Raw genomic sequence first — 56,974 nt, forward strand, 5'->3', positions numbered from 1 at the left:
TGTCGATCGAGCTGATGCTGCTGTCGGTGAACATCAATCTCGTGGCCTTTTCGAGCTTCCTCGGCGACCTGGCCGGGCAGGTCTTCACGATGTTTGTCCTGACGGTGGCCGCGGCCGAGGCTGCGATCGGCCTTGCGATCCTTGTCTGCTTCTTCCGCAACCGGGGCACGATCGACGTCGAAGACGTCAACGTGATGAAGGGGTAAGGCCAGATGGAAACGATCATCCTTTTCGCGCCGCTGGTCGGCGCGCTGATCTGCGGCTTCGGCTGGCGCGTCATCGGCGAGAAGGGCGGCCAGGTCACGGCTACGGCGCTGCTGTTTCTTGCCGCGCTTCTGTCCTGGGTCGTGTTCCTGGGCTATGATGGCACGCCGCGCCAGATCGTCCTGTTCCGCTGGATCGACTCGGGCAGCCTTGCCGCCGAATGGGCGATCCGCCTTGATCGTCTTACCGCGATCATGCTGGTGGTGATCAACTCGGTCTCGGCGCTCGTGCATCTGTATTCGTTCGGCTACATGGCCCATGACGAGAACTGGAAGCCTGGCGAGGCCTACAAGGCCCGGTTCTTCGCCTATCTGTCGTTCTTCACCTTCGCCATGCTGATGCTCGTGACGGCGGACAACCTTCTGCAGATGTTCTTCGGCTGGGAAGGCGTCGGCGTGGCCTCGTATCTGCTGATCGGCTTCTACTGGCGCAAACCCTCGGCCAGCGCGGCGGCGATGAAGGCGTTCATCGTCAACCGGGTCGGGGATTTCGGCTTCCTTCTGGGCATCTTCGGCCTGTTCTACCTGACCGACAGCATCCAGTTCGACACGATCTTCGATGCGGTGCCGCAGATCGCGGAAACCTCGATCACCTTCCTCTGGACCGAGTGGAACGCGGCGAACCTGCTGGCCTTCCTGCTGTTCGTGGGCGCCATGGGCAAATCGGCCCAGCTGTTCCTGCACACCTGGCTTCCCGATGCGATGGAGGGGCCGACGCCGGTCTCGGCCCTGATCCACGCGGCGACCATGGTGACGGCCGGGGTGTTCCTGGTGTGCCGGATGTCGCCGCTGATCGAATATGCACCGGAGGCGGCCAACTTCATCGTGGTCATCGGCGCAACCACCGCCTTCTTCGCGGCGACCGTCGGCCTTGTGCAGAACGACATCAAGCGGGTGATCGCCTATTCGACCTGTTCGCAGCTTGGCTACATGTTCGTGGCTACCGGTGTGGGCGTCTATTCCGTGGCGATGTTCCACCTTTTCACGCACGCCTTCTTCAAGGCGATGCTGTTCCTGGGCGCGGGCTCGGTGATCCATGCGATGCACCATGAACAGGATCTGCGGAACTATGGCGGGCTGCGCAAGAAGATCCCCTATACCTACTGGGCGATGATGATCGGCACGCTGGCCATCACCGGCGTCGGCATCCCGCTGACCCATATCGGCTTTGCCGGCTTCCTGTCGAAGGACGCGGTGATCGAGAGCGCCTATGCCGGCGGCACCGCCTATGGCTTCTGGCTGCTGGTGATCGCGGCGGCGATGACAAGCTTCTACAGCTGGCGGCTGATGTTCATGACCTTCTTCGGCAAGCCGCGCGGCGACAAGCATACGCATGACCATGCGCATGAAAGCCCGCTGGTGATGCTGATTCCGCTCGCGGTGCTTGGCCTTGGCGCGGTCTTCGCCGGGATGATCTGGTACACGCCCTTCTTCGGCGATGAGCATGCGGTTGTGGACTGGTTCGGCACCTCGATCCTGATGCATGGCGAAAACACGGTGTTGCATGACGCGCATTACGTCCCCGTGTGGGTGCGGCTGTCGCCCTTCATCGCGATGCTTTTGGGGCTGGCGCTGGCCTATGCCTTCTACATCCGTCGTCCCGATCTGCCGGGCAAGCTGGCCGAGAACCAGCAGATCCTGTACCGCTTCCTTCTGAACAAATGGTATTTCGACGAGATCTACGACTTTGTCTTCGTGCGGCCTGCCAAGGCGTTGGGACGGTTCCTGTGGAAGAAGGGCGATGGTGCGGTCATCGACGGCACGATCAACGGTGTGGCGCTTGGCGCGGTGCCGTTCTTCACCCGGCTCGCCGTGCGGGCGCAGACCGGCTACATCTACCACTATGCCTTTGCCATGGTGATCGGCATTGCCGTGCTCATCACCTGGATGACGCTCTCGGGGGGCGCTGAATAATGGGAAACCTTCTTTCCATCATCACCTTCACGCCCCTTGTCGGCGCGCTGATCCTTGCCGTGTTCCTGCGGGGCAATGACCCGGCGGCGCAGCGCAATGCGAAATGGCTTGCCCTGGTGACCACCGGCGCCACCTTCCTCGTGTCGCTGTTCCTGCTGGCGGGCTTTGACCCGCAGAACACCGGCTTCCAGTTCGTCGAGGATCACAACTGGATCATGGGCCTGCGCTACAAGCTGGGCGTGGACGGCATATCGATCCTGTTCGTGATGCTCACCACCTTCCTGATGCCGATCACCATCGCGGCCTGCTGGGACGTCCAGCACCGGGTGAAGGAATACATGATCGCCTTCCTGCTGCTGGAAACGCTGATGATCGGCGTGTTCGTGGCGCTGGATCTGGTGCTGTTCTACTTCTTCTTCGAGGCCGGTCTGATTCCGATGTTCCTGATCATCGGCATCTGGGGCGGGAAGGACCGGATCTACGCGGCCTTCAAGTTCTTCCTTTACACCTTCCTTGGTTCGGTGCTGATGCTGGTGGCGATGATCGCCATGTATGTGGATGCGGGCACGACCGATATCGTGGCGCTGCTGCGGCACGAATTCAGCGCCGGCCCCATCAGTCTGCTGGGCTGGCAGATCGTGGGTGGGGCGCAGACGCTGATGTGGCTGGCCTTCTTCGCCTCGTTCGCGGTCAAGATGCCGATGTGGCCGGTCCATACCTGGCTGCCGGATGCCCACGTGCAGGCGCCGACCGCCGGGTCGGTGGTACTGGCGGCGATCCTTCTGAAGATGGGCGGCTATGGCTTCCTGCGCTTCAGCCTGCCGATGTTCCCGGTGGCAAGCGACCTGATGGCGCCGCTGGTGCTATGGCTTTCGGCGATCGCCATCGTCTACACCAGCCTCGTCGCGCTGATGCAGGAGGACATGAAGAAGCTCATCGCCTATTCCTCGGTGGCGCATATGGGTTTTGTGACCATGGGCATCTTTGCCGCCAACCAGCAGGGCGTCGACGGGGCGATCTTCCAGATGATCAGCCACGGCTTCATTTCCGGCGCGCTGTTCCTCTGTGTCGGCGTGATCTATGACCGGATTCACACCCGCGACATCGAGGCCTATGGCGGGCTTGTGAACCGGATGCCGGTCTATGCGCTGGTCTTCATGCTGTTCACCATGGCCAATGTCGGCCTGCCGGGCACAAGCGGTTTCGTCGGCGAATTCCTGACGCTGATGGGCGTGTTCCAGGTCAACACCTGGGTTGCCTTCGTTGCCTGCACCGGCGTCATCCTGTCGGCGGGCTACGCGCTCTGGCTTTATCGCCGCGTCGTCTGGGGGGACCTGATCAAGGAAAGCCTGAGGTCGATCACCGACATGACCCGGCGGGAAAAGGCGATCTTTGCGCCGCTGGTCGCCATGACGCTGCTTCTGGGGGTTTATCCCTCGCTTGTGACCGACATCATCGGCCCCTCGGTGGGTGCGCTGGTGGATGACGTGCAGACGGCGGTGGCCGCGGCGGAAGCCGCGCTGCGCCTTGCTGCGAACTGAAGGACCGGATCATGATCTCTGCCGATATCTCCATCGTCCTGCCCGAACTGCTGCTGGCGCTTTTCGCCATGGCTGCGCTGATGTTCGGGGCCTTCGCGGGCAAGGACCGCACGGCGCCACTTCTGATCTGGGTGACTGCGGGCGTCATGGTGGCGCTCGCGCTCTGGCTGGGGATGACCGGCGGCGGCAACCGCGCGGCCTTCGGAGGCATGTTCATCAACGACGCCTTCGCGCGTTTTGCCAAGGTGGTGATCCTGCTGTCGGCGGCGGCAGTGCTGGTCATGGGCCAGGACTACATGGCGCGCCGCGACATGCTGCGCTTCGAATATCCGGTGCTGGTGACGCTTTCGGTCGTCGGCATGATGATCATGGTGTCGGCGGGCGATCTGATGGCGCTTTACATGGGGCTGGAGCTGCAGTCGCTGGCGCTTTATGTGCTGGCCTCGTTCCGGCGCGACCATGCGAAATCCACCGAGGCGGGGCTGAAGTATTTCATGCTGGGCTCGCTGTCCTCGGGGCTGCTGCTTTACGGCGCATCTCTGACCTATGGCTATACCGGCACGACGCTGTTTTCGGGGATCATCACCACGGTGCATGCGGGCGAGGTGTCGCTGGGGCTGCTGTTCGGGCTGGTGTTCCTGATCACCGGGCTTGCGTTCAAGGTCTCGGCCGTGCCGTTCCACATGTGGACGCCCGATGTCTATGAGGGGGCACCGACGCCGGTCACGGCGGTGTTCGCCACCGCGCCCAAGGTCGCCGCCATGGCGCTTCTGGCGCGCATTGCCCATGACGCCTTCGGGCCGGCCGCGGCCGACTGGGGGCAGATCCTGGCCCTGCTGGCGGTGCTGTCGATGTTCGTCGGGTCCATTGCGGCCATCGGCCAGCGTGACATCAAGCGCCTGATGGCCTATTCCTCGATCGCCCATATGGGCTATGCGCTGGTCGGTCTTGCCGCGGGCACGGCGGGCGGGGTCCAGGCGATGCTGGTTTACCTTGCCATCTATGTCACGATGAACGTGGGCACCTTCGCCTTCATCCTGTCGATGGAACGGGACGGCCGCCCGGTCAGCGATATCCGCAGCCTGAACATGTATTCGCGGCACGAGCCGATGAAGGCTTTGGCGGTGCTGGTGCTGATGTTCAGCCTAGCTGGCATCCCGCCGATGGTGGGCTTCTTCGGCAAGTTCTATGTGCTGCGTGCCGCAGTGGATGCCGACATGGTCTGGCTGGCGATCGCCGGCGGCGTGGCCTCGGTGATCGGCGCCTATTACTATCTTCGCATCGTCTATTTCATGTATTTCGGCGAAGAGGGTGAGGGCCTTGACCGGCGCATGCCCACGGTTCAGTGGGGGCTGCTGATGGCGTCGGCCGTGGTGATGGTGGTGGGTGTGGTCAACCTGTTCGGGATCGACCCGCTGGCAGCGGTCGCGGCGCAGACGCTTGTCCGCTAGGCTGACATGGCCCACCGGGGTGGGCCGTCATGTCCTCGATGTGGTTGACAGCACCATGACCGAGGCTGCGCGCATGGCTCCGACCCTGTCGGGGCCTGCGTGGATTCTCGGCCTGCGCCAGACGGCCGGCCGGGGCAGGCGGGGGCGCGCCTGGGTCGATCCGGCGGGCAACTTTGCCGCGACGCTGGTGATGCGGCCCGCTGATCCGCCCGAGAGAATGGCCCTGCGGTCCTTCGTGGCTGCGCTTGCCCTGCATGAAACCTTCGTGACTGTCACCGGCCGGGCCGAGCCCTTTGCCCTGAAATGGCCCAATGACGTGCTTCTGAACGGCGCCAAGGTGGCGGGCATCCTGCTTGAAAGCAGCAGCGCAAGCACGGGCCATCTGGCAATCGGCATCGGCGTCAATCTGGTCAGCGCCCCCGGCGGTAACGAGGTGGAGGCGGGCGCGTTGCGTCCGGTCTCGCTTCTGTCGGAAACCGGTGCGCGCGTGACGCCGGAAGAGTTTCTGGACATCCTCGCCCCCGCCTTCGCCCGATGGGAGGCGCAGTTCGCGACCTATGGTTTCGGCCCGATCCGCACCGCCTGGATGGCCCGCGCCGCGCGTCTGGGCGAAACGGTGATGGCCCGTGCCGGAACCCAGAGCCATGAGGGCCGGTTCATCGAGCTGGACGACCAGGGTGCGCTGATCCTTGTCACCGCCCGGGGCCGCGTGGCGATCCCGGCGGGCGAAGTGTTTTTCGGCTAGGGGGGCAAGATGCTTCTGACCATCGATTGCGGCAACACCAACACCGTTTTCGCCCTGTGGGACGGACGTCGCTTCGTCACCACCTGGCGCACCGCCACGGATCATCGGCGCACCGCAGATCAGTATTTCGTCTGGCTTTCCACATTGATGAGCCTGCAGAAGATCGAGGCGCAGGTGACCGAGGTCATCATCTCCTCGACCGTGCCGCGGGTGGTGTTCAATCTGCGGGTGCTCTGCAACCGCTATTTCGACTGCCGCCCGCTGGTGGTGGGCAAGCCCGACTGCCGGCTGCCGGTCGATGTGCGGGTCGATCCCGGCACGCAGGTGGGCCCCGATCGCCTGGTCAACACGGTGGCGGGTTTTGATCGCCACGGCGGGGACCTGATCGTGGTCGATTTCGGCACCGCAACCACATTCGATGTCGTGGACAGCGACGGCGCCTATATCGGCGGGGTGATCGCGCCTGGCGTCAATCTGTCGATGGAGGCGCTGCACATGGCAGCCGCGGCCCTTCCGCATGTCGATATCACCAAGCCCGAATCCGTGATCGGCAAGAACACCGTCGCCTGCATGCAGGCGGGTGTGTTCTGGGGTTATGTCGGTCTCGTCCAGGGTATATGCACGCAGATCAAAGCCGAGCACGGCCGTCCGATGCGGATCATCGGGACGGGCGGGCTCGCACCGTTATTTGCCAGCGGCGAGGCATTGTTCGACGCAATCGAGGATGACCTGACCATGCATGGTCTCACGGTCATCCACAGCTACAACAAGGATCTGGAGAACAGATGACCAATGAACGACTGATTTATCTGCCCCTGGGCGGGGCGGGCGAGATCGGGATGAACTGCTATGTCTACGGCTATGGGCGGCCTGGCAAGGAACGCCTGATCGTCGTGGATCTTGGCGTGACCTTCCCCGACATGGAAACGACGCCGGGCGTGGACCTGATCCTGCCCGACGTGACCTGGCTGGCCGAACGCGCAGACCGGATCGAGGCGATCTTCATCACCCATGCCCATGAAGACCATGTGGGCGCCCTTGGGCACCTGTGGCCCCGCCTGCGCGCGCCCATCCATACGCGTCGCTTCACGGGCCGTATCGCCAGCCTCAAGTTCGAGGAACACGGCCATCCGCGCGACGTGATCAACATTGTCGGCGCGCGCCCCGACACGGTCGAGGCGGGGCCCTTCAAGGTGCAGTTCGTGCCGGTCAGCCATTCGATCCCCGAAAGCTCGGCGCTGATCATCGATACGCCGGCGGGCCGCATTTTCCACTCGGGCGATTTCAAGCTCGACCACAACCCCGTCGTGGGCGAGCCGTTCAATCCTGAAGAAGCCGCACGCATCGGGGCCGAAGGGGTCAAGGTTCTGCTGTGCGATTCCACCAACGTCTTTTCGCTGCATCCCGGCCGTTCGGAATCCTCGCTGCCCGAGGCGTTGACCGAACTCGTCGCGGGCGCGCGGGGCATGGTGGTGGCCACGACCTTCGCCTCGAACGTGGCGCGGTTGCAGACGCTTGCGGATGCGGCGGTGGCCAATGGCCGCTCGGTCTGTCTGCTGGGCCGGGCGATGAAGCGGATGGTGACGGCGGCGGTCGAAACCGGGGTGCTGACGAACTTCCCCTCAACCGTTTCCCCTGAAGAGGCGGCGCAGATCCCGCGCGAGAACCTGATGCTGATCGTGACCGGCAGCCAGGGCGAACGCCGGGCCGCTTCGGCGCAGCTCAGCCGCGGCAAGTATCTGGGTCTGTCGCTGAAAGAGGGCGATCTGTTCCTGTTTTCCTCCAAGACCATTCCGGGCAACGAATCCGGTGTGATCCGGATCATGAACGCCTTTTCCGAAATGGGCGTGGATGTCGTCGATGACACGGGCGGCAAGTATCACGTGTCGGGCCATGCCAACCGCCCGGATCTTGAGCGGATTCACGAACTGATCCGCCCGCAGATCCTTCTGCCGATGCACGGCGAGCATCGCCATCTGCGCGAACATGTCAAACTGGCGATGACGCGCGGAATCACGTCGCAGATCGTCAGCAACGGCATGATGGTGGATCTGACCGGCGACGCCCCCAAGGTGGTCGAGCATATCGAAACCGGGCGGATCTATCTTGACGGCTCGGTCCAGGTGGGCGCGCTGGACGGGGTGATCCGCGATCGGCTGCGCCTGGCGATGAATGGCCATGTGATGATCACGCTGATTGTCGATGAAGACGACGAGATCCTGGGCGAGCCCTGGGCCGAAACGCTGGGCCTTGCCGAGACCGGCCGCACCGGCGCGCCCCTGACCGAGACGCTGGAAACCGAGCTGAACAGCTTCCTCGTCCGGGCCGATGACCGGGTGATCGCCGATGACGACAAGCTTGACGATGCGATCCGTCGGATCGTGCGCCAGGTCTGCATGGAGGAGATCGGCAAGAAACCCGAGGTTTCGGTGGTCGTCAGCCGCCTGATGGACTAGCCCGATGCGCGCCCGGTGGTGGCCGGTTGCCACCCCGGCGCGCCGCCATCCGGGGCCGAGCAGGGCCGTGCCGCGGCGCAAGGCTGCGGCAAGCCGATGGTCCCGGGCCGCGGGGCAGTGGTTCTGACACAGACCGAGCTGCGCTGGCATGTATCCGGCGCATCACGGCCGCATCTGGGGGTGGAGGACGGATGGCGAGGCAGGCCCGAGGCGCTCGGTCGCCCCTCACATTCGCGCGCCCGGCGCGCACGCGGAGGCCGGGGTGGGCGCTTGTCTGGCATCCCGAGCCCACCTCCGGCGACCGCGCGATGTCACATCATCGTAACAGGCACTGATCGATGTTCTGTGGCCGCGCGGCCGAGGCCTGGGGAAAGGCCGGGAAAACCCCGGCCGCTCTCACTCGCCGTCAGCCTCGGCGCCCGTCTCGGGGGCCGCTTCGGTATCGCTGGCCGGACGGCTGCGGGCCAGGCTGCGCAGGATGAAGTCCGGCACATGGCTGCCCATGCCCACCACCACAGGGTCGCGGCGGTCGCTGCGGCCGGACCGGCTGCGGTCTTCGCGCGGAGCACGTTCGGGCGCGCGGTCATGCGGACGATCCGTGCTGCGTTCGGCCGGACGTGCGGCGTCCTGCTCCGGGGCGCGTTCGGCCACGACCTCGGCGCCCTCACGCGGGGCGCCGCGGGGGGTGTTGCGGCTTGTGCTGCGGCTGCGGCTTGTGCGGCGCGGCGCGCTTTCCTCGGCGGTCTCGGCTTCGGGACGGACCTGCGGCAGCGGGTTCTCGCCGCGCGGGATCGGCTGTTTCACCAGGCTTTCCACATTGGCCAGGTATTTCTCGTCCGAGGGCGTGGCAAGCGTGAAGGCCTTGCCCTTGCGCCCGGCGCGCCCGGTGCGGCCGATGCGGTGCACATAATCCTCGGGGTGGCTGGGCACGTCGAAGTTGAACACATGGCTGACGGCCGGAATGTCCAGCCCGCGCGCCGCCACGTCCGAGGCGACCAGAAGGTGCAACGACCCGTCACGAAAGGCATCAAGCGTGCGGCTGCGCTGCGACTGGTCAAGATCGCCATGAATCGGTGCGGCATTGAACCCGTGCTGCTTGAGCGACTTGGCCACCACATCCACATCCATCTTGCGGTTGCAGAAGATGATCGCGTTGGTGCAGGCTTCGCCCTCGGCCTCGATCAGCGCGCGCAGCACTGCGCGCTTTTCGGCAAAGCTGCGATCCTTGCGCGAGGGTTTCACCTCGATCAGGCGCTGTTCGATATTCTCGCTGGTCGTGGCCTGGCGCGCGACCTCGATCCGCGCGGGGGCGGTGAGGAAGGTGTTGGTGATCCGCTCGATCTCGGGCGCCATGGTGGCGCTGAAGAACAGCGTCTGGCGGGTGAAGGGGGTCAGCTGGAAGATCCGTTCGATATCCGGGATGAACCCCATGTCGAGCATCCGGTCGGCCTCGTCCACGACCATCACCTGCACGCCGGTCAGAAGCAGCTTGCCACGTTCGAAATGGTCCAGCAGCCGGCCCGGCGTGGCGATCAGCACATCGACGCCGCGGTCGATCAGCTTGTCCTGTTCGCCAAAGCTGACGCCGCCGATCAGCAGCGCCTTGGTCAGCTTGGTATGCTTGGCATAGATGTCGAAGTTTTCGGCGACCTGGGCCGCCAGTTCGCGTGTCGGCGCCAGCACCAGGCTGCGCGGCATGCGCGCCCGCGCACGGCCCTTCGCCAGCATCGTGATAAGCGGCAGCGTGAAGCTTGCCGTCTTGCCGGTGCCGGTCTGGGCGATGCCCAGCACGTCGCGGCCTTCCAGCGCGTGGGGAATGGCCTGTGCCTGGATCGGCGTCGGAGTTTCGTAGCCGGCTTCGGCAATCGCCTGAAGGACCTTCGGGTCCAATGCGAGATCGGTAAATTTGGTCATAAGCGTCCAGTTTGTTACGGCATCGGGCCGTAAGGTTGAGGGACGCGGGTTTCCGGGGCGCCCCGACGGGATTAGGCCGCGAGAGCGGATGCAGAGCGACTAGCGGAAAACGGCTCAAAGGTCAATGTTCAAGGCGTCTGGTGCAGCGTCCGGCGCACCGCGTCCTTCCACCCTGCATATTTCGCATCCCGGATCTCGGGCGCCATCTGCGGGGTGAACTGGCGATCCAGCGCCCAGGCGCGGGCAAAGCCCTCCTTGTCGGGGTAGATGCCGGCGCGCATGCCCGCCAGCCAGGCAGCCCCGAGCGCCGTCGTTTCCCGCAGTTGCGGCCGGTCCACGGGTGCCCCCAGAATGTCGGCCAGGAACTGCATCGTCCAGTCGCTGGCCGACATGCCGCCATCGACCCGCAGCGTCGCGACGGTCAGCCCCTCCATGTCGGCGGCCATCGCCTCCATCAGGTCGCGGGTCTGGTAGCCCACGCTTTCCAGCGCCGCCCGCGCAAGTTCCGCCGGACCGGTCGCGCGGGTCAGCCCGTAGATGGCGCCGCGCGCCTCGGCATCCCAATAGGGGGCGCCAAGACCGGTGAAGGCGGGAACCAGATAGACGGCCTGATGCGGATCGGCCTGTTCCGCAAGGGGCTGGGTCTCGGCCGCGTCGCGGATCATCCGCAGCCCGTCGCGCAGCCACTGCACCACGGCCCCGGCAATGAAGATCGACCCTTCGAGCGCATAGCAGGGCGTGCCGTCAAGCTGATAGGCGATGGTGCTGAGCAACCGGTTTCGGCTGGTCAGGTGCTGCGTGCCGGTGTTCACCAGCGCAAAGCAGCCGGTGCCATAGGTGGATTTCACCATGCCCGGCTGGAAACAGGCCTGACCCAGCGTCGCCGCCTGCTGATCGCCCGCCACGCCGAAGATCGGGATCTCGCGGCCGAACAGGTCGGCGCGGGTCAGGCCGAAATCGCTGGCGCAGTCGCGCACCTCGGGCAGGATCGCGGTGGGAATGTCGAAGAGGGCGCAGATCTCTTCATCCCAGCGGCCCTCGGCAATGTTGTAAAGCATGGTGCGGGCGGCATTGGTGGCATCGGTCACATGCGCCCGCCCCCCTGTCAGCCGCCAGATCAGAAAACTGTCCACGGTGCCGAAGGCAAGCCTTCCGGCGCGGGCCCGGTCGCGCGCGCCGTCGATATTGTCCAGAAGCCAGGCCAGCTTGGTGGCCGAAAAGTAGGGGTCGATGATCAGCCCGGTCCGGGCGCTGATCATCGGTTCATGTCCGGCTTCGCGCAGGCTGGCGCAGGTGGCGGCGGTGCGACGGTCCTGCCAGACGATCGCATTGTGCAGCGGCTGGCCGGTGTCGCGGTCCCACAGCAGCACGGTTTCGCGCTGGTTGGTAATGCCGATGGCCAGAATATCGTCCCCACGCAGCCCCGCGCGTTCCATCACCGCACGACAGGTCGCCGCGGTCGAGGACCAGATGTCGGAGGGGTCATGTTCCACCCAGCCCGAGCGCGGGAAATGCTGCGGGAACTCTTCCTGTGCGACGGCCTGGATCTGCATCCGGTCATCGAACAGGATGGCCCGGGTCGAGGTCGTGCCTTGGTCGATGGCAAGAATGCTGCCCATGCGTTTCCTCCCTTTTTCCGGTGAAGCTTGGCTGAACGGTGTCCGGCGTCAAGTCCGGGCGCGGGCCGCCGGGGGCTGATCCTGGGGCGGCGCCGGTTGTGCGCGCGCCGCTTTCATCCAGGCATCGATCGCGGCGACCTGATCCGGTTGCAGGCGCAGGCCCAGCTTGCTGCGCCGCCAGATCACATCCTCGGCGGTCATGGCCCATTCCTTCTGCATCAGCCAGTGCAGTTCGCGTTCGGTCAGCGTTGCGCCAAAGTCGTGCCCCAGGTCGGCGGCGTCCTGCGCGCCCTCAAGAAGGCGCTGCGCCTCGGTGCCATAGGCCCGCGCCAGCCGCCGCGCCCAGGCGGGCGTCAGGAAGGGATGGTCCGCCTTCAGCGCCGCGACCAGATCATCGAATCCATCCACGGGAAAATCGCCGCCGGGCAGGGGGTGATGGGCGGTCCAGTCGCCGCTGATCCCCGGAAAATGCGGTTTGAGCCGGTGCAGCGCCGCCTCGGCCAGCCTGCGGTAGGTGGTGATCTTGCCGCCGAACACGTTCAGCAGTGGCGCCCCGGAGGTGTCGAGCGAGAGGACATAATCCCGGGTGGCGGCCGTCGCGGTCCTGGCGCCGTCGTCGTAAAGCGGGCGCACGCCGGAATAGGTCCACACGATATCCTCGCGCGTGACGGGGCGGGCAAAATACGCGCTGGCAAAACGGCAGAGATAGTCCTGTTCCTCGGGGCTGCAGCTGGCTGCCGCCGGATCGCCTTCGTGATCGGCATCGGTGGTGCCGATCAGGGTAAAGTCGCCCTCGTAGGGGATGGCAAAGATGATCCGTCCGTCGGCCCCCTGGAAGAAATAGCAGCGGTCATGGTCAAACAGGCGCCGCGTCACGATATGGCTGCCGCGCACCAGCCGCACCCTCTCCGTCGAATTGATGCGCAGCGCGCCGCGGATAACCTCGCCCACCCAGGGGCCCGCGGCATTGACCAGAGCGCGGGCGGAAAAGCTGCGGCGCCCGTCGGGGCCTTCTACGATCACCTGCCACAGCCCGTCTGCGCGCGTTGCGCTGACCACCTTGCTGCGGGTCAGGATCCGGGCGCCGCGCGCGGCCGCGTCCCGCGCATTCAGCACGACAAGCCGCGAATCCTCGACCCAGCAATCCGAGTATTCGAAGGCCCGGGCGAAACCGGGACGCAACGGCGCGCCGGCCGGATCGCGGCGCAGATCCAGCGTGCGCGTGCCCGGCAGGATCTTGCGGCCGCCCAGATGGTCGTACAGAAACAGCCCCAGCCGCAGCAGCCACGCGGGCCGCATGCCCCGGTTGTGGGGCAGCACGAAGCGCATGGGCCAGCTGATATGCGGCATGTTGCGCAGCAGCACCTCGCGTTCGATCAGCGCCTCGCGCACCAGGCGAAACTCGTAATACTCCAGATAGCGCAGCCCACCGTGAAACAGCTTGGTCGAGGCCGATGAGGTGGCCGAGGCAAGATCGTTCATCTCGGCCAGCGCCACGCCGAGCCCCCGGCCCGCCGCATCGCGTGCGATACCACATCCGTTGATCCCGCCGCCGATCACGAACAGGTCAAGAACCTCGTCAGCCCGTGTCACATCTGCCCCCTCAGGTCTTTGCGAAAACATAGGCGCGAATGTTCGTTTTGTAAATGTTTCCGTTCGGTCGCGTGCGCCTTTCCACAACGGGCACGCGGCGAGGAGCCTACGGGACGCAGGTAACAGCACGGCAACCGCCGCCCATCTGACTGCCGGATCAGACGCGGCCGGAAGGCGGCAGGCCGTGCAGGCGGATGATCCGGCCGAAGGCCGGGGGATGGCAAGGCCATCTCGTCGCCTCGCCGTGCCGGGAAGTGCAGCTGGGCTCTCCGCGGCCGCGGGACGGACCGCGCGGGCACAGGTTCAGGCCGGGGCCGGGCCTCGGGCGGTGTGGGGGTTCGCGGATGTCTGCGCCGCTGGGCGATGGCCTCTTGCGCGGCCCGGCGCGCAGCCGGGGCGCATGGCTGCCCCGGCGTCAGGATCCTGCCCTGCCGAGACGCGCTTCAGGGGCTGCGTCTGCGCAAGCTGCGCCCGGCTGGCATTGGCAGGGGACGGCCCCGGCGCCACGACCGGGGCAGACCAGGTCAACGACCGGCAAGCAGCGGCTCGAGCATCTCGGCCGAGTAATCCTGCGCCAACGCCAGATAGGCATCATAGCTTTCGCGGACCCGCGCCACATCGGGATGTTCGGCGGCAAGATCGTCCTGAACCTCGGCCCAGGCGCTGCGCATCGCCTCGATCACATCTTCCGGGAAGCGCAGGAACTCGACTCCTTCGGATTTCAGCGCAGCCATCGCAACCGCGTTGTGATAGTCGAAATGCGCGACTGTCTCGTAGCTTGCGGCCTGGGCGGCGGCTTCGCAGATCGCCTGCAGATCGCGGGGAAGTTCGTCCCAGGCCGACTGGTTGAACACGATCGACAGAGCCGCCGCCGGTTCGTTGAAAGCCGGCGTGTAGCACAGGCTGGTGATGCGCTGCAGCCCGAAGGCCTGATCCAGCAGCGGCCCCACCCATTCGGCGGCGTCGATCGCCCCCGATTGCAGCGACTGGAAGATCTCGGTCGCGGGCATCAGCACCGCGTTGACCCCCATCTTGCGGAACACCTCGCCGCCAAGCCCGGCGATGCGCATGTTCAGCCCCTGCAGATCCGCGACGCTGTCGATCCGGCGCTTGAACCAGCCCCCCGACTGGGTGTTGGAATTGCCGGAATAAAGCGCCTTCAACCCGCGCTGGGCATAGATGTCGTCGTAAAGCTCCTGCCCGCCGCCGTGGCGCAGCCAGGCCTGATGTTCGTAGGAGGTCATGCCGAAGGGCACACCGGTGAACCAGTGCAGCGCCGGGTTCTTGCCAGCCGCGTAATAGGACGGGGTGTGGCCGACGGGCACATTGCCCTGCTGCACCGCATCCTCGACCGCGAAGGGTGGCACAAGCTCGCCCGCGGAATAGACGGTAAAGGCCAGCCGCCCGTCCGACATCGCCTCGACCCGTTCGGCGAAGCTGACGACGTTGCCGCCGACGCCGGGCGCATTCTTGGGAAAGCTCGAGGGCAGGTTCCAGCGGATCGTACCCTGCGCCAGCGCCGGCGCGGCCAGGGTGGCAGCCGCGGACAGGCCAGCGCCGCTGGCAAGAAAGGTTCTGCGTTTCATTTCATCTCTCCCGAAGGGTTCAGCCGAAGATCAGCCCGGGCAGCCAGGTGGCCAGTCCGGGAACCGCGATCAGAATGCCCAGTGCAACGAGCTGCAGCAAGACGAAGGGGAGCACACCGCGATAGATATCTGTCGTGGTGATGCTGCGCGGCGCGGCCGAGCGGAAATAGAACAGCGCAAAGCCGAACGGCGGCGTGAGAAACGAGCTTTGCAGGTTCATGGCGATCAGCACACCGAACCAGACCGGCGAGATGTCGGTGCCCAGAATCGCCGGGCCCAGCAGCGGCACGACGATATAGATGATCTCCACCGCCTCGAGGATGAAGCCGAGCAGGAAGATCACCAGCATCACGACGGCCAGCGCCCCCCACTGCCCGCCGGGCAGTTGCGCCATCAGGTTTTCGACCAGCGCCTCGCCGCCAAGGCCGCGGAACACCAGGGCCAGAAGCGAGGCCGCGATGACAATGCCGAAGACCATGCCGGAAATGCGGATCGTCTCGGTCATGGCGCCCTGAAGCATGCCGTTGCGCCACAGCCGGATCGCCGCGACGATCACGCCTGCCGCGATCAGCAGTGCCGCCACCGCCGCCAGAGCCCCGGGTGCCGTGTCAAGCGCCGCCCGCCCGAAACCGGCCATCCGCAGCCCCACCAGCGCGAAGGCCGCAAGCCCCGTGGCCGCGATCACCCGGCGCGCGCCGCGTCCGGGCGCGGCCACGAAGCCTGCCATCAGCAGCGCCCCGATCGCCCCGATCCCGGCCGCTTCGGTCGCGGTGGCGACGCCGGCGAGGATCGAGCCCAGCACCGACAGGATCAGCAGCATCGGCGGCAGGAAGGTCGTGACCATTTCGGCCCAGGTGACGGGCGCGGCGCGGGGCGGTTGCACCGCGCCGCGCGCCGGGCGCAGCGTCACAAGAAGATAGATCGCATAAAGCGTCACCAGCATCAGCCCCGGCACCAGCGCCCCGGCGAAAAGATCGCCGACCGAGACCGGCCGCGGCGCAAAGTTTCCGGCGCGTTGCTGTGCCTCGAGGTAGGTATTGCCGATCTGATCGCCCAGAAGCACCAGCAGGACGGAGGGCGGGATGATCTGGCCCAGCGTCCCGCTTGCGCAGATCAGCCCGCTGGCCTGGCGCTTGGGGATCCCGGCCTCGAGCATCGGCCGCAGCGCGACCAGCACCAGCATCACCACCGTGGCGCCGATGATGCCCGTGGCGGCGGCGATCATGGCGCTGAACAGCAGCACGGAAAGCCCCATGCCGCGTGGGCTGCCACCCATCATCCGCGCGAGCACCCCCAGCATGTTCTCGGCCAGCCGCGCGCGTTCCAGAAGCACGCCCATCAGCACGAACAGCGGCACCGCCATCATCAGGCTGTTGGTCATCACGCCCCAGATCCGGGCCGGGAAGAAGGCGACAAAGCGCAGATCGAAGGCGCCGAACTGGCTGGCCAGCACCGCGATCAGCAGCGGGACGCCCCCGATGGCCAGCATGGCCGGCACGCCGCTCAGGATGCCCGCGAACAGGCCCAGCAACATGAGGATCAGAAAGCCAACCTCAGGTGTCATGCGATGCCTCGCGCGCGGGCGGTGCAAGGACCGCAGCGATCCCTTGCAGGATCATCAGCGCCGCCGCAACCGGCAGCACCGTCTTGACCAGATAAAGCCCGGGAAGGCCGCCGGTTTCCAGCGCGCGTTCGCGGATGCGCCAGCTATAGCTCAGTTCCGGCCAATAGGCCTGGATGGCAAGACCGAAGATCGGGATCAGCAGGAATAGTAGCGCGAGGATATCGGCAATCCGCAGATAGCGCGGCGACATCCGCTCCGACAGAACCTCGACCCGGACATGGCCGCCGCGCGCCAGACAGACCGGCAGGCTGAGGATCAGGAAGATGGCAAAGCTGTAGGTGGCGAGATCCTGCAGGCGCAGGAAGCCCATTCCGAACCCGTAGCGCAACACGACGATGACCAGGATCGACACCACCAGAACCACCCCGGCCAGAAAACAGGCGGCGGTGGTCGCGCGGTCAAGGGCCGCGCAAAAGCCAAGGAAGATCCGTTTCATGGCGCCGCCGGTCCTGTTGCCCTCAGACCATCATTTCCTTGGTCGCAGTCAGCTTCAGGGCCGGATAGTCACGCTCGACCCGGTCGATATCCCACTGCAACCGCGTCAGATAGACCATGTCGCCGTCATGATCGGCGGCGATATGGCCCTTGTTCACGTTCACGAACTTCTCCACCTCGGCCTTCGGCCCGGAAATCCACCGGGCCGAGGTGAACTGCGAGCTTTCGAAGCGCACCGGCAGGCCGTATTCCAGCTCGATCCGGCTGGCGAGCACCTCGAACTGCAGCGCGCCCACGACGCCCACGATGAAGCCCGAGCCGATGATCGGCTTGAAGACCTTGGCCGCACCTTCCTCGGCGAATTGCATCAGCGCCTTTTCCAGATGCTTGGCCTTCATCGGGTCACCCGCGCGAACGTTCTGAAGAAGCTCCGGCGCGAAGGAGGGGATGCCGGTAAAGCGCAGCGCCTCGCCCTCGGTCAGTGCGTCGCCGATGCGCAGCTGACCATGGTTCGGGATGCCGATGATGTCGCCCGCCCAGGCCTCTTCGGCCAGTTCGCGGTCTGCGGCCAGGAACAGGACCGGGTTCGACACGGCCATCGGCTTTTTCGAGCGCACATGCAGCAGCTTCATGCCGCGCTCGAAATGCCCCGAGGCAAGGCGGACAAAGGCCACCCGGTCGCGGTGCTTGGGGTCCATGTTGGCCTGCACCTTGAAGACAAAGCCGGTCACGGACTTTTCCTCGGGCGCGATCTCGCGGCTTTCGCTGCGCTGGATCTGGGGGGGCGGGCCATAGTTGCCGATGCCGTCCATCAGTTCCTTCACCCCGAAGGAATTGATCGCACTGCCGAACCAGATCGGCGTCAGCGTGCCGTCCAGAAACGCCTGCCGGTCGAAGGCGGGCAGCAGTTCGCGCGCCATCTCCAGCTCTTCGCGCAGCTTCTCCAGCAACGCGGCGGGCACATGTTCGGCAAGCTTCGGATCGGACAGCCCCTCGATCTTGATCGATTCCGCCACACGGTTCCGGTCGGCGCGGTCCATCAGTTCCAGCCGGTCGCGCAGGATGTCGTAACAGCCGATGAAGTCGCGCCCCATTCCGATCGGCCAGGAGGCCGGCGTCACGTCGATGGCGAGGTTTTCCTGAATCTCGTCGATGATCTCGAACGTGTCCCGCGCCTCGCGGTCCATCTTGTTGCAGAAGGTCAGGATCGGCAGGTCGCGCAGACGGCAGACCTCGAACAGCTTGCGCGTCTGGCTCTCGACGCCCTTGGCGCCGTCGATCACCATGATCGCCGCATCCACCGCCGTCAGCGTGCGATAGGTGTCCTCGGAAAAATCCGAGTGGCCGGGCGTATCGACGAGGTTGAACCGGAACTGCCCGTAATCGAACGACATCGCCGAGGCCGAGACCGAAATCCCCCGGTCCTTTTCCATCTGCATGAAGTCCGACCGGGTGCGCCGCGCCTCGCCCTTGGCGCGCACCTGACCGGCCATCTGGATCGCGCCGCCGAACAGCAGGAACTTCTCGGTCAGCGTCGTCTTCCCCGCATCGGGATGCGAGATGATGGCGAAGGTGCGGCGCCGGGCGATTTCGGCCGGCAGGGTGGGGCGGTTGTGCGAATGGTCCAGCATGGGCAGGTCTATAGGCCAGGGCAGGGCGCCGTGCAATCGGGGCTTTGCAGATGCGGGAAACGCGCTAAGGTTGGGGGATGGACCAGAATGACATGTTGCTTCGCCAGATCCTGTCCGACTGCCGCACGATCGCGGTCGTGGGGTTTTCCGCCAATCCGATGCGTCCGAGCCATGGCGTCGCGCGCTATCTTGCGCAAGCCGGATACCGGGTGATCCCGGTCAATCCCGGCCATGCAGGGCAGGAGATCGCCGGGATGACCGTCGTGGGGGCGCTTTCGGACATTGCCGAACCTGTGGACATGGTCGACATCTTCCGCCGCTCCGAACATGTGCTGCCCGTGGTGGAAGAGGCGTTGACGCTGCCTGGGTTGAAGTGCGTGTGGATGCAACTGGGCGTAAGAAATGCCGAGGCTGCGGCCCTGGCCCGCGCGCAGGATGTGCAGGTGGTGGAGGATCGCTGCACGAAGATCGAGCACGCGCGGCTTCTGGGCTGAGAGGCCGCGACCGGCGGCTGTTTTTCTGCATTCAGGATCCTGAACGGGCAGCGGCTGCTGCGGCGGATCGGCGGGCGGTCTTCGGGGCACTCCCGCCCGTCTTCGATGCTGGCGCATCTCATCCCGTTGGGCCGGGCCGCGCTGCGCGCGGCGATGGCGCCTTTGACGGGGCGGCGGCGCCTTCAGAGGAGCGGCGTCTGGCGCCCCGGACCTGGGGCGGGCGGGACCTGGGTCCGGATCCCTGCCTGCCGTGTCAGCCCGGGAGATGCGAAGCCGGGGCAGAGGCGCGCCACCGGGTTTTCGGGGCCCGCCCTGATTTCCGGCCGCCAATCCCCTGACGGCTTCACGTGTAGCGAAGCGCGGGCGTCGTGGCGGCGGCCGTGTCGTGACAGCGTTCGATAATCGGGTCGCGCTGATTCAGGCGGTGACGGATGGGCACCTTCAGGACCGGGCGCCTCGGGAATCATCAACATGATCGGTGCCATGAGGCCCGGGGCGCCAGCTCCCGCAGCGTCGTCAGGAACGCGCGCCCTGGCCCGCCGGAAACGCGTGCGCGGCCTGTCCTGGCGGCATGGCCGCGACCGCCAGCTTGGGCAGGATCAGCAGGCCCGGGACCCCCATGGCCTTCGAGGTTTCGTTGCGCGGCAGGATCGGACAATGGCCTGTCCGGGCTGGCTGGCAGCTTTTTGCCAAGGCGGCGGAGAGATCAATTTCCGTGCTCGTCAGTCCGCCGGAGCGCAGGGCGACGAGGGTATCGGAGCATCGCCATGCTGGACGGACAGAGCGTGGGTGCCGCTGCGGAGGGTGAAGGTGGTGCGCGATGGCGTCATTGATCGGGATTCGCCCGGCAGCAGGCCGCCCGGACACCGGGCGCGCGGTTCCGCGTGATCGCACGCCGCGGACCTCGGGCTGTGCCGCAGCCTGTGCCGGGCCGGCCGCTCAGGGGCGGGCAGGCGAGCGGGTGGCCTTTTCGGCGATGCCGGAGGTGCCCTCGCGGCGCTCCAGTTCCGCCAGCACGTCATCAAGGCTCAGATCGCGTGCGGCAAGCATCACGAGCAGGTGGTAGAGCACATCCGCCGCCTCGGAGGTCAGGCGCGCGCGGTCGCCCTTCACCGCCTCGATGATCGCCTCGATGGCTTCCTCGCCGAACTTCTCGGCGCATTTCTCCGGGCCCTTCGCCAACAGCTTGGCGGTCCAGCTTGTGTCGGGATCGGCGCCGCGACGCGTGGCGATCGTGGCGGAGAGACGGTCAAGCGCGGTCATGCGAGCCTCATGGGAATGCCGGCGGCGGCCATATGGGCCTTGGCCTCGGCAATGGTGAAATCGCCGAAATGGAAGATCGAAGCGGCAAGCACGGCGCTGGCGCCGCCCTCGATCACCCCTTCGACAAGATGGTCAAGCGTTCCCACCCCGCCCGAGGCGATTACCGGCACCGGGACGGCATCGGCGATCGCGCGGGTCAGAGGGATGTTGAACCCGGCGCGGGTGCCGTCGCGGTCCATGCTGGTCAGCAGGATCTCGCCCGCGCCCTTGCCCGCAACGGTGCGGGCAAATTCGACCGCGTCGATCCCGGTGGGTTTGCGCCCGCCGTGGGTGAAGATCTCCCATCGGCCGGGTGCGACCGTCTTGGCGTCGATGGCGACCACGATGCACTGGCTGCCGAAATGATCGGCGGCTTCGGCCACCACATCGGGGTTCGCAACGGCGGCCGAATTGAAACTGACCTTGTCGGCGCCTGCCAGCAGCAGCGCCCGAACGTCGGAAACGCTGCGCACACCGCCCCCGACGGTCAGCGGCATGAAGCACTGTTCGGCGGTGCGGGTGACCAGATCGAACATGGTGCCGCGGTTTTCATGTGTGGCGTGGATATCGAGGAAACACAGCTCGTCGGCGCCGGCGGCATCATAGGCGCGGGCGGCCTCGACCGGGTCGCCGGCGTCGATCAGGTCCACGAAGTTGACGCCCTTGACCACGCGGCCATCGGCCACGTCCAGACAGGGAATGATGCGGGTCTTCAGCATGCGTTGCTCCGTTCCTTCAGTCCTTGCGCGGCCTTGCCGATGGCGCCCCTCAGGGGCGCGCTGCCGCCCCTCAGCGTTCGGCCGCGGCGGGACGCGCCCTCAGCGTGGCCAGCGCTTCGGCCAGATCGATCGCGCCGTCGTAAAGCGCGCGCCCCGAGATCGCCCCGGCGATCACCCCGGTATCGCGCAGCGCCACGAGATCGGACATCGACGAGACCCCGCCCGAGGCGATGACCGGGATCGACACGGCGCGGGCCAGTGCCTCGGTCGCCGCGATGTTCGGACCCTGCATCGCGCCGTCGCGGTTGATATCGGTATAGATGATTGCGGCCACGCCGGCATCCTCGAACTGGCGGGCAAGATCGGTGACCATGACATCGGTTTCCTCGGCCCAGCCCCGGGTGGCGACACGGCCGTTGCGGGCGTCGATGCCGACCGCGACCTGGCCGGGAAAGGCGCGTGCCGCCTCGCGCACCAGCGCGGGGTTTTCCACGGCAACAGTGCCAAGGATTACCCGGGCAAGGCCTTTCGACAGCCAGCCCTCGATCGTGGCCATGTCGCGGATCCCGCCGCCCAGCTGCGCGGGAACCTGCACTGCGGCCAGAATCGCCTCGACCGCGGCGGCATTGACCGGCGCGCCGGCGAAGGCGCCGTTCAGATCGACAAGATGCAGCCATTCGCAGCCCGCATCCTCGAAGCTGAGCGCCTGTGCGGCGGGGTTGTCGCTGAACACGGTCGCCTGCTCCATCTCGCCCTTGTAAAGCCGGACGCACTGGCCGTCCTTGAGGTCGATGGCGGGGTAAAGGATCATGGCGGACTCCGGGCTGTTGACGGCGTTGGGCAGGCGGGTTCTGGCACAGCTTGGCGGCTTTGGCAAAGGGGCAAGGCTTCCGCCACGTCAGGCTTTGACGAATCGCGCCGTCTTGGCAGGCTGAACCCCTCGGGGAGGAAACATTATGATACGCAAGTCGCTGATGGCGCTGACCTTGACGGCGCCCCTGATTGCCACGCCCGCCTTTGCCCAGGACCCTGCCGAAGGGATCTGGACCACCCAGCCGGACAACAACGGCAACTATGGCACCGTCCAGATCCTGCCCTGCGAAAACCGGATCTGCGGCGTGCTGACGGGCGCCTTTGATGGTAGCGGTGCCCCGCTCCCGTCCGAGAACATCGGCCGGGCAATCGTCTGGGACATGCAGCCGCGCGGCGACGGCAGCTATGAGAACGGCAAGGTCTTTTCCCCGGATCAGGGGCGGACCTACAACGCCAAGATGGCGCTGCGGGGCGATCAGCTGGGCGTGGCGGGCTGTGTGCTGGGGTTCTGCCGCGAACAGACCTGGACACGGGCCCGCTGAGCCGGGGCGCAGGCAGGCGTGCCCCATTCGGGCGCCGCGCCTGGGGCCCGCGCCGGGACGCCGTGCATGGGACTGCTGGAGTCTCCGGGCGAGCTTCGCGCCGATGCGGGACACCGGCCGGATTCTCGGGACTGCCGGACGCCGACCAAAAGGCAGCGATCGGAGCTTCGGGGTCTTGATGCTGCTTCTGGCGCATCGCCCGTCTTCTTGCCTGGGGGACAATGCGTCCAGGATGCCGGCGTTGCGTGGCCGGCCGGCAACCTGACCCGATCCCGCAAGATCCCCTCGGCCCCCGGCCTGACCGGTTGCGCGTCGCGCGCCCTCCGGAAGCGGGATCTGGGTGGGCGCCTGCCTGCAACGGCGCGGGTCCGGGCCAGGACGGGATGCATCGACGGCTCAAGGAAACGGCGGTCGCTTCACCAGCCTGTGCCCGGGCCAGCTCCTGACGTCGCTCCGCCGGGTCAGGGCCGGCAGGCCGGCCCCACGCGGGGCAGGGCCATCGTGCCGCCGGTCCTGTCAGGCGGCGAAGCAGCGGGTCGGTGCGCCGGAGGACGCCCCGATGCCCGGTCAGGGCGTCCAGCGCAGGAAGTTCGCGATCAGGCGCAGCCCGGCGGTCTGGCTTTTCTCGGGGTGGAACTGGGTCCCGATCATCGTGTCGCGGCCGATGATCGCGGTGATGTCGCCGCCATACTCCACATGGGCCAGACGCTCGGCCGGGTTGGCGGTGCGGAAATGGTAGGAATGCACGAAATAGGCGTGATCCCCGGTGGCAATTCCCTCCAGCACCGGGTGCGGCCGGTCGATCACCAGATCGTTCCAGCCCATGTGGGGCACCTTCAGCGCCGGGTCGGCGGGGGCGATGCGCACGACCTCGCCCTCGATCCAGCCAAAGCCGGGGGTGTCCACATATTCCCGGCCCCAGCTGGCCATCATCTGCATGCCGACGCAGATGCCAAGGAAGGGGCGGCCCTGCCGGGTCACCGCTTCTTCGATGGCGTCAAAAACGCCGCCGGCATCGCCCAGGGCCTTGCGGCAGGCCGGGAAGGCGCCATCGCCGGGCAGCACGATCCGGTCGGCGCGGGCAACATCCTCGGGGCGGGCGCTGACGATGATCTCGCCGCCGCCGGTTTCGATGGCCATGCGCTGGAAGGCCTTTTCGGCGGAATGCAGGTTGCCGCTTTCGTAATCCACCAACACCGTCAGCATTACAGCGCACCCTTGGTCGAGGGAATCGCATCCGCCTTGCGCGGGTCCGTTTCCACCGCCAGCCGGAGCGCGCGGGCGACGGCCTTGAAGGCGGCCTCGGCGATGTGGTGGCTGTTCAGCCCATGCAACCGGTCCAGATGCAGGGTGATACCGCCGTGGGTGGCAAAGGCCTGAAAGAACTCTCGCACCAGTTCGCTGTCGAACCGGCCGATCTGCGCCGTGGGAAACTCGACGTTCCACACCAGATAGGGCCGCCCCGACAGATCCAGCGCGCAGCGGATCTGGGCATCATCCATCGGCAGGTGGCATTCGCCATAGCGCCGGATGCCGCGCTTGTCGCCAAGTGCCTGCGCCAGCGCCTGACCCAGCGCAATGCCCGTATCCTCGACCGTGTGGTGATCGTCGATATGCAGATCGCCCGTGGCGCGGATGGTCATGTCGATCAGGGAGTGGCGCGCAAGCTGATCCAGCATGTGATCGAAGAACCCGATGCCGGTGGCATTGTCATAGGTTCCGGTTCCGTCAAGGTTGACGGTCACGCTGATGTCGGTTTCTGCCGTCTTGCGGGTGATGGTTGCCTGGCGCATGTCGTCCCCTGCGATGTTTGGCGCGTTATAGGCCGCAGGCCCCGGCAGGGGAAGAGGCTGACGCCATCCATCTGTCATCGGTGGGAAGATTGGAGCGGGCGATGAGATTCGAACTCACGACCCTAACCTTGGCAAGGTTATGCTCTACCCCTGAGCTACGCCCGCGCTCCGGAGGCCGATCTACGGCGGTTTCGCGACGGTGGCAAGAGGAAAATGCAGCGATCTCCGCAGATGGATGATAATGAGAATGATTTGCAATTGCATTCCTCTCCGCGCGTGCTATCTCTTCCGCGAAGCAGAACAGGAGCGTTTCATGAACAGGGCCTTTGCCACAACCGCCGCCTTCGTCCTTGCCGGGGGGGCGGCCTGGGCCGAGCCGCCGCGCGTCCTTGCGACCGTGGGCATGATTGCCGATGTCGCGGCCGAAGTCGCCGGCCCCTGTGTCGCGGTCGAGGCGCTGATGGGGCCGGGAATCGATCCGCATCTGTATCAGCCCACGGCGGGGGACGTCGGGCGCATGCAGCGGGCCGAGGCGATTTTCTATGTCGGGTTGGGGCTTGAGGGCCAGCTTGGCACGGTTCTGGGCCGACTTGCCGACAGCCGCAGCACGCTTTCCGTGGGCGAGGCCATTGCCGAAACCGCCGACCTGCTGGAAACCGATGGCGGTTATGGTGTCGATCCGCATCTGTGGATGGATGTGCAGCTGTGGACCAGCGCGATCCCCGCGATCCGCACCCAGCTTGCGCAGCTGGCGCCCGGGTGCGACGGCCTTGACGAGCGGGCGGATGCCTATGCGGCGCAGCTTGCCGCGTTGCACGGCTGGGTCGGGGAAAGCATCGCCAGCATCCCCGAGGAGGCCCGTGCCCTTGTTACCGCTCATGACGCCTTCGGCTATTATGCCCGCGCCTATGGCATCACGGAAATCGCGCTTCAGGGCCTGACCACCGAAGCCGAGGCCAGCATCGCTGACATCCGCGAAACCGCCGACGAAGTGGCGCGGCGTGGGGTGCCGGCGGTCTTTGTCGAAAGCACGATCAACCCGCGCAGCATCGAGGCGTTGCGGGGCGCCCTGCGCGATCGTGGCCACAACGTCGCACTGGGGGGCGAGCTTTACTCCGATGCGATGGGCGAGGCCGGAACCGCCGAGGGCACCTATATCGGCATGATACGGGCCAATACCCTTGCGATCACCACCGCGCTGGGCGGAACCCCCGCGGCCTGGCCCGATGCGTTGGCCGGGTGGTCGGCGCAATGGGGCCTTGGCAATCCTTGACCCGCGGCGCATCCTCAGCCGGAAGGAGCCGACCATGACCCCCGCCAAGGCCGCTTTGCACGAACCCGATCTCGCCCTGCATGTCGAGGATCTGACCGTCAGTTATCACCGCAAGCCGGTGCTCTGGGATATTGATCTGGACATACCGCCGGGGGTCATGGCGGCCATCGTCGGGCCGAACGGGGCGGGGAAATCCACGCTCATCAAGGCGGCGCTGGGGCTAGTGCGGCCGGTGGCCGGGCATGTGCGGTTCTTCGGACAGACCTACGGCAGTGTGCGCCGCCGCGTGGGCTATGTGCCGCAACGCTCCAGCGTCGACTGGGATTTTCCGACCACCGTGCTTGATGTGGTCACGATGGGGCTTTATGGCCAGCTTGGCTGGTTCCGCCGCCCCGGCCGCGCCGAACGTGCCCGGGCCCTTGCCGCGCTTGAACAGGTGGGGATGCAGGATTTCGCCGCCCGCCAGATCAGCCAGCTTTCCGGTGGTCAGCAGCAGCGGGTGTTCATCGCCCGCGCGCTGGTTCAGGAGGCCGACATCTATTTCCTGGACGAGCCGATGGCCGGGGTCGATGCAACCACCGAACGGGCGATCGTGGCGCTGCTCAAGGGGTTGCGCGATGCGGGGCGCACGGTGGTGGTGGTGCATCACGACCTGCAGACGGTGCGCCGCTATTTCGACTGGCTGGTGATGCTGAACGTGCGCGTGATCGCGCAGGGCCCGGTGGCCGAGGTTTATACCGCCGACAATCTGCGCCGCACCTATGGCGGCCAGATCGCCCTGCTGGGTCCGGATGGGGCGCCATGACAGCCGTGATGCCGCTCTGGTCGCTGTTGCAGGATTTCACCGTGCAGACGGTGCTCCTGGGCGCGGTGCTGTTGGGCATCGTCAGCGGGATCCTGGGCGCCTTCGCCGTGCTGCGCGGCCAAAGCCTGATGGGCGATGTGCTGTCGCATGCGGCTCTGCCGGGGATCTGCCTTGGCTTTCTGGTTGCGGGCAGCCGGCATCTGGGCAGTCTCCTGACCGGCGCGTTCCTGACCGGAGCGCTGGCGGCGGTCACGGTGCTGTGGCTGCGCCGCACGACCCGGCTGAAGATGGACGCGGCGCTGGGCATCGTTCTGGGCCTGTTCTTTGCAGCGGGCGTGGTGCTGCTGACCTTCATCCAGACCAGTCGTGGCGCGGGGCAGGCGGGGCTGAACAGCTTCCTTTTCGGCCAGGCGGCAGCGATGCTGCGATCGGATCTCTGGATCATGGGCGGGGTGACGCTGGGGGCGATGCTGATCCTTCTGGCCTTCTGGAAAGAGTTCAAGCTGGTTACCTTCGATCCGGGCTTTGCCACCACCGCCGGGCTGCCGGTGCTGGCGCTTGACCTCGCGCTCACCGTGATGATCGCGCTGGCGATCGTCGTCGGCCTGCAGATGGTGGGGGTGGTGCTGATGACGGCCATGATCATCGCCCCCGCCGCCGCGGCCCGGCAATGGGTGAACCGGCTCGAGTCGATGGTGATCCTTTCGGCGGTGTTCGGAGTCTCGGCAGGCGTTGCCGGTGCGGGGATCAGCGCGGCGGGGCGCGGCCTTTCCACGGGGCCGCTGATCGTGCTGGCCGCCTCGGCGATCGTGCTGGTGTCGGTCCTTCTTGCGCCGGGGCGCGGGCTGGTCTGGGTGGCACTGCGCGACTGGCGCGCCGCGCGTCGGTTGCGGGCGCGCCAGGTGCTGCTGACACTCGACCGGCTGGCGCGTGCCCATGCCCGCGAGGATTTCCGCAGCGATGAGGGGCTTGTCGATGCCTATCACGGGCGCCGCACCCGCCGCGCGCTGCGCGCCTTGGCTGAGAGGGGCGATATCCGCGCCGTTCGCCACGGCCCCGAGGATCAGACCCATTGGGAACTGACCGACGCCGGCCGCGCCCGGGCCGCCGCCCTTCACCTTGAGGAAGAGGACGCCGCCATGCCGCGCCGGGATGTATCGCAGGACGGGAATCGCGGCCCAGACGCGGGCACCGGGCGGCAGCCCGTCCGGACCCCGCGCGGAGGGGCGGGATGCTGACGTGGTTTTTCAACGACGTTGCGGCAATGATCGTGGCCACCGGCGCGCTGGTGGGGGCGGGGTCGGCGCTGCTCGGGGTGTTTCTGGTGCTGCGCGGGGCGGGAATGCTGACCCATGCGATCAGCCATTCGATCCTTCTGGGCATTGTCATCGCCTGGATGCTGAGCGGGCAGACCTCGGGGCCCTTCGTGCTGGCGGCGGCGGCGCTCGCGGGGCTTTTGTCGGTGGTCATGACCGAGGCGCTGGCGCGGTCGAACCTGGTGCGGATGGATGCGGCGATCGGCCTGGTCTTTCCGGCGCTTTTCGCCCTGGGGGTGCTGCTGATCAGCCTCAATGCGCGCAATGTCCATCTGGATGAACATGCGGTGCTGCTGGGCGAAATCGGCTTTGTCTGGCTGGATACGGTGCAGCTGGGCGGCCATGGCGTGCCGCGCGCGATGCTGGCGGTGGGGACGCTGACGCTCCTCAATCTGCTGTTCGTGACATTGTTCTACAAGGAGCTGAAGCTCGCCAGCTTTGACGCGGCCCTTGCCCATGCGCTGGGCTTCGCGCCCGGGATCCTGTTCTACGCCCTCCTTGGTCTGACCAGCGCCACCGCGGTGGCAAGCTTTGATGCGGTCGGCGTGGTGCTGTTTCTGGCCTTCGTGATCGTGCCGCCCTCGGCGGCCCTTCTGTTGACCGACCGGTTGTGGCTGGTGATTCTGCTTTCGGTGCTGATGGCGGTGGGTTCAAGCCTTGCGGGATATCTTCTCGCCGTGCGCTGGAATGTCTCGATCGGGGGAATGATGGCGCTGATGACGGGGCTTTGCCTGGTGGCGGCGCTGCTGGCCGGGCCGCGTCACGGGGTGATCGCCCGGCAGTTGCGTCAACGCGGTCAGCGGGCCGAGAATGACGCGCGCTCGCTTGTCGCGCATCTTTACAACCATGAGGCTGGCCCCGAAGCCGCCGAGGAAAACACCGTCCGTGCGCTGCACGATCACCTGCTCTGGTCCGAGGCGCAGGCTCGCCGCGTGATCCTGCACGGCCTTGATCGCGGGCTTGTCGAACGGCGGGGCGAGGCGCTTCATCTGACGCCCAAGGGCCGCGCGGTCGCCTTCCAGATCTTCGAGCCCTGGCGCCGTGGCGACGAGGCCGAAGCGGCGCAGGAAATTCGCGGCTGATGCGTTTTTTCGCGCCGGATGTGCTTGACGCCGCCGGGCAGTCTGCATATTACCTCCCCACGTTCGGAGGCGATCCGGACGGGTGGACACGCGGTTGTAGCTCAGTCGGTTAGAGTACCGGCCTGTCACGCCGGGGGTCGCGGGTTCGAGCCCCGTCAACCGCGCCACCACCGGATCGCCCGAACGTGTAGATGCGCGGTTGTAGCTCAGTCGGTTAGAGTACCGGCCTGTCACGCCGGGGGTCGCGGGTTCGAGCCCCGTCAACCGCGCCATTTTCTTCCACCGACCGAACAGCTGCACGTGCCCTCGCGGGGACCCGCCCGTGGCAGGCAGGGCCCATAGTTATGATCGGCCGGCCCCGTCCAGGGGCCGTCACAGGTCAGAGCAGTTTGCCCATCACCACCGCCGTGTCGGCCATCCGGTTTGAAAACCCCCATTCGTTATCGTACCAGGCGAGGATCCGGCACAGTGACCCCTCCATCACCTTGGTCTGATCGAGGTGGAACACTGAAGAATGCGGGTCGTGGTTGAAATCCGCGCTGACGTTCGGCGCATCGGTATAGCCGAGCACACCGGACATCGGCCCGTCCGCAGCCTGTCGCACGGCGGCGTTGATCTCCTCGACGCTCGTGTCGCGGGTTGCCTCGAAGGTCAGATCCACGACCGACACGTTCGGCGTAGGAACACGGATCGCGACCCCATCCAGTTTGCCGTTCAGTTCCGGAAGAACAAGGCCCACCGCCTTCGCGGCACCCGTTGACGTGGGGATCATGCTGAGCGCGGCCGCGCGGGCGCGGTAGAGATCCTTGTGCAGCGTGTCCAGCGTGGGCTGGTCGCCGGTATAGCTGTGGATCGTGGTCATGAAACCACGGCGAATGCCGACAGCATCGTTCAGCACCTTTGCCACCGGGGCAAGGCAGTTGGTCGTGCAGGAGGCATTCGACACGACAAGATCGTCGCGCGTCAGCGTATCATGGTTCACGCCATAGACGATGGTCTTGTCCGCGCCTTTTGACGGGGCCGACACCAGCACCCGTTTTGCGCCGCTTTTCAGGTATACTGCCGCCTTGTCACGTTCGGTGAAGATCCCGGTGCATTCCAGAACGATATCCACATGCCCCCAGGGCAACTCGGCCGGATCGCGGATGGCGGTCACCTCGATCGGGCCCCGGCCAACGTCGATCGTGCTTTCGCTGGTGATGACCTTGCCGGGAAAGCGCCCGTGAACGCTGTCGAAACGCAGAAGATGGGCATTCGTCTCGACCGGGCCAAGATCGTTGATGGCCACCACCTCGAGATCGGTGCGGCCGCTTTCGATGATCGCGCGCAGCACGTTGCGCCCGATGCGGCCGAAGCCGTTGATAGCCACTTTGACGGTCATGGGCATTCTCCCTTCGCAACCAGCGGAAGGTCCGGCGCGACATGCGCCGGACGTTACCGCTAACATCGGCATTCTGCCGAAAAGGTCAACCGGGGGGCGCCAGAATCAGCGCCAGAAGGCAAGATACTCCACAAACGAATCAAGCCGGCGCGCCAGGAAAACCAGCACACCGGCATCGAAGATCAGGTCGGCCGCGATGGCCATGACAATCAGGCTACCCACGCCAAAGGCAATCCGGTCGGTCATCGCTCCCTCTCAGGGGGCGTGCAGCCCCGTCAGTTCAGCAGGCGCCCCATCGCCGCGGCCACGTCGGCCATGCGGCAGGAAAAGCCCCACTCGTTGTCATACCAGGCCAGCACGCGCACCGTGCGGCCGCCGACGACCTTGGTCTGGTCCGGGGCGAAGATAGACGAAAACGAGGTGTGGTTGAAGTCGATCGAGACCTTCGGCTCGGGATCATAGGACAGAACCGCGCCCATGTGACCGGCGGCTGCTTCACGCACAACCTCGTTCACGTCGGCGACAGTGACATCGCGCTTGGCCTCGAAGGTCAGATCCACCGCGCTGACGTTCGGGGTGGGCACCCGCATCGCCGTCCCGTCCAGGCGGCCGGCAAGCTCCGGCAGAACTTCGCCGATCGCCTTGGCCGCGCCGGTCGAGGTGGGGATCATTGCCATGGCGGCAGCGCGGGCGCGGTAAAGATCCTTGTGCCGGCGGTCGAGCGTGGGCTGATCGCCCGTATAGCTGTGGATCGTGGTCATGATGCCGCGTTCGATCCCGATGGCGTCGTTCAGGACCTTTGCCAGCGGCGCAAGGCAGTTGGTGGTGCAGGACCCGTTCGACACGACCAGATCGCCGACCGTAAGGCTGCGATGATTCACACCATAGACGATGGTCTTGTCCGCATTCTTGGCCGGTGCCGAAACGAGCACGCGCTTCGCGCCCCGCTCCAGATGCACCGCCGCCTTGTCGCGATCGTTGAACTTGCCGGTGCATTCCAGCACGACATCGCAACCCGACCAGTCAAGCTCCATCGGATCATAGCTCGACATCATCTCCATCGGCCCGCGGCCGAGGTCCATGGTCGTGCCCTTGACCCGGATCTGGCCCGGAAAGCGGCCATGAACACTGTCGTACTTGAGCAGATGGGCATTGGTCTCGATCGGGCCGGTGGCGTTGATCTTGACCACCTGCACATCGTTGCGGCCGCTCTCGGCGATATGCGCCAAGGTGCAGCGTCCGATCCGTCCAAAGCCGTTGATACCGATGGTAATCGTCATGTGTCCCCTCGTACTCCGGTGTCGCGCCTCGGGCTTCATATAGGCAGGGGCGCCTCTATGGAAAGCGGAAAACGCAGATTTGCCAGCATGTTAGCGCAAACCTGCGATGTTGGCGCTAACCGTGGCAGGCCTTGCGCAGCTTTGGGCGCTAACAGTCGCGATCCATGGACGGGCTTCGGGGCGGCGCTTGTCGATCGATAGGCCCGCGCTCGGGGCCGGCGGTGCAGGGCCGCAGTCGTGCTGGCAGAACGCTTGTCGCGCGCCGCACCTGCCGCGCAGCGAGCCATCCAGGGTGGCTCCCGTAGGCGCAACAGTCATTTGCCCGGGGTTCGCAGCGACCCTTCTGACATCCGGCCGGTCAAGCCCAGCCACCAAGCGGCATCTTCCTTCCGTCCGAAGTGGAAAGGCCCGCGCAAGGCGCGGGCCTGGCCCAACGGGATGAACCCGCGTCAGCGGGAGAAGACGGGCGGGAGCGCCGCCCCCCCGGCCGTCACTGGCCCAGCAGGTCCTTGACCTTGGCGACCGTGGCTTCCGCTGTGATCCCGAACTCCTTGTAGAGAAGCTCTGCCGGGGCCGAGGCGCCGAAGCGCTCCATGCCGATGAAGCCTGCCTTGGCCTCGCGGCCGCGCTCGCCCAGCAGCCAGCGGTCCCAGCCAAAGCGCTGTCCTGCCTCGATTGCAACGCGCACCGGACCGGCGGGCAACACCCGACGGCGATAGCTTTCAGGCTGGCAATCGAACAGCTCCCAGCACGGCATCGAAACGACACGGGTGCCGATTCCCTCGGCCTCCAGCATCTCGCGCGCCTGAAGGGCGATTTCCACTTCTGACCCGGTTGCCATCAGGATCGCCTGCCGCTTGCCGGTCGCCTCGGCCAGAACATAGGCGCCCTGGGCGGTCAGGTTCTTGTTCGTATGGCTGGTGCGCACGGTGGGCAGGTTCTGACGGCTGAGCGCCAGGATCGACGGCGTGGCCTTGGTGCTCAGCGCCAGTTCCCAGGCTTCGGCGGTCTCGACCGTGTCGGCGGGGCGGAACACCCAGGTGTTCGGCGTGGCGCGGCACAATGCCAGATGCTCGACCGGCTGGTGAGTGGGCCCGTCTTCGCCCAGCCCGATCGAGTCATGCGTCATCACATAGACAACCGGCACGCCCATCAGCGCCGAAAGCCGCATTGCGCCGCGCGCGTAGTCGGTGAAGCAGAAGAAGGTGCCGCCATAGGGCCGCACGCCGCCATGCTGCACCATCCCGTTCATCGCCGCCGCCATACCGTGTTCGCGGATGCCATAGTGGATATAGCGGCCCTTGCGGTTTGCGGGCTCGAACACCCCAAGATCCCTTGTCTTGGTGTTGTTCGATCCGGTCAGATCGGCCGAGCCGCCGATGGTTTCCGGCACCACCGGGTTCACAACCTCAAGCACCATTTCGCTGGCCTTGCGCGTCGCAACCTTGGGTTGGGTTTCGCTGATCTGCTTCTTGAGGGCCCGGATGGCCGCAGCAAGCTTGCGCGGCGGCTCCAGCGAAAGCTGGCGCTTGAATTCGGCTTGCCGGGCCGGGGGCAGGGCGGCCACCCGCTCTTCCCAGGCGTGCCGGGCTTCGGCGCCACGGCTGCCGATCGCTTCCCAGGCCGCCTTGATATCGGCGGGGATCACGAAGGCCTCATGCGGCCAGCCGTAGATTTCCCGGACCGCCGCGATTTCTTCGGCGCCAAGAGGCGAGCCATGCGCGCTGGCGCTGTCCTGCTTCTTGGGACTGCCAAAGCCGATATGGGTCTTGCAGTCGATCAGCACCGGGCGGTCCGATTGCTTGGCCTCGGTCATGGCGCGGTCGATATCGGCCGGATCATGGCCGTCGCAATGAAGAACCGTCCAGCCCGCGGCCGCGAACCGTGCCCGCTGGTCGGTAATGCAGGATTTCGAGATCTCGCCGTCGATCGAGATGTTGTTGTTGTCCCACAGCACGATCAGGCGCGACAGTTTCTGCATGCCGGCCAGGCCGATTGCCTCGTGGCTGATGCCCTCCATCAGGCATCCGTCACCGGCGATGACCCAGGTGTGATGGTCCACGACCTTCTTGCCGAACCGTGCGCGCAGCGCCTCTTCGGCAATGGCAAAGCCGACGGCCGCCGAAATGCCCTGGCCCAGCGGCCCGGTCGTGGTTTCGATTCCCTTGGCATAGCCGTATTCCGGGTGGCCTGCGGTCTTGGCATGCCACTGGCGGAAACGCTTGATTTCCTCGATCGGCATGTCGGGCGATCCGGTGAGGTGCAGCAGCGCATAAAGCAGCATCGAGCCGTGACCGGCCGAAAGAATGAAGCGGTCGCGGTCCGGCCAGTCCGGGTTCTTCGCGTCGAACTTCAGGTGCTTTTCGTAAAGGACTGTCGCCACGTCGGCCATGCCCATCGGCATGCCGGGATGGCCGGAATTGGCTGCCTGCACGGCGTCCATCGCCAGCGCACGGATCGCGCAAGCCTTGTTCCAGTGGTCAGGGTGCTTTTCGCGCAGGGTTTGGATGTCCAAGGGTTCAATCCTTCGGCTGGGGGCAGAGCTTGGCGCTAGATACCAACCTGCGGGCAAAGTTCAAGCGCGGGGCGCCGCGCATCCGGTCAAAAGGGTGCGCAAAGGGTGCGTTCTGTGGAATATACGGGGCAAAGTAACCGAAATCCCGATTCGCGCTGCGCTTTTGCGGTGCGAGAACAAGAAAGGGAGCCAGGCAGACGTGACTGACCTTGCCGAACTCGAGGGGCGCATCACCATGGCGCTCGATCGTATTGCCCTGGGGCTGGAGGCGCTGCCCTCCGTCCCCGCCTCGTCCGGATCCGCCGAGCAGGATCTGCCCGTTCTGCAACAGGCGCTGGAGGCGGAGCGCGACGAAAGCAATCGCCTTGCACGAGAGATCGAGGACCTGCGCCACCACCTGGCGCAGCAGGATGGCGCGTCGGAAGAACGGGCGCGGCTCGCGGCGCAGCTTGAGGTTCACGGCCGGGAAATCCAGCGCCTGCGCCGCGCCAACGGCCATGTGCGCCAGGTGATCGGCCGCCTGCGTGCCGCCCTGGAAGCGCGTGTATCGGATCCGCAACTTGTCAACGAGGCAATGGCCGCCGAGCTTGAGGCGCTGCAGGCCGCCCGTTCGGTTGACCTTGCCGAGATCGACGAAATCCTCGCGGAACTCGACCCGCTTGTTGAAGGGGGGCCGGCCCGTGGCTGACGTGACGATAAACATCGGTGGCAAGCAGTTCGACGTCGCCTGCCAGGATGGAGAAGAGGATCTGCTTCACGCCGCGGCCTCTCTTCTCGATGCCGAGGCCGAGGCGCTGCGGGCACAGGTCGGGCGGATGCCCGAGGCGCGGATGCTTCTGATGGCGGGGCTGATGCTGGCCGACAAGACTGCTGCCATGACCGACCGGATGCGGCAGCTGGAGGCGGAACTGGGGCAAGCGCAACAACGGATCGCACTTCTGGAAAACCAGCCAAAGCCCACGCCCGAGCGGATCGAGGTGCCGGTGATCCCGCGTCATGTGCATGACACGCTGGCCGAGCTTGCGGCGCGAAGCGAGGCGCTCGCCGCAGCCGTGGAGGATCGCGTGCGCGAAGCAAATGCCACCCTGGACCCCGAGGAGAGCCCCGCGCGCGAAACCTGATACCGCAGCGCCGGTGGCCGAGGGCCGCGACGGTTCTTCGTGTCCCCGTGCGCCTGTGTCGTCAGCGGTGGCGACCGGATGCTTCCGATCCGGTGAACAGCTTCATGTCCGGCGCGGAGGGGCACCCCGGGATGCGACGAACACCCGCTCGGAACCGGGGCCTCCTGTCCCGCGGGCGGCCCGGATCCGATGTTTCGCGCAGGCACCGATCTCGTCACAAGCGATCATGACGGCCGTCCGGCCCCTGCCGCGCCCGGGGCCATTCTTGTACTGCTCGGCCGCCCGAAGCCGGCGTCCGACACGCAAAGCCCGGAACGCCTCCGGTTCGGCTCGGGCCGCAGCGCGCCGGGCCGGGTGGCAGGCCTCCCGCGCCTCCACCGTCAGCGTGACGTTGTCGCTCGGCTTGCCTTCCGGACGAAGGCAGAAAGGCAGGCGGATCGTCGGCACACACGCCGTATTTCAGTCAGGTCGGCCCCTTGAGGGGACGACACGCCAGACGCGCGGACGCATACCGCCGAAAGGGCACATTGCCGGCCGGGATCAGGAACTCGCGCCTCCGGCTGCGCTGGCCTCGGGCATGGCGCCACGCCGGCCGCCCAGGCTCAGGGGGATCTCCGAAACACTTGCACGTCACGCAACCGCCGCGCGCGTAGCGCGCGGCTTGGCCCAACGGGATGAGGTGCGCCAGCGCCGAAGACGGGCGGGAGCGCTTGGCCCGGCGTCATGCGCCCCCGCAAGGGGCTTTTCAGAGCAATATCAGGCGTTGGCTTCCCGGATCTTCTCGGCAGCCGCCTGATCGAAGGTGATGCCCTTGCTGCTGAACAGCTGGTCCAGTTCGCCCGAAAGCGTCATCTCGGTCACGATGTCACAGCCGCCCACGAATTCGCCCTTCACGTAAAGCTGCGGGATCGTCGGCCAGTCCGAGAATTCCTTGATCCCCTGCCGGATGCCCTCGTCGGCAAGGACGTTCACGTCCTTGTAGTCCACGCCCATGAAGTTCAGCACACTCGCCACGCGACTGGAAAAGCCGCATTGCGGCATCGACTTGGTGCCTTTCATGAACAGCACCACATTGTTTTGCGAAACGGTTTCGCGGATCTGGTCTTTTGCGTCGGCCATGTCGGTCACTCCGGTACCTTTGTGGTCAGGGCAAGGGCGTGAAGTTCGCCGTGGCTGCCTGCCATCTTGTCTTTCAGCGCCGCATAGACGGCGCGCTGCTGCTGCACGCGGTTCTGCCCGCGAAAGCTTTCGTCGATCACTTCGGCTGCGTAGTGGTTTCCGTCACCTGCGAGATCGGTGATGGTGATCCGGGCGTTCGGAAAGCTCGCCCGGATGAGGTCTTCGATGTCTTGGGCCTGCATCGGCATGGGTTCGATCTTCCCCCTGAGGTCACTGCAAAAAGATGTAGCCTCGCGCCGGTCGCCGTGCAAGGCCGGGGGGGCTGCGCTCAGCCGATGGCGGCGGCAAAGGCCCCGCGATACAGCGCGGAAAGCTCCGACAGCGGTGCTGCCGATGCCCCGAACCGCACATCGCTCCCTCCAAAACGGCCCACGACCGAAAGGATGACCTCGCCTTCCTCGGCAGCGGCGGCCAGCAGGGCATCGGCCTGTTCCGGCGTGCAGGCAAGAAGGTAACGTGCCTGATCCTCGCCGAACAGCGCGCCGGTGTCACCGGTTTCAAGCGTCACGCCGGTGCCGCCTGCTTCCGCCATCTCGAAGGCCGCCAGGGCGAGCCCGCCATCCGAGAGATCGCTGCAGGCCGTGACGAGATCGCGGTGCTTGCGGATGAACTCGCCGTTGAGCCGTTCGGCCATCAGATCGACATGGGGCGCATCGCCGTCCTCGCGGCCGAAATGTTCAGCCAGCAAGGCCGACTGGCCCAGATGGCCACGGCTTTCCCCCAGAAGCAGGGCCATCATCCCCTGAGCGGCGCGGCCAGCGATCAGCTCGTCGAGGTTCTGCAGAAGCCCGACGGCGCCGATCGTGGGGGTGGGCAGAATGGGCTGGCCATCGGTTTCGTTGTAAAGCGATACGTTGCCGGAAACGATCGGCATGTCGAGCGCCGCGCAGGCGGCGCCGATCCCGCGGATCGCCCCTACGAACTGGCCCATGATCTCGGGTTTTTCCGGGTTGCCGAAGTTGAGGTTGTCGGTGGTGGCAAGCGGCAGGGCGCCCACGGCGGTAAGGTTGCGGTAGGCCTCTGCCACCGCCTGCTTGCCGCCTTCGAACGGGTTGGCCTTGACATAGCGCGGCGTCACATCACTGGTGAAGGCCAGCGCCTTGGGGGTGCCATGGACCCGCACCACGCCCGCGCCAAGGCCCGGGGCCACGACGGTATCGGCCATGACCATGTGATCGTACTGCTCCCACACCCAGGCCTTGTGCGCATGGTTCGGGCTGGAGATCAGCGATTTCAGTCCTTCGATCGGATCGACCTGCGGCACATCGGCCATCGGTGCCGCGGCCGGCGTCTCGAGGAACGGGCGGTCATATTCCGGGGCATTGCCCGAAAGCGCCTTGAGCGGCAGATCGGCCTTGACCTCGTTGCCATGCAGGATGAGGAAGCGATCCTCGGGAATCGTTTCGCCCACGACCGCAAAATCGAGATCCCATTTGTCGAAGATCGCCTTGGCCTCGGCCTCCTTCTCGGGGCGAAGCACCATCAGCATGCGCTCCTGGCTTTCGGACAGCATCATCTCGTAGGCGGTCATGCCGGTTTCACGGCAGGGCACGCGGTCGAGGTCCAGCCGGATGCCGAGATCGCCCTTGTCGCCCATCTCGACTGCCGAACAGGTCAGGCCGGCCGCCCCCATGTCCTGGATCGAGATCACGGCACCCGAGGCCATCAGCTCGAGACAGGCTTCCAGAAGGCGCTTTTCGGTGAAAGGGTCGCCGACCTGAACAGTGGGCCGCTTTTCCTCGATCGTGTCATCGAACTCGGCGCTGGCCATGGTGGCGCCGCCAACGCCATCGCGGCCGGTCTTGGCGCCCAGGTAGACCACCGGCATGCCCACGCCCGAGGCGGCGGAATAGAAGATCTTGTCGGCATCGGCCAGGCCTGCCGCAAAGGCGTTCACAAGGCAGTTGCCGTTATAGGCCCGGTGAAAGCGCACTTCTCCGCCGACGGTCGGCACCCCGAAGGCGTTGCCATAGCCGCCGATCCCTTCGACCACACCATGCACAAGCTGCCGGGTCTTCGGATGCGCAGGCTCCCCGAAGGACAGGGCGTTCATTGCGGCGATCGGCCGCGCGCCCATGGTGAACACATCGCGCAGGATGCCGCCCACGCCGGTCGCGGCGCCCTGATAGGGCTCGATATACGACGGGTGGTTGTGACTCTCCATCTTGAAGACGACCGCCTGGCCATCGCCGATATCCACGACGCCGGCGTTTTCCCCCGGGCCGCAGATGACCTGCGGGCCGCTGGTGGGCAGGGTACGCAGCCATTTCTTCGAGGATTTGTACGAGCAGTGTTCGTTCCACATCGCCGAAAAGATGCCCAGCTCGGTGAAGCTCGGCTCGCGCCCGATGATCTCGAGGATGCGCGCGTATTCGTCGGGCTTAAGCCCGTGGGCGGCAATCAGCTCTTCCGTGATCCTTGGCTCTTCCATCTGGCGCATCCCCCGAACAGGCCCCTTTGCGGCCCGGTCATACGGGAAGGGCGGGTCTGCGAAAAGAGCGGATTTACGGGTGTTGCGGCGAATCATTCTGCGCCGGAACCGGATGCTGCGATGCAGAATGCGCATGAGCTTGGGGCAGAGCGGCCCGTTTGTGCGGAAAATTCCGGCAAGGTGCGGGCGAGCCAAAAAAAAGGCCGAGCTAAGCTCGGCCCAAGTCCAACAGGGAGGTAAGACAAGAATGGGTCGCCCCGTCTTGTCTGGAGTTTGATTTAGGGAGATGCGCCGCGGGTTTCAAGAAAAACCGCCGCGCAACCAGAACATGTCTGCCATGCACCCCGCGCATGGCAGCCGGGCTTGGCCTATTCCTCGCGGCCTTCCCGCTGGCGCTTGCGATGGGCAAAGATCTCTTCGATCACGAAGTCGCGGAAGGCCGCGACCCGCTTGGAATGGCGCAGTTCCTCGGGATAGGCGAGGAAAACCGGAACTTCGTTGGATTCCACATCGGGCAGGACACGAACCAGGTTCGTGAAATCCTCGGTCACGTAGTTCGGAAGCACGCCGATCCCAAGATGGTTCAATACCGCTTGCAGCACACCGAAGTAGTTGTTCACCGTCAGCGTGGACGGGATGTCATAGCTCATGAGCTGCTGCACCAGTGTGAGGTTCGCCGAAACCTGTGCGGCATGTACGTTCTGGCACACAAGGCGATGACGCTTCAGATCCTCAAGCTCTTGCGGGGTGCCGCGGGCCGCAAGGTATTCGGGCGTCGCGTAAAGGCGCATGTTCACGCTCATCAGCCGCTTGCGGATCAGGTCGGCCTGGCTCGGCTCTTTCATGCGGATGGCGACATCGGCTTCGCGCATCGGCAGGTCCAGCACCCGTTCCTCCAGCATCAGGTCGATCTTGAGGTCGGGGTATTTCGCGTAAAGCGCGGGCAGGCGCGGCGCGAGCCAGAGCGTGCCGAAGCCCGTCGTTGTCGTCACGCGCAATTCACCAAAGACTTCGTCTTCGCTGTCGCGGATGCGGGCGGCGGCGGTTTCCAGCCGCTTGCTCATGGCCCGTGTCGCGTCAAAGAGCAACTCGCCTTGTTCGGTCAGGATCAGCCCGCGGGCATGGCGGTGAAAGAGGGTCGTGTCGAGGCTTTCCTCCAATGCGCGGATCTGACGGGAAACGGCCGATTGTGACAGGTGCAGCACGTCGCCCGCATGGGTCAGGCTTCCCGCATCAGCAACCGCGTGAAAGATTCGTAGCTTGTCCCAATCCATATCACCCACTCTCGTTGTCATGCACAATCAGACTGAATTGGTACTAGAGTGCATAGGTTTACGGCAAAAGAACTATTCGCGAAAAAATGTCCTTTGTAGGTCAGCAGTTTTGACCTATAATGCCGGAAAAGTGCTCGTTAAGCAGGGAGGTGCGCAATGGGCAGGCAGGACATCAGCCTGAATGACCGGTTCGATCTGGAGAAATCCCCGGTTCTTCTGAACGGAACGCAGGCGCTGGTGCGTCTCATGCTCATGCAAGCTGCGCGCGACCGTGCCGCGGGGCGCAACACGGCCGGGCTGGTCACCGGATATCGCGGATCCCCTCTCGGGGCAGTCGATCTGCAGATGACGCAGGCGCGGAAACTGCTGGAGCCGGCCAATGTGCTGTTCCAGGAGGGGCTGAACGAGGATCTGGCCGCCACTGCGATCTGGGGAAGCCAGCAGGCCGAATTGCGCGGCGAAGGCCGCTATGACGGTGTGTTCGCGCTCTGGTATGGCAAGGGTCCGGGCGTGGATCGCACCGGCGACGTGATGCGCCACGCCAACATGGCCGGAACCGCGCCCCTTGGCGGCGTGGTGATGGCAATGGGCGACGACCACACCGGCGAAAGCTCGACCGTGCTGCATCAGTCGGACTGGGCGATGGTTGATGCCTATATCCCGGTCCTCTCGCCCGCGGGCGTGCAGGAGGTTCTGGACTATGGCCTATATGGCTGGGCACTGAGCCGATTTGCCGGCGTCTGGGTCGGGCTCAAGACGATGAAGGACACGGTGGAGGCGACGGCGGTTGTCGATGGCGACCCGTTTCGCATGTCCTTCGTCACGCCGCAGTTCCGGATGCCTGAAGGCGGGTTGAACATCCGTCTGGCCGATACACCCGTCGCGCAGGAAGCGCGGATGATCGACTACAAGCGCTTTGCGGCCGAGGCCTTTTCGCACGCCAACCGCATGGACCGCCGCGTCTGGGGGCGGAGCGGCGCGAAGATCGGCTTTGTCGCTGCGGGCAAGAATTGGCTTGATCTGACCCATGCGCTGAACCTTCTGGGCATCGACGGCCCCGAGGCCGAGCGCCTTGGCCTGACCACCTACAAGGTCGGGCAGACCTGGCCATTGGACATGAAGGGATTTCACGACTGGGCCGAGGGGCTCGACCTGATCGTGGTGGTCGAGGAAAAGCGCAAGCTGATCGAGGTCCAGGTCAAGGAGGCGATCTTTGACGATCGCCGCGGCCGCCGCGTCTATGGCTGGCGCAAGGGCAATGACGGCCCCGAACTGTTCCCCACGCGCTATGCGCTGGATCCGATCATGATTGCCGAAAAGATCGGTGCCATCCTGATCGAGGAGGGCCGGGGGACCGAGCGCGTCAAGGCCGGGCTGACCATGCTGGCCGAGGCGCGCAAGGCCGACAATGCGCAGGATCTGGCCGCACGACTGCCGTTCTTCTGTTCCGGCTGTCCGCACAACACCTCGACCCGGCTTCCCGAAGGCGCGCGCGCCTATGCCGGGATCGGCTGTCACTACATGGTGCAGTGGATGAACCGTGAAACGGTCGGCTTCACGCAGATGGGTGGCGAGGGCGTGAACTGGGTGGGCGAGGCGCCGTTCTCCACCCGCGATCACGTGTTTCAGAACCTGGGAGATGGCACCTATAACCATTCCGGGTCCCTTGCGATCCGCGCAGCGCTCGCGGCTGGCACGAACATCACCTACAAGATCCTGTTCAACGATGCGGTCGCCATGACCGGCGGACAAAGAAACGAGGGCGGGCTGACCGCGCATCGTATCGCGCATGAGGTGCGTGCCATGGGCGTGCAGCATGTGGCGCTGGTTTATGACGACAAGGAAAAGCCCGACCTGAGCCTGTTTCCTGCGGAGATCGAGGCACATGAGCGCGCCGATCTGAATGCCGTCCAGGAAAAGTTCAGCAAGCATCCCGGCGTGTCGGTCATCATCTATGCCCAGACCTGCGCCGCCGAGAAACGCCGCCGCCGCAAGAAGGGCGCCTTCCCCGACATCGACGCGCGCGTGTTCATCAATACCGATGTCTGCGAAGGCTGCGGCGATTGCGGCGTGCAGTCGAACTGCGTGTCGATCGTGCCGGTCGAAACGGCGTTCGGGCGCAAGCGCGCCATCGACCAGTCCAGTTGCAACAAGGATTTCAGTTGTCTGCGCGGGTTCTGTCCCTCGTTCGTGACGCTGGAGGGGGCAAAGGTGCGCAAGGCGGCTGCGGCCGAATTTGACCTGCCGGCGTTGCCCGATCCCGCGCTGCCCGAAATCAGGGGCACTCATAACGTTGTCATCACCGGCGTCGGTGGCACCGGCGTGGTGACCATCGGCGCGATCATGGCGATGGCCGCGCATCTGGATGGCAAGGGCGCCGGGATGATGGAGATGGCCGGACTTGCCCAGAAGGGCGGTGCCGTGCATATCCATTGCCGCATCGCGAACCGTCCTGAGGACATCAGCGCCATTCGCGTGGCCACCGGCGAGGCCCATGCCGTGATCGGCGGCGATCTGGTGGTGACGGCAGGCGCCCGGACCCTGGGCCTGATGCGCAGTGGCCAGACCGGCGCAGTGGTCAACAACCACGAAATCATCACGGGAGAGTTCACGCGGAATACGGAATTTCGCATTCCAACCAATGATCTGGAGATTTCTCTTCAGGCAAGACTTCAGGACAGGGTGATGCTGTTCGATGCCTCGGCTTTGGCGCAGCGGCTTCTGGGCGACTCCATCTTCTCGAACATGATGATCTTTGGCGCAGCCTGGCAGATGGGCCTGGTGCCCCTGACGCACGACAGCATCCTGCGCGCGGTCGAGCTGAACCGCGCGGCCGTCGAGGGCAACCAGCGCGCGTTCGAGATTGGCCGCTGGGCCGCCCTTCATCCCGATGAGGCGCGGCGGCTTCTGTCGCAGCAGGTGGTGGCGCTGCCCGCCGATCCGATTGCGCCTCGGGCCGCGCATCTGGCGGCCTATCAGAACGAAGCCCTGGCCGAGCGGTTCCGTGCCCTGGTCGCCCGGGCCCGGGACACACGCCTGCAGGAGGCGGTGGCGAAAGGCTATCACAAGCTTCTGGCCTACAAGGATGAATACGAGGTCGCACGCCTGCATCTGGGCACGCTGGACAAGGCGCGTGCGGAGTTCGAAGGCGACTTCCGTCCCGTGTTTCATCTCGCACCGCCGCTGCTTGGCGGCAAGGGCAGCGACGGGCGACCGAAGAAACGGGCCTTCGGCCCCTGGGTGCTGCCGCTGTTCCGGGTGCTGGCAGGGATGAAGCGCCTGCGGGGCACACCCTTGGATCTGTTCGGCCTGACGCAGGAACGGCGGATGGAGCGGGCACTGATCGCGCAGTACGAGGCCGACATGGCCGAGATCCTGCCCAATGTGACGCCCGAAACCATGGACATCGCCGTGGCGCTGGCCGAATTGCCGCTGCAGATCCGCGGGTTCGGCCCCGTGAAGGCCGCGAACGAACAGGCGGCGGCACGCCGGCGCGAGGAACTTCTGACCGCGTTCCGGGCGGGTGGGGCACCGCTGCAACAGGCGGCGGAATAATCGGGGAAAAGCGACGCATCTCACCGCTGGCGCGACTCGCGGCGGCGTATTATGGGCCGGCAATCGGGACGTTCCAGGGGTGAGCTTCGTCATGGCGCCAAGCCATATTGCGCGGGATATCAGCTATGCCTCCTCGGCCCGCACGCGCGGCGGGCGCGCGGTGATCCGTCTGGTCGAAAACGCCACCGGCCGCATTGATCTGATCCGACGCGCCGAAGGCTATGATCGCGATGTGGCCGCGGGCAGGTGCTTCTGGCAGGTTCTGACCGACCGCTATGGACTGAAGCTGGAGCTTGCCGGCGGCAGCCTTGAAAACATCCCGGCCGAGGGGCCGCTGGTCGTGGTGGCCAATCACCCCTATGGTATCCTTGACGGGTTGATGATGGGACGGATCCTGTCCGAGCGGCGGGGCGACTTTCGCATCCTCGCCAACAGCGTGTTCCGCCGTGCCGAGGCCCTGGAGCGGGTGATCCTGCCGATCTCGTTCGACGATACCCGCGCTGCCGTGCAGCTCAACATCGAAACCCGCGCCGCGGCGGTTGCCCATCTGCAGTCCGGCGGGGCCATGGCGGTCTTTCCCGGGGGCACTGTCTCGACCGCGATCCGGCCCTTCGGGAGACCGATGGATCCGGGATGGCGCAGTTTCACCGCGCGGATGGTTGCCCGATCCGGTGCCACGGTCGTGCCCGTATTCTTTGCCGGCCACAACAGCCGCCTGTTCCAGCTTGCAAGCCATCTTCACCAGACGCTTCGCCTTGCGCTTCTGCTCAAGGAGTTCCGCGCGCGTGTCGATCACCCGGTGCGGGTGGTGATCGGCGCGCCCATTCCGGCGTCCGACCTGCACCGCTTTGGCCCGGATGCGAAAGCAATGATGGATTTCCTCCGCCGCAGGACGTATGAGCTTTCGCCAGAGCCTTGCGGGCATTGCTACGGGTTCGATTTCGACGCGAAGGGCAAGGGGTAGGACATGGCGGTAGGGGTTTTCGACAGCGGCCTGGGGGGGCTGACAGTTCTGGAGGCGCTGGAGCGCCGTCTGCCCGATGTTCCCTTCGTCTATTTCGGTGACAATGCCCACGCCCCCTATGGGGTGCGCGATGCCGAGGACATCTTTGCCCTGACCTGCGCCGCCGTAGAACGTCTGTGGGAGGAGGGATGCGATCTCGTGATCCTGGCCTGCAACACGGCCTCGGCTGCGGCGTTGCGCCGGATGCAGGAAACCTGGGTCCCGGAGAACAAGCGCGTTCTGGGGGTGTTCGTGCCGCTGATCGAGGCGCTGACCGAACGCCAATGGGGTGACAATTCGCCCCCGCGCGAGGTTGCAGTCAAGCATGTCGCGCTTTTTGCAACGCCGGCAACCGTTTCCAGCCGCGCCTTCCAGCGCGAACTTGCGTTCCGCGCGATCGGCGTCGATGTCGAGGCCCAGCCCTGCGGCGGCGTCGTCGATGCGATCGAACAGGGCGACATGATCCTGGCCGAGGCACTTGTCCGCAGCCATGTCGAGGCGCTGAAGCGGCGCATGCCCAGGCCCGAAGCGGCCATCCTTGGCTGCACGCATTACCCGCTGCTGGAAGATGTGTTCCGCGCCGCACTTGGCCCGGAGGTCAGTGTCTATTCGCAGGCGAACCTTGTGGCCGAGAGCCTTGCGGATTATCTGGCGCGGCGTCCCGAATTTGTCGGCCCCGGCACCGCCCGCCGCTTTCTGACCACGGGCGATCCGCGCGCGGTATCGGACAAGGCCGCGCAGTTCCTGCGGCGGTCGATCAGCTTTGACGCGGCCTGAAGTTAACGGAGGGGACGAGACGATGATCCACAAGATCGCAGTGCTGGGGGCCAGCGGCTATACCGGGGCGGAACTGGTCCGGCTGATCGCCACCCATCCCACCATGCAGATCGCGGCGCTTTCGGCTGACCGCAAGGCAGGCATGGAAATGTCGGAAGTGTTTCCGTTCCTGCGCCATCTGTCGCTGCCGCGCCTGCAGAAGATCGAGGAGATCGATTTTTCGGGCATCGATCTCGCCTTCTGCGCCCTGCCGCATGCAACCTCGCAAGAGGTGATCGCCGCGCTGCCCTCGGGGCTGCGGATCGTCGATCTGTCCGCCGATTTCAGGCTACGCGATCCGGCCGCCTACCAGAAGTGGTATGGCAAGCCGCATGCGGCACCTGCGCTTCAGGCCGAAGCCGTCTATGGACTGACCGAGTTTTACCGCGATGAAATCCGGTCGGCCCGGCTGGTCGCTGGCACCGGTTGCAACGCGGCGACGGGCCAATATGCCATCCGTCCCCTGATCGAGGCGGGGGTGATCGATCTTGATCAGATCGTCATCGACCTCAAGGCGGGGGTTTCGGGTGCGGGCCGTTCGCTCAAGGAAAACCTTCTGCACGCCGAGCTTTCGGAAGGCACACATGCCTATTCGCCCGGCGGCACGCACCGCCATCTGGGCGAGTTCGACCAGGAGTTTTCTCGCGCGGCGGGGCGGCCGGTGCTGGTGCAGTTCACGCCGCACCTTCTGCCGATGAACCGCGGCATTCTTGCCACCGTCTATGTGAAGGGCGAAGCGCGCGCCGTGCACCGCGCCCTTGCCGATCGCTATGCCGACGAGACGTTCCTCGAGGTGCTGCCTTTTGGCGCACTCCCCTCGACAAGGGATGTGCGCGGTTCCAACTTCGTGCATATAGGGGTTGTCGGGGACAGGATCCCCGGCAGGGCTGTGGTGGTCGCAACGCTTGACAACCTTGCAAAAGGGTCATCGGGGCAGGCCATTCAGAACGCAAACCTGATGTTGGGGGCGGAAGAGACGGCGGGCCTCATGCTTGCGCCGGTGTTTCCGTAAGAGGTCATGAAGGGACTGAAGAAGAAACGCCGTATCCAGATCATCGCGCTTGCCGCGGTGGCGCTTGTGCTCTCGACGGCGTTGATCGGCTATGCGATGCGCGATGGAATCAACTTCTTCATCGCGCCCAGCCAGATCGCTGAACGCGCGCCCGGTCCTGATGAAGTGTTCCGCATCGGCGGCCTGGTCGAGCCGGGAACGCTGGTGCGCGGGCAGGGCGAGACGGTCACCTTCAGCGTGACCGATGGCGGCGCATCGATCCCGGTCGCCTATACCGGCGTGCTGCCCGACCTGTTCAACGAGGGCGAAGGCATGGTCGGCACCGGCCGGCTGGTCGAAGGTGTGTTCCAAGCGCGCGAAATCCTGGCCCGCCACGACGAAACCTACATGCCCAAGGAAGTCATCGATGCGCTGAAAGAGCAGGGGATCTACAAGGAACCCGGCTCGACCTGAGGGCGCAACGCACGCCTGCGGAAGGTGAAATTAACCCTTTTGAAGCATTCTCCCCCGCAGGCAACTGTGGGGGTTCTTCATGACCGATGTGCGAAGGCTCGCCGCCGATATCGTGGCGCGCGAGGGGGGATTCGTGAATGATCCGGATGATCCCGGCGGGGCCACGAACTGGGGAGTCACCATCCATACGATGCGTCGGTTGGGGCTGGATCTGAACCGCGACGGCAAGGTGGATACCGCCGATGTCCGGCTTTTGTCGCGCGATCAGGCGGTCGAGATCTATCTGGAGCACTATTTCCGCCGGCCGCGCATCGCCGAGCTTCCGACACCCCTGCATGCGAGCGTCTTCGACATGCATGTGAACGCCGGCAGCAATGCGATCCGCCTTCTGCAGCAACTGATGGCGGACATGGGATTCGAGGTCGCGATCGACGGTTTGATCGGCCCGCAGACCATCCGGGTTGCCCATGCGGCACAGGCGGCGGCGCCCCGTCACCTGGTTGATGCTTATGGAATCGCGCGGCGCAACTATTACTACCGGCTGGCCGATGCACGCCCGGCGAGCCGCAAATATGCGCGCCGCAAGGATGGCGGCAAGGGCGGCTGGATCACCCGCGCCGAGGAGTTCATCTCGGCGCGTTTCCATCTCAGCGACGCAGAGCATCGGGAAAGGATCAAGGCATGGGCCTGATGGGGCAGGTTTTCGGCGCGGCTGGCGGGGTTCGCGCGCTGGGCGGCGTGGTGCGCGAGGTCTCCGACGCGCTGCAGCCGAATGCGACGCGGCGGATGGAGCTGGGCCACGATGCCTATCTGAAGGCGCTCGAGATGCATGGAGCCGAATTCGAACATGTGCGGCCGGGGTTCTTCGACCGCTTCGTGAACGGGCTGAACCGCCTTCCGCGGCCTGCGCTCGCGCTGGGGACGATGGCGCTGTTCGTCTATTCGATGGCCGAGCCGGAAGGATTCGCCCTGCGCATGCAGGGGCTGGGCCATGTGCCCGAACCACTGTGGTGGTTGCTGGGCGCGATCGTCTCGTTCTACTTCGGCGCGCGCGAGGCCCATTATCTGCGGTTGCGACGGGTGCAGCACGACGCCCCCGTCCCTGCACCCCCGGCCGCCCCCACCACGGCCCCTGCGGACATGGGGGATGCCGCGCGCGACAACGCGGCCCTGGCGGAGTGGCTTCGTCAGCGCTGAGCGGGCGCGACATCCGCGCGCGGCCCGACGGAAAGGATTGGCGGGGCCTCTGGTTCCGCCTATGATCCGCGCATGATTACAGAACTCGGTCACTTCGCCCTCATCCTCGCCTTCATGGTTGCCATCGTGCAGGCCGTGATCCCATTGGTTGGCGCCCATAAGGGATGGCGCGGCTGGATGGCCGTAGCCGAGCCTGCCGCGACGACTCAGTTCCTGCTGACCGGGTTTTCCTTTGCGGCGCTGACCTATGCCTTTGTGGTTTCCGATTTCTCGCTGCGGCTGGTCGTCCTGAACTCTCATACGGCCAAGCCGATGATCTACAAGATCTCGGGTGTCTGGGGGAATCACGAAGGGTCGATGCTGCTGTGGGTATTGATCCTGACACTGTTCGGTGCCTGTGCGGCCTGGTTTGGCGGCAATCTGCCGCCGGGGCTGCGGGCACGGGTTCTGTCGGTCCAGTCGGCAATCGCCGTCGCCTTCTTCGCCTTCATCCTGTTCACCTCTAACCCGTTCGAGCGTCTGGCCGCGCCGCCTTTCGACGGGCAGGATCTGAACCCGCTTCTGCAGGATCCGGGGCTCGCCTTCCATCCGCCGTTCCTCTACCTTGGCTATGTCGGGCTTTCGATGGCATTCTCCTTTGCCGTGGCGGCGCTGCTGGAGGGCCGTGTCGATGCCGCCTGGGGCCGCTGGGTCCGCCCCTGGACACTGGCCGCCTGGGTCTTTCTGACCATCGGCATCGCGCTTGGCTCATGGTGGGCCTATTACGAACTGGGCTGGGGCGGCTTCTGGTTCTGGGATCCGGTGGAAAACGCCTCGTTCATGCCCTGGCTGCTGGCGGCCGCCCTGCTGCATTCCGCCATCGTGGTGGAGAAGCGTGAGGCGCTGAAAAGCTGGACGATTCTTCTTGCCATCATGGCTTTCGGATTTTCGCTGATCGGCACGTTCATCGTGCGATCGGGCGTGCTCACCTCGGTACATGCCTTTGCCAACGACCCGGATCGGGGCGTGTTCATCCTGATGATCCTCGGTTTCTTCATGGGCGGCGCCTTGATGCTCTATGCTGCCCGCGCGAGTGCGATGGAGGCCAAGGGCGTCTTTTCCACCGTCAGCCGGGAATCGGCGCTGGTGATGAACAACGTCCTTCTGGCCGTTGCCTGCTTCGTGGTCTTCATCGGCACCATCTGGCCGCTGATCGCCGAGATGTTCTTCAATCGCAAGCTGACGGTGGGACCGCCGTTCTTCAACATGGCCTTTTCGCCCTTCGTCGTCGCCATCGCCATGTTGTTGCCCATCGGATCGATCATTCCCTGGAAGCGGGGCAGCCTTGCGCGGTCGATGCAGCCGCTCTGGGGGGGGCTTGCCCTGTCGCTGGCGCTTGGGGCGCTGGTCTGGGCGATGCAGACGGGCCGGTCGGCATTGGGGCCTGTCGGTGTGATCCTTGGCCTGTGGGTGGTTCTGGGCGCGATCACGGATATCTGGCAACGCACGGGTCGCGGCGGCTTGCGAAATCGGCTGGGCCGCCTTGGGCGTTTGCCGCGGGCCGACTGGGGCAAGGCCGTATCCCATGCCGGGGTGGGAATCACGATCTTTGCCGTGGCAGGCCTGACCGCCTGGGAAAGCGAGGATATCCGCGTTGCCCAGATCGGCGAAACCTTCAGCCATCGCGGCTATGATATCACCCTGGCCGATGTCCGCCGGGTCGAGGGGCCGAACTTCATCTCGACCATGGGCGAGATGGTGGTGCAGCGTGACGGCCGCCCTGTGGCCGTTCTTTATCCCGAAAAGCGGGTCTATCCTGTTGCCGGCATGCCCACAACCGAGGCTGCCATCGACTACGGCTTCCTGCGTGACCTCTATCTGGTGCTGGGAGATCCGCAGGAAAACGGCGGCTGGGCGGTGCGCACCTATGTCAAACCCTTTGCGAACTGGCTGTGGGCAGGCTGCCTGATCATGGCGCTTGGCGGCATGCTCAGCCTCAGCGACCGGCGCTTCCGGGTTGCAGCGGGGGCGCGCCGGGCGGCACCCGGCGCGGTGCCGGCCGAATGATCCGCGGGCTGGTCTTCGCGCTTGCGCTGCTTCTTGCGGCCCCCGCGCTTGCCGTGCAACCGGACGAGGTTCTGGCCGATCCGGCGCTTGAGGCCCGCGCGCGCGACATTTCGCGTGAGCTGCGCTGCCTGGTCTGCCGCAATGAATCGATCGATGAATCCAACGCCGATCTTGCCCGCGACATGCGGCTTCTGGTGCGTGAACGCCTGCTTGAAGGCGACCGCGACGATGAGGTGCTTGCCTTCATCGTCGAGCGCTATGGCGAATATGTGCTGCTGCGTCCGACAGCCGATGGCACCAACATCGTGCTGTGGCTGGCAGGCCCGGCGATGCTGATCGCGGGCCTGGGGATCGCGGTTGTTTATCTGCGCCGGCGCCGTCGGGCGCCCGAAGCCGATCACAAGGCTCTCTCGGATCAGGAAGCGGCCCGTCTGCGCGAAATTCTCAGGGAGTGACGCGCAGTCGCGCTTTCACCCGCTGCGCGCCGCGTTAGTCTTGCGCGGACAAGGCGAGGGGGCTGACCATGGACTATCAAACGATCACCTGGGACCTGTCCGAGGACATCGGCATCATCACGCTGAACCGGCCCGAGGTGATGAACGCGCTGAACAGCCAGATGCGCGCCGAGATTCTGCATGCCCTGCGCGAGGGAGAGCGGCAGGCGCGTGTCATCGTCCTGACCGGTGCGGGCCGCGCCTTCTGCTCCGGGCAGGATCTGGGCGATGGCGGCAATGCCGCGGCGCTTGATCTGGAGCGTGTGCTGCGCGACGAATACGAGCCGATGTTGCGGGCGCTTCATGACTGTGCCGTGCCCACGATTGCGGCCGTGAATGGAACGGCCGCGGGGGCAGGGGCCAATCTTGCGCTTGCAGCCGATGTGGTGATCGCGGCCGAGTCGGCCTTTTTCATTCAGGCCTTCACCCGGATCGGGCTGATCCCCGATGCGGGCGGAACCTGGTTCCTGCCGCGCCAGATCGGCCTTGCCAAGGCCATGGGTGCAGCGCTTTTCGCGGACCGCATCCCGGCACGGCAGGCCAGTGAGATGGGCATGATCTGGGAGGCGGTGCCGGATGAGCGCTTTTCCGGCCACTGGCGCGACAGGGCGGCGGCACTTGCGGCCGGACCCACTGTCGCCTTTCGCGCGATCAAGCAGGCGCTTCACGCAAGTTCGGCCAATGATCTGGAAACGCAGCTTCGGCTCGAGGCCGAGTTGCAGGGGCGCTGCGGCCAGACGCGCGACTTCCGCGAAGGCGTGATGGCCTTCCTCGAAAAACGCAGCCCGCGGTTCGAGGGGCGCTGACCTCGGGATGCACGGCACGGTGCGGCGGGGCCGATCCGTCAAAGGCAGGGTTCCGGCCGGGCACAGGCGCTCTCGGACCCGTCGCAGCGCCAGCCCCGCCGGGCCTCGGTCCTGACGGCGGCACCTCCCACGCGCGCTGATCGATATCATGGGCATCCACCGGGACAGTCAGGACCACATGCTGTCCCTTGCTGTGGTTTCGGCCGAAGGGCGGGGCGTCGCACAGTTCGGATGAACACATCCCGGGACACCGCCTCACCCGGCCCCCGGATGCCCGGGTCAGATGCCGCCGGTGGTCGCCATGCGGCACGCCCCGTTGCTGGATCCGGCGCGCCGCCTCGAGCGCAGCACGTGACACGGGCTGTCGCCGGTCAATTCTTCCCGGGGCCCCGCTTGTCGTGCTGATGACCCGGCGCGGCGATGGAGGATGGGCGGAAGGCCGTTCGAAGGCTGCAACGACCGGCGCCGTCGTTCCCGCTCATTCTCGTGCGACCCTGCGGTGAGGCGCCGTGCCCTCGCGCCTGCAACGCTCCGGGCAGTGGCGCGGCGATCCCGGGCGTGCCGCGTTTCGAACGACAAAGGCCACCCGCCTGGGGTGGCCTGAGGCGCAGGGCGTGTCAGCCGATCCCCCTTGGGGCTGGTCTGGCTCAGCGGTTCTCGACCTCGATGTATTCGCGGCGGGTTTCGCCGACGTAAAGCTGGCGCGGGCGGCCGATCTTCTGGGCCTGATCGCCGATCATCTCCTTCCACTGCGAAATCCAGCCGACGGTGCGCGACAGCGCGAAGATCGGCGTGAACATCGAGGTCGGGAAACCCATCGCGTCAAGGATGATACCCGAATAGAAATCGACGTTGGGATAGAGCTTCTTCGAGACGAAATAATCGTCCTCAAGCGCGATCCGCTCCAGTTCCTTGGCGACCTGCAGGGTCGGATTGTTCTCGATGCCCAGGAGGGCCAGAACCTCATCCGCCGACTGCTTCATCACCTTCGCCCGCGGGTCGAAGTTCTTGTAGACCCGGTGGCCAAAGCCCATCAGGCGGAACGGATCGTCCTTGTCCTTGGCGCGTTTGATGTATTCCGGGATGCGATCGACGGTGCCGATTTCGCGCAGCATTTCGAGGCAGGCCTGGTTGGCACCACCATGCGCCGGCCCCCAGAGGCAGGCGATACCCGCGGCGATACAGGCGAACGGGTTTGCCCCGGATGACCCGGCCAGACGCACCGTCGAGGTCGAGGCGTTCTGTTCATGATCGGCATGCAGCATCATGATCCGGTCCATCGCGCGGCTGAGGATCGGATCTACCTCATATTCCTCGGCAGGGACGGCGAAGCACATCCGCAGGAAGTTCGACGCATAATCGAGATCGTTGCGCGGGTAGATGAACGGCTGGCCGATCGAATACTTGTAGGCCATGGCCGCGATCGTGGGCACCTTTGCGATCATGCGGATCGCGGCGACCTCGCGCTGCCAGGGATCATTGATATCGGTGCTGTCGTGGTAGAAGGCCGACATCGCGCCAACCACACCCACCATGGTGGCCATCGGATGCGCATCGCGGCGGAAACCGCGGAAGAAGTTGTGCATCTGTTCATGCACCATCGTGTGACGGGTCACACGGGTCTCGAAATCCTCGATCTGCGCGGCGGTCGGAAGCTCTCCGTACAGCAGCAGATAGCAGACTTCGAGAAAGTGCGACTTTTCGGCCAGTTGCTCGATCGGGTAGCCGCGGTGCAGAAGTTCCCCCGCGTCGCCGTCGATATAGGTGATGGCCGACTCACAGGCTGCAGTCGAGGTGAAGCCGGGATCATAGGTGAAAACGTCGCCTTGGGCGTAAAGCTTGCGGATGTCGATGACATCGGGTCCCACCGTGGGCGAATGCACCGGAAGCTCGATGGTCTTTCCGTTGAAAGTGAGCGTCGCGGTCTTGGTCGTTGCTGCCATCTGGGTTCCTCTCCTGCGAACCGGCCGAGCGGACTGCCCGCGCCGGGTGAATTGCTTGCCTGACGGTCAGGCGGCCACTTCCCCAAGACGCGCGACGGTTTCCTCGCGTCCGAGAACCAGCATCATGTCGAATACGCTGGGCGTCACTGTGCGCCCTGCCAGCGCGGCGCGCAAGGGGGCGGCCAGCTTGCCCAGCCCAAGCCCGTGAGCCCCGGCAACGCCTGCCACTGTCTCCTCCAGCGCCTCACGCGTCCAGCTAGCACTTTGCAGCTGCGGCGTCAATTCGCCCAGTATACCACGGGATACCGGATCAAGCGCGGCTTCGGCCCTTGCCTCCCGCTCCAGAGGGCGTTCTGCCAGGGCAAACCGTGCCTTTTCAAGGAGTTCCGGGAAGGTCTTTGCGCGCTCTTTCAGGCAATACATCCCGCGGGCCAGCCGGTCGCGTTGCCAGTCCATCAGCGGTGCAGCGCCGGTGGCAGCCAGAAAACCCTCGAGCTCATGCAGCAGCGCGGCATCGTCGGCAGCGGCGATGTGCTGGCCGCAGATATTCTCCAGCTTCTTGAAGTCGAGCCGTGCGGGCGCGCGCCCGATTCCCGCCAGATCGAACCACTCGCGGGCCTGCGCATCGGTGAAGAACTCGTCGTCGCCATGGCTCCAGCCCAACCGTGCCAGGTAGTTGCGTATCCCCGCCGCAGGATAGCCCATGGCCTGGTATTCCTCGACCCCGAGCGCGCCGTGGCGCTTTGACAGCTTCTTGCCATCGGGGCCGTGGATCAGCGGGATATGCGCGAATACCGGCACCGGCCAGCCCATTGCCTGATAGACCAGCGCCTGCCGCGCGGCGTTGTTCAGATGGTCGTCGCCGCGGATCACATGCGTCACCTCCATGTCGTGGTCATCCACGACCACGGCAAGCATGTAGGTGGGCGTACCATCCGAGCGTAAACAAACCATATCATCAAGCTGGTCGTTGCGGAACCGCACCGTGCCCTGAACCGCGTCCTCGATCACCGTCTCGCCGCTGCGGGGCGCCCGAAGCCGGATGACAAAGGGCGCATCCGGATGGCTTGCGGGATCGGCATCGCGCCAGGGGCTTTGATAGAGGGTCGAGCGGCCCTCGGCACGGGCGGCGTCGCGGAACGCCTCGATCTCTTCCTGCGTCGCAAAGCACTTGTAGGCATGGCCGCGCGCCAACATCTCCTGCGCGACTTCGGCATGACGGTCGCGCCGCTCGAACTGGCTTATGGCCTCGCCGTCCCAGTCAAGGCCCAGCCATTCCAGCCCGCGCAGGATTGCGGCCGTCGCCTCGGGGGTCGAGCGTTCGCGGTCGGTATCCTCGATCCGCAGCAGGAACCTGCCGCCACGCCCGCGCGCGTAAAGCCAGTTGAACAACGCCGTCCGCGCCCCGCCGATATGCAGATAGCCCGTGGGCGAGGGTGCGAAACGGGTAACGACGGGGGCGGATGTCATCTTGACGTTAACCTTTCGGAAACCATGGTGGCGATAAGCTTGTGGCCACGTGTCTAGGGAATGGTGAAAGGGGACACAAGTGTGGCCATGCCATCCGCTTCAGGCCCTGGCAGAGGCGCGCGGCAACCTGTTTCCCTGGGTGCCGGTCGCCTTTGCCGCGGGAATAGGCGGTTACTTCGCGCTTCCGGCGGAACCAGGCCTTGCGGCGCTGGCCGGCCTCGGCACGCTGGCGCTTGTGGCGCTGGCGCATTGGTTGCGCGGCCCCGAGGCCTGGCAGCCGCTTGCGGTTGTCGTCCTGCTGGCCTGCTGTGGCGCGCTCTGGGCGGCGGCGCGGGCGCATCACGTGGCAGCGCCGGTGCTGGCCTGGCGCTATTACGGCGCGATCGAGGGGCGGATCGTCGGCATCGACCGCTCGCTTTCCGACCAGCCGCGCCTGACGCTGGATCGGGTGGTGCTTGAAAACCTGCCGCCGGATCGGACTCCGGCGCGCGTGCGCGTGGCCCTGCATGGCGATCAGCAGCATCTCGATCCTCTGCCGGGCATGACGATCATGCTGACCGGCCACCTTTCGCCACCCGAACCGCCTGCCGAGCCGGGAGGCTTCGATTTCCAGCGTCTCGCCTGGTTCGACCGGCTTGGCGGAGTGGGCTATACGCGCAGCCCGGCTCTGGTGCTTGCGCCGGCGGAACCGGGGGGGCTGAGGGTCTTTGCGCTGCGGATGCGGATCAGCGCGGCGGTGCAGGCGCTGGTTCCCGGTGATGCTGGCGCATTCGCCGCCGCGATCCTGACCGGAGACCGATCGGGCGTCTCGCGCAAGGTTCTGGACGATCTGCGCGGATCGAACCTCGCGCATCTCCTCGCAATATCGGGGCTGCACATGGGGCTGCTCACCGGTTTCGTCTTCGCCATGCTGCGCTATGGCTTCGCGCTGATCCCGCCGCTGGCGCTGCGCCTGAACGCCAAGAAGCTGGCCGCGGCCTGTGCGCTGGCTGCGGGCGGCTTCTACCTGGCTCTGTCGGGCGGCAATGTCGCCACCGAACGCGCCTTTGTCATGGTGGCGGTGATGCTGCTTGCCGTGCTCTGCGACCGGCGGGCGATCTCGCTGCGCTCGGTCGCATTGGCGGCGATGATCATCCTTGTCCTGCGTCCCGAAGCGCTGCTGGGGGCAGGGTTCCAGATGTCCTTTGCGGCCACGGTGGCGCTGGTTGCGGTGTTTTCGCGGCTGGCGGGGCCGATGCGCCGCCTGCCGCGGGGCCTGGCTCCGGTCGCCTCGTTGCTTCTGGCGTCGGCGGTGGCGGGGGCGGCGACAGCGCCGGTTTCGGCGGTTCACTTCGGGCGGATGGCGGATTACGGGCTGCTTGCCAATCTGCTGAGCGTGCCCCTGATGGGGACGCTCATCATCCCGGCCGCAGTGCTTGCGGCACTTCTTGCCCCCTTTGGTCTTGCGGCGGTGCCGCTTTCGGCAATGGAGCTGGGGACGGGCTGGATCCTTGGCGTCGCTGCCTGGGTGGCAGGGCTAGACGGTGCGGTGCGGGCCGTGCCGGCGCCCCCGGATGTGGTTCTGCCACTGCTGGCGCTCGGGGCGCTCTGGCTTGCCCTCTGGCCCGGACGGGCGCGCTGGGGGGGTGTCGGCGTCATGGGCGCGGCGCTTCTGCTTTGGCCGATGGCCGAGCGTCCGGCCCTGCTGATCGCCCCCGGCGGCGGGCTCGTCGGCGTGATGACGCCGGAGGGGCGCGCCCTGTCAAAGCCGCGCGGGGATGGCTTCGTCGCCCGAAGCTGGCTGGAGCGGGACGGCGACCTTGCCACGCCAGAAGCTGCCCATGCCCGCTGGCCCGGCCAGATCACCCTGGCAGGATGGGAGGTTTACCACCTGACGGGCCGGGGCGCGGCAGACCGGGCCGCCGAGGCATGCCGGCCAGGGCGTCTGGTGATCCTGTCGGCGGCCTGGCCGCATGGAGACGGGAACTGCTGGATGGTCGACGCGCGGGTTCTTGAACGGACGGGCACGCTTGCCCTTTCTCAGGGCCCCGAGGGGCTGCGGATGCGCAGCGCACGCGCGGCGGCAGGGCAGCGGCTCTGGTCGGACG

48 protein-coding genes and 3 tRNA genes (2 of these 51 only partly in view) are annotated in these 56,974 nt (G+C 65.8%); 28 read left to right on the top strand and 23 right to left on the bottom strand.

Annotated elements, in window-relative coordinates:
• The 7 genes in view from nuoK to ACFQXB_RS04530 are tightly spaced (at most 11 nt apart) and all read left to right on the top strand, a layout consistent with a single transcriptional unit that may run on beyond the window.
• Positions 1-206: the 3' portion of an NADH-quinone oxidoreductase subunit NuoK gene (nuoK, locus tag ACFQXB_RS04500; protein WP_377400724.1), read on the top strand. Its footprint begins 100 nt before the window's first position; 206 of the gene's 306 nt are visible here — the last part of the coding sequence; its start codon lies off the left edge, out of view; the stop codon is at positions 204-206.
• A 6-nt stretch (positions 207-212) separates the two neighbouring features.
• Positions 213-2,177 carry an NADH-quinone oxidoreductase subunit L gene (gene nuoL / locus ACFQXB_RS04505; RefSeq protein WP_377399776.1) on the top strand — a complete coding sequence of 655 codons (1,965 nt, stop codon included), beginning with the start codon at positions 213-215 and terminating at the stop codon, positions 2,175-2,177.
• Entirely contained in the window at positions 2,177-3,718 is a 1,542-nt protein-coding gene (locus ACFQXB_RS04510; RefSeq protein ID WP_377399779.1) for an NADH-quinone oxidoreductase subunit M, read from the top strand. Before nuoL ends, ACFQXB_RS04510 begins: the two co-directional genes overlap by 1 nt.
• 11 nt (positions 3,719-3,729) lie before the next feature.
• Positions 3,730-5,169 carry an NADH-quinone oxidoreductase subunit NuoN gene (gene nuoN / locus ACFQXB_RS04515; RefSeq protein ID WP_377399782.1) on the top strand — a complete coding sequence of 480 codons (1,440 nt, stop codon included), beginning with the start codon at positions 3,730-3,732 and terminating at the stop codon, positions 5,167-5,169.
• The gene (locus tag ACFQXB_RS04520; RefSeq protein WP_377399785.1) at positions 5,159-5,914 is read left to right on the top strand and encodes a biotin--[acetyl-CoA-carboxylase] ligase; all 756 of its coding nucleotides are present in this window, start codon (positions 5,159-5,161) and stop codon (positions 5,912-5,914) included. The genes nuoN and ACFQXB_RS04520 overlap by 11 nt, the downstream gene beginning before the upstream one ends.
• Positions 5,915-5,923: 9 nt before the next feature.
• Positions 5,924-6,703: a type III pantothenate kinase gene (locus ACFQXB_RS04525; protein ID WP_377399788.1), complete on the top strand. Its 780-nt coding sequence runs from the start codon at positions 5,924-5,926 to the stop codon at positions 6,701-6,703.
• Positions 6,700-8,370: a ribonuclease J gene (locus ACFQXB_RS04530; RefSeq protein ID WP_377399791.1), complete on the top strand. Its 1,671-nt coding sequence runs from the start codon at positions 6,700-6,702 to the stop codon at positions 8,368-8,370. Before ACFQXB_RS04525 ends, ACFQXB_RS04530 begins: the two co-directional genes overlap by 4 nt.
• Before the next feature lie 396 nt (positions 8,371-8,766).
• Here the strand turns inward: ACFQXB_RS04530 and ACFQXB_RS04535 are convergent, their stop codons facing one another.
• The 7 genes from ACFQXB_RS04535 to ACFQXB_RS04565 form a co-directional block, all read right to left on the bottom strand.
• The gene (locus ACFQXB_RS04535; RefSeq protein WP_377399794.1) at positions 8,767-10,284 is read right to left on the bottom strand and encodes a DEAD/DEAH box helicase; all 1,518 of its coding nucleotides are present in this window, start codon (positions 10,282-10,284) and stop codon (positions 8,767-8,769) included.
• A 128-nt stretch (positions 10,285-10,412) separates the two neighbouring features.
• Positions 10,413-11,903, bottom strand: coding sequence for a glycerol kinase GlpK (gene glpK / locus ACFQXB_RS04540; protein WP_377399797.1), 1,491 nt, complete (start codon positions 11,901-11,903; stop codon positions 10,413-10,415).
• A 48-nt stretch (positions 11,904-11,951) separates the two neighbouring features.
• A complete protein-coding gene (gene glpD, locus ACFQXB_RS04545) occupies positions 11,952-13,496 on the bottom strand; it encodes a glycerol-3-phosphate dehydrogenase (protein WP_377399800.1) in 1,545 nt (514 codons plus the stop codon).
• A 524-nt stretch (positions 13,497-14,020) separates the two neighbouring features.
• Entirely contained in the window at positions 14,021-15,082 is a 1,062-nt protein-coding gene (locus ACFQXB_RS04550; protein WP_377399803.1) for a TRAP transporter substrate-binding protein, read from the bottom strand.
• A gap of 19 nt (positions 15,083-15,101) precedes the next feature.
• Positions 15,102-16,646: a TRAP transporter large permease gene (locus ACFQXB_RS04555; protein WP_377399806.1), complete on the bottom strand. Its 1,545-nt coding sequence runs from the start codon at positions 16,644-16,646 to the stop codon at positions 15,102-15,104.
• Positions 16,636-17,142: a TRAP transporter small permease subunit gene (locus ACFQXB_RS04560; protein ID WP_377399808.1), complete on the bottom strand. Its 507-nt coding sequence runs from the start codon at positions 17,140-17,142 to the stop codon at positions 16,636-16,638. The genes ACFQXB_RS04555 and ACFQXB_RS04560 overlap by 11 nt, the downstream gene beginning before the upstream one ends.
• Positions 17,143-17,164: 22 nt before the next feature.
• Complete coding sequence (locus ACFQXB_RS04565) at positions 17,165-18,772, bottom strand: peptide chain release factor 3 (RefSeq protein ID WP_377399810.1); 1,608 nt, start codon at positions 18,770-18,772, stop codon at positions 17,165-17,167.
• Positions 18,773-18,849: 77 nt separating this feature from the next.
• On the opposite strand from ACFQXB_RS04565, the gene ACFQXB_RS04570 reads away from it, so the two are divergent.
• Complete coding sequence (locus tag ACFQXB_RS04570; RefSeq protein ID WP_377399813.1) at positions 18,850-19,266, top strand: CoA-binding protein; 417 nt, start codon at positions 18,850-18,852, stop codon at positions 19,264-19,266.
• Between the two features lie 939 nt (positions 19,267-20,205).
• Here ACFQXB_RS04570 and ACFQXB_RS04575 read toward each other — a convergent pair.
• The 3 genes from ACFQXB_RS04575 to hisA all read right to left on the bottom strand — a co-directional run bounded on the left by ACFQXB_RS04575 (position 20,206) and on the right by hisA (position 22,098).
• Complete coding sequence (locus ACFQXB_RS04575; protein WP_377399816.1) at positions 20,206-20,529, bottom strand: phosphoribosyl-ATP diphosphatase; 324 nt, start codon at positions 20,527-20,529, stop codon at positions 20,206-20,208.
• Positions 20,526-21,287 carry an imidazole glycerol phosphate synthase subunit HisF gene (gene hisF / locus ACFQXB_RS04580; RefSeq protein WP_377399819.1) on the bottom strand — a complete coding sequence of 254 codons (762 nt, stop codon included), beginning with the start codon at positions 21,285-21,287 and terminating at the stop codon, positions 20,526-20,528. The genes ACFQXB_RS04575 and hisF overlap by 4 nt, the downstream gene beginning before the upstream one ends.
• 70 nt (positions 21,288-21,357) lie before the next feature.
• Positions 21,358-22,098 (bottom strand): 1-(5-phosphoribosyl)-5-[(5-phosphoribosylamino)methylideneamino]imidazole-4-carboxamide isomerase, encoded by a 741-nt coding sequence (gene hisA, locus ACFQXB_RS04585; RefSeq protein ID WP_377399822.1) that lies wholly within the window; start codon positions 22,096-22,098, stop codon positions 21,358-21,360.
• A gap of 145 nt (positions 22,099-22,243) precedes the next feature.
• Here hisA and ACFQXB_RS04590 point away from each other — a divergent pair, with 145 nt between their 5' ends.
• Positions 22,244-22,642 (top strand): DUF2147 domain-containing protein, encoded by a 399-nt coding sequence (locus ACFQXB_RS04590; RefSeq protein WP_377399825.1) that lies wholly within the window; start codon positions 22,244-22,246, stop codon positions 22,640-22,642.
• 567 nt (positions 22,643-23,209) lie between these two features.
• Here the strand turns inward: ACFQXB_RS04590 and hisH are convergent.
• The 3 genes from hisH to ACFQXB_RS04605 all read right to left on the bottom strand — a co-directional run bounded on the left by hisH (position 23,210) and on the right by ACFQXB_RS04605 (position 24,600).
• A complete protein-coding gene (gene hisH, locus ACFQXB_RS04595; RefSeq protein ID WP_377399828.1) occupies positions 23,210-23,848 on the bottom strand; it encodes an imidazole glycerol phosphate synthase subunit HisH in 639 nt (212 codons plus the stop codon).
• Positions 23,848-24,435, bottom strand: a complete 588-nt coding sequence (hisB, locus tag ACFQXB_RS04600) for an imidazoleglycerol-phosphate dehydratase HisB (RefSeq protein WP_377399831.1) — start codon at positions 24,433-24,435, stop codon at positions 23,848-23,850. Before hisB ends, hisH begins: the two co-directional genes overlap by 1 nt.
• Positions 24,436-24,525: 90 nt before the next feature.
• A tRNA-Gly gene (locus ACFQXB_RS04605) sits at positions 24,526-24,600 on the bottom strand.
• 148 nt (positions 24,601-24,748) lie between these two features.
• Between ACFQXB_RS04605 and ACFQXB_RS04610 the strand changes: the two genes are divergently transcribed.
• The 6 genes from ACFQXB_RS04610 (at position 24,749) to ACFQXB_RS04635 (ending at position 29,183) form a co-directional block, all read left to right on the top strand.
• On the top strand, positions 24,749-25,708 hold the full coding sequence (locus ACFQXB_RS04610; RefSeq protein WP_377399834.1) for a metal ABC transporter solute-binding protein, Zn/Mn family: 960 nt from the start codon (positions 24,749-24,751) through the stop codon (positions 25,706-25,708).
• Positions 25,709-25,742: 34 nt separating this feature from the next.
• Positions 25,743-26,513 carry a metal ABC transporter ATP-binding protein gene (locus tag ACFQXB_RS04615; RefSeq protein WP_377399837.1) on the top strand — a complete coding sequence of 257 codons (771 nt, stop codon included), beginning with the start codon at positions 25,743-25,745 and terminating at the stop codon, positions 26,511-26,513.
• Entirely contained in the window at positions 26,510-27,751 is a 1,242-nt protein-coding gene (locus ACFQXB_RS04620; RefSeq protein WP_377399840.1) for a metal ABC transporter permease, read from the top strand. Before ACFQXB_RS04615 ends, ACFQXB_RS04620 begins: the two co-directional genes overlap by 4 nt.
• Complete coding sequence (locus tag ACFQXB_RS04625; protein ID WP_377399844.1) at positions 27,745-28,911, top strand: metal ABC transporter permease; 1,167 nt, start codon at positions 27,745-27,747, stop codon at positions 28,909-28,911. The genes ACFQXB_RS04620 and ACFQXB_RS04625 overlap by 7 nt, the downstream gene beginning before the upstream one ends.
• A gap of 90 nt (positions 28,912-29,001) precedes the next feature.
• A tRNA-Asp gene (locus tag ACFQXB_RS04630) sits at positions 29,002-29,078 on the top strand.
• A gap of 28 nt (positions 29,079-29,106) precedes the next feature.
• Positions 29,107-29,183: transfer RNA gene (locus ACFQXB_RS04635), tRNA-Asp, on the top strand.
• A gap of 107 nt (positions 29,184-29,290) precedes the next feature.
• Here the strand turns inward: ACFQXB_RS04635 and gap (ACFQXB_RS04640) are convergent.
• The 4 genes from gap (ACFQXB_RS04640) to tkt all read right to left on the bottom strand — a co-directional run bounded on the left by gap (ACFQXB_RS04640) (position 29,291) and on the right by tkt (position 34,087).
• Positions 29,291-30,292: a type I glyceraldehyde-3-phosphate dehydrogenase gene (gap, locus tag ACFQXB_RS04640; RefSeq protein ID WP_377399847.1), complete on the bottom strand. Its 1,002-nt coding sequence runs from the start codon at positions 30,290-30,292 to the stop codon at positions 29,291-29,293.
• Positions 30,293-30,397: 105 nt separating this feature from the next.
• Positions 30,398-30,538, bottom strand: a complete 141-nt coding sequence (locus tag ACFQXB_RS04645) for a hypothetical protein (protein WP_377399850.1) — start codon at positions 30,536-30,538, stop codon at positions 30,398-30,400.
• Positions 30,539-30,567: 29 nt separating this feature from the next.
• On the bottom strand, positions 30,568-31,572 hold the full coding sequence (gap, locus tag ACFQXB_RS04650) for a type I glyceraldehyde-3-phosphate dehydrogenase (protein ID WP_377399853.1): 1,005 nt from the start codon (positions 31,570-31,572) through the stop codon (positions 30,568-30,570).
• 490 nt (positions 31,573-32,062) lie between these two features.
• Positions 32,063-34,087, bottom strand: a complete 2,025-nt coding sequence (gene tkt, locus ACFQXB_RS04655) for a transketolase (RefSeq protein WP_377399856.1) — start codon at positions 34,085-34,087, stop codon at positions 32,063-32,065.
• Between the two features lie 199 nt (positions 34,088-34,286).
• On the opposite strand from tkt, the gene ACFQXB_RS04660 reads away from it, so the two are divergent.
• Both ACFQXB_RS04660 and ACFQXB_RS04665 read left to right on the top strand, forming a co-directional pair.
• Positions 34,287-34,775, top strand: coding sequence for a hypothetical protein (locus tag ACFQXB_RS04660; RefSeq protein ID WP_377399859.1), 489 nt, complete (start codon positions 34,287-34,289; stop codon positions 34,773-34,775).
• Positions 34,768-35,208, top strand: a complete 441-nt coding sequence (locus tag ACFQXB_RS04665; RefSeq protein ID WP_377399862.1) for a cell division protein ZapA — start codon at positions 34,768-34,770, stop codon at positions 35,206-35,208. The genes ACFQXB_RS04660 and ACFQXB_RS04665 overlap by 8 nt, the downstream gene beginning before the upstream one ends.
• 756 nt (positions 35,209-35,964) lie before the next feature.
• Here ACFQXB_RS04665 and grxD read toward each other — a convergent pair.
• The 4 genes from grxD to ACFQXB_RS04685 form a co-directional block, all read right to left on the bottom strand.
• Positions 35,965-36,327, bottom strand: a complete 363-nt coding sequence (gene grxD, locus ACFQXB_RS04670) for a Grx4 family monothiol glutaredoxin (RefSeq protein WP_377399865.1) — start codon at positions 36,325-36,327, stop codon at positions 35,965-35,967.
• Between the two features lie 5 nt (positions 36,328-36,332).
• Positions 36,333-36,575, bottom strand: coding sequence for a BolA/IbaG family iron-sulfur metabolism protein (locus tag ACFQXB_RS04675; RefSeq protein WP_377399868.1), 243 nt, complete (start codon positions 36,573-36,575; stop codon positions 36,333-36,335).
• Between the two features lie 80 nt (positions 36,576-36,655).
• Positions 36,656-38,818 carry a phosphoribosylformylglycinamidine synthase subunit PurL gene (gene purL / locus ACFQXB_RS04680; RefSeq protein WP_377399871.1) on the bottom strand — a complete coding sequence of 721 codons (2,163 nt, stop codon included), beginning with the start codon at positions 38,816-38,818 and terminating at the stop codon, positions 36,656-36,658.
• 368 nt (positions 38,819-39,186) lie between these two features.
• The gene (locus ACFQXB_RS04685; RefSeq protein WP_377400727.1) at positions 39,187-40,092 is read right to left on the bottom strand and encodes a LysR family transcriptional regulator; all 906 of its coding nucleotides are present in this window, start codon (positions 40,090-40,092) and stop codon (positions 39,187-39,189) included.
• Between the two features lie 156 nt (positions 40,093-40,248).
• Between ACFQXB_RS04685 and ACFQXB_RS04690 the strand changes: the two genes are divergently transcribed.
• The 10 genes from ACFQXB_RS04690 (at position 40,249) to ACFQXB_RS04735 (ending at position 51,474) form a co-directional block, all read left to right on the top strand.
• Positions 40,249-43,647, top strand: a complete 3,399-nt coding sequence (locus ACFQXB_RS04690) for an indolepyruvate ferredoxin oxidoreductase family protein (RefSeq protein WP_377399873.1) — start codon at positions 40,249-40,251, stop codon at positions 43,645-43,647.
• A gap of 91 nt (positions 43,648-43,738) precedes the next feature.
• The gene (locus ACFQXB_RS04695; protein ID WP_377400731.1) at positions 43,739-44,611 is read left to right on the top strand and encodes a lysophospholipid acyltransferase family protein; all 873 of its coding nucleotides are present in this window, start codon (positions 43,739-43,741) and stop codon (positions 44,609-44,611) included.
• Positions 44,612-44,614: 3 nt separating this feature from the next.
• Positions 44,615-45,427, top strand: coding sequence for a glutamate racemase (locus ACFQXB_RS04700; protein ID WP_377399876.1), 813 nt, complete (start codon positions 44,615-44,617; stop codon positions 45,425-45,427).
• 22 nt (positions 45,428-45,449) lie between these two features.
• Positions 45,450-46,478, top strand: coding sequence for an N-acetyl-gamma-glutamyl-phosphate reductase (argC, locus tag ACFQXB_RS04705; RefSeq protein WP_377399879.1), 1,029 nt, complete (start codon positions 45,450-45,452; stop codon positions 46,476-46,478).
• Between the two features lie 6 nt (positions 46,479-46,484).
• Entirely contained in the window at positions 46,485-46,931 is a 447-nt protein-coding gene (ccmE, locus tag ACFQXB_RS04710; RefSeq protein WP_377399882.1) for a cytochrome c maturation protein CcmE, read from the top strand.
• 79 nt (positions 46,932-47,010) lie between these two features.
• Complete coding sequence (locus ACFQXB_RS04715; RefSeq protein WP_377399885.1) at positions 47,011-47,622, top strand: holin-associated N-acetylmuramidase; 612 nt, start codon at positions 47,011-47,013, stop codon at positions 47,620-47,622.
• Positions 47,613-48,128 (top strand): holin family protein, encoded by a 516-nt coding sequence (locus ACFQXB_RS04720; RefSeq protein ID WP_377399888.1) that lies wholly within the window; start codon positions 47,613-47,615, stop codon positions 48,126-48,128. Before ACFQXB_RS04715 ends, ACFQXB_RS04720 begins: the two co-directional genes overlap by 10 nt.
• Positions 48,129-48,200: 72 nt before the next feature.
• On the top strand, positions 48,201-50,174 hold the full coding sequence (locus ACFQXB_RS04725) for a heme lyase CcmF/NrfE family subunit (protein ID WP_377399891.1): 1,974 nt from the start codon (positions 48,201-48,203) through the stop codon (positions 50,172-50,174).
• The gene (locus tag ACFQXB_RS04730; RefSeq protein WP_377399894.1) at positions 50,171-50,629 is read left to right on the top strand and encodes a cytochrome c-type biogenesis protein; all 459 of its coding nucleotides are present in this window, start codon (positions 50,171-50,173) and stop codon (positions 50,627-50,629) included. Before ACFQXB_RS04725 ends, ACFQXB_RS04730 begins: the two co-directional genes overlap by 4 nt.
• Before the next feature lie 68 nt (positions 50,630-50,697).
• Positions 50,698-51,474 carry an enoyl-CoA hydratase-related protein gene (locus ACFQXB_RS04735; RefSeq protein ID WP_377399896.1) on the top strand — a complete coding sequence of 259 codons (777 nt, stop codon included), beginning with the start codon at positions 50,698-50,700 and terminating at the stop codon, positions 51,472-51,474.
• Positions 51,475-52,121: 647 nt separating this feature from the next.
• Here the strand turns inward: ACFQXB_RS04735 and gltA are convergent.
• Together gltA and gltX are read right to left on the bottom strand one after the other, a co-directional pair.
• Complete coding sequence (gene gltA, locus ACFQXB_RS04740) at positions 52,122-53,417, bottom strand: citrate synthase (protein WP_377399899.1); 1,296 nt, start codon at positions 53,415-53,417, stop codon at positions 52,122-52,124.
• A gap of 66 nt (positions 53,418-53,483) precedes the next feature.
• Positions 53,484-54,887 (bottom strand): glutamate--tRNA ligase, encoded by a 1,404-nt coding sequence (gltX, locus tag ACFQXB_RS04745; protein WP_377399902.1) that lies wholly within the window; start codon positions 54,885-54,887, stop codon positions 53,484-53,486.
• A 79-nt stretch (positions 54,888-54,966) separates the two neighbouring features.
• On the opposite strand from gltX, the gene ACFQXB_RS04750 reads away from it, so the two are divergent.
• On the top strand, positions 54,967-56,974 hold the 5' portion of the coding sequence (locus tag ACFQXB_RS04750) for a ComEC/Rec2 family competence protein (protein ID WP_377399905.1). Its footprint extends 83 nt past the window's final position; the window shows 2,008 of its 2,091 coding nt (coding positions 1-2,008); it begins with the start codon at positions 54,967-54,969; its stop codon lies beyond the right edge, outside the window.

This window comes from Halodurantibacterium daqingense, assembly GCF_042666235.1.
Classification (GTDB): Bacteria; Pseudomonadota; Alphaproteobacteria; order Rhodobacterales; family Rhodobacteraceae; genus Halodurantibacterium; species Halodurantibacterium daqingensis.

Excerpts from the sequence above, each read along its gene's own strand:
- nuoL (WP_377399776.1), top strand. The coding sequence starts at position 213 with ATGGAAACGATCATCCTTTTCGCGCCGCTGGTCGGCGCGCTGATCTGC.
- ACFQXB_RS04510 (WP_377399779.1), top strand. The coding sequence starts at position 2,177 with ATGGGAAACCTTCTTTCCATCATCACCTTCACGCCCCTTGTCGGCGCG.
- nuoN (WP_377399782.1), top strand. The coding sequence starts at position 3,730 with ATGATCTCTGCCGATATCTCCATCGTCCTGCCCGAACTGCTGCTGGCG.
- ACFQXB_RS04525 (WP_377399788.1), top strand. The coding sequence starts at position 5,924 with ATGCTTCTGACCATCGATTGCGGCAACACCAACACCGTTTTCGCCCTG.
- ACFQXB_RS04530 (WP_377399791.1), top strand. The coding sequence starts at position 6,700 with ATGACCAATGAACGACTGATTTATCTGCCCCTGGGCGGGGCGGGCGAG.
- ACFQXB_RS04535 (WP_377399794.1), bottom strand. The coding sequence starts at position 10,284 with ATGACCAAATTTACCGATCTCGCATTGGACCCGAAGGTCCTTCAGGCG.
- glpK (WP_377399797.1), bottom strand. The coding sequence starts at position 11,903 with ATGGGCAGCATTCTTGCCATCGACCAAGGCACGACCTCGACCCGGGCC.
- ACFQXB_RS04550 (WP_377399803.1), bottom strand. The coding sequence starts at position 15,082 with ATGAAACGCAGAACCTTTCTTGCCAGCGGCGCTGGCCTGTCCGCGGCT.
- ACFQXB_RS04555 (WP_377399806.1), bottom strand. The coding sequence starts at position 16,646 with ATGACACCTGAGGTTGGCTTTCTGATCCTCATGTTGCTGGGCCTGTTC.
- ACFQXB_RS04560 (WP_377399808.1), bottom strand. The coding sequence starts at position 17,142 with ATGAAACGGATCTTCCTTGGCTTTTGCGCGGCCCTTGACCGCGCGACC.
- ACFQXB_RS04565 (WP_377399810.1), bottom strand. The coding sequence starts at position 18,772 with ATGCTGGACCATTCGCACAACCGCCCCACCCTGCCGGCCGAAATCGCC.
- ACFQXB_RS04570 (WP_377399813.1), top strand. The coding sequence starts at position 18,850 with ATGGACCAGAATGACATGTTGCTTCGCCAGATCCTGTCCGACTGCCGC.
- ACFQXB_RS04575 (WP_377399816.1), bottom strand. The coding sequence starts at position 20,529 with ATGACCGCGCTTGACCGTCTCTCCGCCACGATCGCCACGCGTCGCGGC.
- hisF (WP_377399819.1), bottom strand. The coding sequence starts at position 21,287 with ATGCTGAAGACCCGCATCATTCCCTGTCTGGACGTGGCCGATGGCCGC.
- hisA (WP_377399822.1), bottom strand. The coding sequence starts at position 22,098 with ATGATCCTTTACCCCGCCATCGACCTCAAGGACGGCCAGTGCGTCCGG.
- ACFQXB_RS04590 (WP_377399825.1), top strand. The coding sequence starts at position 22,244 with ATGATACGCAAGTCGCTGATGGCGCTGACCTTGACGGCGCCCCTGATT.
- hisH (WP_377399828.1), bottom strand. The coding sequence starts at position 23,848 with ATGCTGACGGTGTTGGTGGATTACGAAAGCGGCAACCTGCATTCCGCC.
- hisB (WP_377399831.1), bottom strand. The coding sequence starts at position 24,435 with ATGCGCCAGGCAACCATCACCCGCAAGACGGCAGAAACCGACATCAGC.
- ACFQXB_RS04610 (WP_377399834.1), top strand. The coding sequence starts at position 24,749 with ATGAACAGGGCCTTTGCCACAACCGCCGCCTTCGTCCTTGCCGGGGGG.
- ACFQXB_RS04615 (WP_377399837.1), top strand. The coding sequence starts at position 25,743 with ATGACCCCCGCCAAGGCCGCTTTGCACGAACCCGATCTCGCCCTGCAT.
- ACFQXB_RS04620 (WP_377399840.1), top strand. The coding sequence starts at position 26,510 with ATGACAGCCGTGATGCCGCTCTGGTCGCTGTTGCAGGATTTCACCGTG.
- ACFQXB_RS04625 (WP_377399844.1), top strand. The coding sequence starts at position 27,745 with ATGCTGACGTGGTTTTTCAACGACGTTGCGGCAATGATCGTGGCCACC.
- gap (WP_377399847.1), bottom strand. The coding sequence starts at position 30,292 with ATGACCGTCAAAGTGGCTATCAACGGCTTCGGCCGCATCGGGCGCAAC.
- ACFQXB_RS04645 (WP_377399850.1), bottom strand. The coding sequence starts at position 30,538 with ATGACCGACCGGATTGCCTTTGGCGTGGGTAGCCTGATTGTCATGGCC.
- gap (WP_377399853.1), bottom strand. The coding sequence starts at position 31,572 with ATGACGATTACCATCGGTATCAACGGCTTTGGACGGATCGGACGCTGC.
- grxD (WP_377399865.1), bottom strand. The coding sequence starts at position 36,327 with ATGGCCGACGCAAAAGACCAGATCCGCGAAACCGTTTCGCAAAACAAT.
- ACFQXB_RS04675 (WP_377399868.1), bottom strand. The coding sequence starts at position 36,575 with ATGCCGATGCAGGCCCAAGACATCGAAGACCTCATCCGGGCGAGCTTT.
- purL (WP_377399871.1), bottom strand. The coding sequence starts at position 38,818 with ATGGAAGAGCCAAGGATCACGGAAGAGCTGATTGCCGCCCACGGGCTT.
- ACFQXB_RS04685 (WP_377400727.1), bottom strand. The coding sequence starts at position 40,092 with ATGGATTGGGACAAGCTACGAATCTTTCACGCGGTTGCTGATGCGGGA.
- ACFQXB_RS04690 (WP_377399873.1), top strand. The coding sequence starts at position 40,249 with ATGGGCAGGCAGGACATCAGCCTGAATGACCGGTTCGATCTGGAGAAA.
- ACFQXB_RS04695 (WP_377400731.1), top strand. The coding sequence starts at position 43,739 with ATGGCGCCAAGCCATATTGCGCGGGATATCAGCTATGCCTCCTCGGCC.
- ACFQXB_RS04700 (WP_377399876.1), top strand. The coding sequence starts at position 44,615 with ATGGCGGTAGGGGTTTTCGACAGCGGCCTGGGGGGGCTGACAGTTCTG.
- argC (WP_377399879.1), top strand. The coding sequence starts at position 45,450 with ATGATCCACAAGATCGCAGTGCTGGGGGCCAGCGGCTATACCGGGGCG.
- ccmE (WP_377399882.1), top strand. The coding sequence starts at position 46,485 with ATGAAGGGACTGAAGAAGAAACGCCGTATCCAGATCATCGCGCTTGCC.
- ACFQXB_RS04715 (WP_377399885.1), top strand. The coding sequence starts at position 47,011 with ATGACCGATGTGCGAAGGCTCGCCGCCGATATCGTGGCGCGCGAGGGG.
- ACFQXB_RS04720 (WP_377399888.1), top strand. The coding sequence starts at position 47,613 with ATGGGCCTGATGGGGCAGGTTTTCGGCGCGGCTGGCGGGGTTCGCGCG.
- ACFQXB_RS04725 (WP_377399891.1), top strand. The coding sequence starts at position 48,201 with ATGATTACAGAACTCGGTCACTTCGCCCTCATCCTCGCCTTCATGGTT.
- ACFQXB_RS04730 (WP_377399894.1), top strand. The coding sequence starts at position 50,171 with ATGATCCGCGGGCTGGTCTTCGCGCTTGCGCTGCTTCTTGCGGCCCCC.
- ACFQXB_RS04735 (WP_377399896.1), top strand. The coding sequence starts at position 50,698 with ATGGACTATCAAACGATCACCTGGGACCTGTCCGAGGACATCGGCATC.
- gltA (WP_377399899.1), bottom strand. The coding sequence starts at position 53,417 with ATGGCAGCAACGACCAAGACCGCGACGCTCACTTTCAACGGAAAGACC.
- gltX (WP_377399902.1), bottom strand. The coding sequence starts at position 54,887 with ATGACATCCGCCCCCGTCGTTACCCGTTTCGCACCCTCGCCCACGGGC.